General features: G+C 52.8%; 45 protein-coding genes, 1 pseudogene and 1 riboswitch (1 of these 47 running past the window's edge). Of the genes and pseudogenes, 30 read left to right on the forward strand and 16 right to left on the reverse strand.

Annotated elements, in window-relative coordinates:
• Positions 1–422: 422 nt before the first annotated feature.
• A complete protein-coding gene (locus tag PEL01S_RS34920) occupies positions 423–596 on the reverse strand; it encodes a hypothetical protein (protein WP_218032550.1) in 174 nt (57 codons plus the stop codon).
• A gap of 289 nt (positions 597–885) precedes the next feature.
• Here PEL01S_RS34920 and PEL01S_RS14615 point away from each other — a divergent pair, with 289 nt between their 5' ends.
• A complete protein-coding gene (locus tag PEL01S_RS14615; RefSeq protein WP_127460810.1) occupies positions 886–1,209 on the forward strand; it encodes a YhjD family protein in 324 nt (107 codons plus the stop codon).
• Positions 1,210–1,309: 100 nt separating this feature from the next.
• Here the strand turns inward: PEL01S_RS14615 and PEL01S_RS14620 are convergent, their stop codons facing one another.
• Positions 1,310–2,548: an MFS transporter gene (locus PEL01S_RS14620; protein WP_127460811.1), complete on the reverse strand. Its 1,239-nt coding sequence runs from the start codon at positions 2,546–2,548 to the stop codon at positions 1,310–1,312.
• Between the two features lie 302 nt (positions 2,549–2,850).
• Positions 2,851–3,303: a VOC family protein gene (locus PEL01S_RS14625; RefSeq protein WP_127460812.1), complete on the reverse strand. Its 453-nt coding sequence runs from the start codon at positions 3,301–3,303 to the stop codon at positions 2,851–2,853.
• Between the two features lie 431 nt (positions 3,304–3,734).
• Between PEL01S_RS14625 and PEL01S_RS14630 the strand changes: the two genes are divergently transcribed.
• From PEL01S_RS14630 to PEL01S_RS14650, 5 genes are all read left to right on the forward strand, one after another.
• The gene (locus PEL01S_RS14630) at positions 3,735–4,253 is read left to right on the forward strand and encodes a DUF3231 family protein (protein ID WP_063178633.1); all 519 of its coding nucleotides are present in this window, start codon (positions 3,735–3,737) and stop codon (positions 4,251–4,253) included.
• Between the two features lie 225 nt (positions 4,254–4,478).
• A complete protein-coding gene (locus tag PEL01S_RS14635; protein WP_127460813.1) occupies positions 4,479–5,078 on the forward strand; it encodes a hypothetical protein in 600 nt (199 codons plus the stop codon).
• A gap of 78 nt (positions 5,079–5,156) precedes the next feature.
• Positions 5,157–6,026 carry a carbohydrate ABC transporter permease gene (locus PEL01S_RS14640; RefSeq protein ID WP_127460814.1) on the forward strand — a complete coding sequence of 290 codons (870 nt, stop codon included), beginning with the start codon at positions 5,157–5,159 and terminating at the stop codon, positions 6,024–6,026.
• Positions 6,023–6,913 carry a carbohydrate ABC transporter permease gene (locus PEL01S_RS14645; protein ID WP_127460815.1) on the forward strand — a complete coding sequence of 297 codons (891 nt, stop codon included), beginning with the start codon at positions 6,023–6,025 and terminating at the stop codon, positions 6,911–6,913. Before PEL01S_RS14640 ends, PEL01S_RS14645 begins: the two co-directional genes overlap by 4 nt.
• Before the next feature lie 14 nt (positions 6,914–6,927).
• Positions 6,928–8,073, forward strand: a complete 1,146-nt coding sequence (locus PEL01S_RS14650) for an efflux RND transporter periplasmic adaptor subunit (protein WP_163767694.1) — start codon at positions 6,928–6,930, stop codon at positions 8,071–8,073.
• Positions 8,074–8,142: 69 nt separating this feature from the next.
• Here PEL01S_RS14650 and PEL01S_RS14655 read toward each other — a convergent pair whose 3' ends face one another.
• Positions 8,143–9,855 (reverse strand): methyl-accepting chemotaxis protein, encoded by a 1,713-nt coding sequence (locus PEL01S_RS14655; RefSeq protein WP_163767691.1) that lies wholly within the window; start codon positions 9,853–9,855, stop codon positions 8,143–8,145.
• Positions 9,856–9,934: 79 nt separating this feature from the next.
• A riboswitch (cyclic di-GMP riboswitch) is annotated at positions 9,935–10,021 on the reverse strand.
• A 284-nt stretch (positions 10,022–10,305) separates the two neighbouring features.
• Here PEL01S_RS14655 and PEL01S_RS14660 point away from each other — a divergent pair.
• The 5 genes from PEL01S_RS14660 to PEL01S_RS14680 all read left to right on the forward strand — a co-directional run bounded on the left by PEL01S_RS14660 (position 10,306) and on the right by PEL01S_RS14680 (position 16,400).
• Entirely contained in the window at positions 10,306–11,337 is a 1,032-nt protein-coding gene (locus PEL01S_RS14660; protein ID WP_204343446.1) for a BMP family protein, read from the forward strand.
• Between the two features lie 174 nt (positions 11,338–11,511).
• Positions 11,512–12,318 (forward strand): hypothetical protein, encoded by an 807-nt coding sequence (locus PEL01S_RS14665; RefSeq protein ID WP_127460819.1) that lies wholly within the window; start codon positions 11,512–11,514, stop codon positions 12,316–12,318.
• Between the two features lie 11 nt (positions 12,319–12,329).
• The gene (locus tag PEL01S_RS14670; protein WP_127460820.1) at positions 12,330–14,120 is read left to right on the forward strand and encodes a tetratricopeptide repeat protein; all 1,791 of its coding nucleotides are present in this window, start codon (positions 12,330–12,332) and stop codon (positions 14,118–14,120) included.
• Between the two features lie 122 nt (positions 14,121–14,242).
• Positions 14,243–14,761, forward strand: coding sequence for an RNA polymerase sigma factor (locus PEL01S_RS14675; protein ID WP_063178648.1), 519 nt, complete (start codon positions 14,243–14,245; stop codon positions 14,759–14,761).
• The gene (locus PEL01S_RS14680; RefSeq protein ID WP_127460821.1) at positions 14,754–16,400 is read left to right on the forward strand and encodes a DUF4179 domain-containing protein; all 1,647 of its coding nucleotides are present in this window, start codon (positions 14,754–14,756) and stop codon (positions 16,398–16,400) included. The genes PEL01S_RS14675 and PEL01S_RS14680 overlap by 8 nt, the downstream gene beginning before the upstream one ends.
• Positions 16,401–16,429: 29 nt before the next feature.
• On the opposite strand, the gene PEL01S_RS14685 is transcribed toward PEL01S_RS14680, so the two are convergent.
• Both PEL01S_RS14685 and PEL01S_RS14690 read right to left on the reverse strand, forming a co-directional pair.
• Positions 16,430–17,002 carry a GNAT family N-acetyltransferase gene (locus PEL01S_RS14685; RefSeq protein WP_127460822.1) on the reverse strand — a complete coding sequence of 191 codons (573 nt, stop codon included), beginning with the start codon at positions 17,000–17,002 and terminating at the stop codon, positions 16,430–16,432.
• 37 nt (positions 17,003–17,039) lie between these two features.
• Entirely contained in the window at positions 17,040–17,663 is a 624-nt protein-coding gene (locus PEL01S_RS14690) for a TetR/AcrR family transcriptional regulator (protein WP_127460823.1), read from the reverse strand.
• Positions 17,664–17,856: 193 nt separating this feature from the next.
• On the opposite strand from PEL01S_RS14690, the gene PEL01S_RS14695 reads away from it, so the two are divergent.
• Positions 17,857–18,309 (forward strand): VOC family protein, encoded by a 453-nt coding sequence (locus tag PEL01S_RS14695; RefSeq protein WP_127460824.1) that lies wholly within the window; start codon positions 17,857–17,859, stop codon positions 18,307–18,309.
• Between the two features lie 58 nt (positions 18,310–18,367).
• On the forward strand, positions 18,368–18,952 hold the full coding sequence (locus PEL01S_RS14700; protein ID WP_063178657.1) for a TetR/AcrR family transcriptional regulator: 585 nt from the start codon (positions 18,368–18,370) through the stop codon (positions 18,950–18,952).
• Between the two features lie 58 nt (positions 18,953–19,010).
• Here the strand turns inward: PEL01S_RS14700 and PEL01S_RS14705 are convergent, their stop codons facing one another.
• Together PEL01S_RS14705 and PEL01S_RS14710 are read right to left on the reverse strand one after the other, a co-directional pair.
• Complete coding sequence (locus tag PEL01S_RS14705) at positions 19,011–20,024, reverse strand: iron-hydroxamate ABC transporter substrate-binding protein (RefSeq protein ID WP_063178659.1); 1,014 nt, start codon at positions 20,022–20,024, stop codon at positions 19,011–19,013.
• A gap of 137 nt (positions 20,025–20,161) precedes the next feature.
• Entirely contained in the window at positions 20,162–20,617 is a 456-nt protein-coding gene (locus PEL01S_RS14710; RefSeq protein WP_127460825.1) for an S-ribosylhomocysteine lyase, read from the reverse strand.
• 234 nt (positions 20,618–20,851) lie between these two features.
• Between PEL01S_RS14710 and PEL01S_RS14715 the strand changes: the two genes are divergently transcribed.
• Entirely contained in the window at positions 20,852–21,340 is a 489-nt protein-coding gene (locus PEL01S_RS14715) for an SRPBCC family protein (protein ID WP_063178663.1), read from the forward strand.
• A 96-nt stretch (positions 21,341–21,436) separates the two neighbouring features.
• Here PEL01S_RS14715 and PEL01S_RS14720 read toward each other — a convergent pair whose 3' ends face one another.
• From PEL01S_RS14720 to PEL01S_RS14735, 4 genes are all read right to left on the reverse strand, one after another.
• The gene (locus PEL01S_RS14720) at positions 21,437–21,985 is read right to left on the reverse strand and encodes an SMI1/KNR4 family protein (protein WP_127460826.1); all 549 of its coding nucleotides are present in this window, start codon (positions 21,983–21,985) and stop codon (positions 21,437–21,439) included.
• 118 nt (positions 21,986–22,103) lie between these two features.
• Positions 22,104–23,459: a DHHW family protein gene (locus tag PEL01S_RS14725; protein WP_063178667.1), complete on the reverse strand. Its 1,356-nt coding sequence runs from the start codon at positions 23,457–23,459 to the stop codon at positions 22,104–22,106.
• A 13-nt stretch (positions 23,460–23,472) separates the two neighbouring features.
• Positions 23,473–24,885, reverse strand: a complete 1,413-nt coding sequence (locus tag PEL01S_RS14730) for an MBOAT family O-acyltransferase (protein WP_063178669.1) — start codon at positions 24,883–24,885, stop codon at positions 23,473–23,475.
• Between the two features lie 123 nt (positions 24,886–25,008).
• Positions 25,009–25,716 carry a DUF421 domain-containing protein gene (locus tag PEL01S_RS14735; protein WP_063178671.1) on the reverse strand — a complete coding sequence of 236 codons (708 nt, stop codon included), beginning with the start codon at positions 25,714–25,716 and terminating at the stop codon, positions 25,009–25,011.
• A 213-nt stretch (positions 25,717–25,929) separates the two neighbouring features.
• Here PEL01S_RS14735 and PEL01S_RS14740 point away from each other — a divergent pair, with 213 nt between their 5' ends.
• From PEL01S_RS14740 to PEL01S_RS14770, 7 genes are all read left to right on the forward strand, one after another.
• A complete protein-coding gene (locus tag PEL01S_RS14740) occupies positions 25,930–28,260 on the forward strand; it encodes a glycoside hydrolase (protein WP_127460827.1) in 2,331 nt (776 codons plus the stop codon).
• A 46-nt stretch (positions 28,261–28,306) separates the two neighbouring features.
• Positions 28,307–28,954, forward strand: a complete 648-nt coding sequence (locus PEL01S_RS14745; protein ID WP_108531477.1) for a response regulator transcription factor — start codon at positions 28,307–28,309, stop codon at positions 28,952–28,954.
• Positions 28,947–30,368 (forward strand): sensor histidine kinase, encoded by a 1,422-nt coding sequence (locus PEL01S_RS14750; protein ID WP_127460828.1) that lies wholly within the window; start codon positions 28,947–28,949, stop codon positions 30,366–30,368. The genes PEL01S_RS14745 and PEL01S_RS14750 overlap by 8 nt, the downstream gene beginning before the upstream one ends.
• 84 nt (positions 30,369–30,452) lie before the next feature.
• Positions 30,453–31,403, forward strand: a complete 951-nt coding sequence (locus PEL01S_RS14755) for an ABC transporter ATP-binding protein (RefSeq protein WP_082866834.1) — start codon at positions 30,453–30,455, stop codon at positions 31,401–31,403.
• A 14-nt stretch (positions 31,404–31,417) separates the two neighbouring features.
• A complete protein-coding gene (locus PEL01S_RS14760; protein ID WP_127460829.1) occupies positions 31,418–32,164 on the forward strand; it encodes an ABC transporter permease in 747 nt (248 codons plus the stop codon).
• Entirely contained in the window at positions 32,161–33,144 is a 984-nt protein-coding gene (locus PEL01S_RS14765; protein ID WP_108531474.1) for an ABC transporter permease, read from the forward strand. Before PEL01S_RS14760 ends, PEL01S_RS14765 begins: the two co-directional genes overlap by 4 nt.
• Before the next feature lie 84 nt (positions 33,145–33,228).
• On the forward strand, positions 33,229–35,820 hold the full coding sequence (locus PEL01S_RS14770; RefSeq protein WP_163767688.1) for a winged helix-turn-helix domain-containing protein: 2,592 nt from the start codon (positions 33,229–33,231) through the stop codon (positions 35,818–35,820).
• 88 nt (positions 35,821–35,908) lie between these two features.
• Here the strand turns inward: PEL01S_RS14770 and PEL01S_RS14775 are convergent, their stop codons facing one another.
• Complete coding sequence (locus PEL01S_RS14775; RefSeq protein WP_127460830.1) at positions 35,909–36,322, reverse strand: VOC family protein; 414 nt, start codon at positions 36,320–36,322, stop codon at positions 35,909–35,911.
• A 216-nt stretch (positions 36,323–36,538) separates the two neighbouring features.
• Here PEL01S_RS14775 and PEL01S_RS14780 point away from each other — a divergent pair, with 216 nt between their 5' ends.
• Positions 36,539–37,522 (forward strand): zinc-dependent alcohol dehydrogenase family protein, encoded by a 984-nt coding sequence (locus PEL01S_RS14780; protein ID WP_127460831.1) that lies wholly within the window; start codon positions 36,539–36,541, stop codon positions 37,520–37,522.
• An 87-nt stretch (positions 37,523–37,609) separates the two neighbouring features.
• Positions 37,610–39,667, forward strand: a complete 2,058-nt coding sequence (locus PEL01S_RS14785) for a molybdopterin oxidoreductase family protein (protein WP_127460832.1) — start codon at positions 37,610–37,612, stop codon at positions 39,665–39,667.
• 135 nt (positions 39,668–39,802) lie between these two features.
• Here PEL01S_RS14785 and PEL01S_RS14790 read toward each other — a convergent pair whose 3' ends face one another.
• Positions 39,803–40,105, reverse strand: coding sequence for an RNA polymerase alpha subunit C-terminal domain-containing protein (locus tag PEL01S_RS14790; protein ID WP_127460833.1), 303 nt, complete (start codon positions 40,103–40,105; stop codon positions 39,803–39,805).
• 430 nt (positions 40,106–40,535) lie between these two features.
• Here PEL01S_RS14790 and PEL01S_RS14795 point away from each other — a divergent pair, with 430 nt between their 5' ends.
• Entirely contained in the window at positions 40,536–46,796 is a 6,261-nt protein-coding gene (locus tag PEL01S_RS14795) for a glycosyl hydrolase family 8 (RefSeq protein WP_127460834.1), read from the forward strand.
• Positions 46,797–46,842: 46 nt separating this feature from the next.
• Here the strand turns inward: PEL01S_RS14795 and PEL01S_RS14800 are convergent, their stop codons facing one another.
• Both PEL01S_RS14800 and PEL01S_RS14805 read right to left on the reverse strand, forming a co-directional pair.
• Positions 46,843–48,645, reverse strand: coding sequence for a cache domain-containing sensor histidine kinase (locus tag PEL01S_RS14800; protein ID WP_163767685.1), 1,803 nt, complete (start codon positions 48,643–48,645; stop codon positions 46,843–46,845).
• A gap of 12 nt (positions 48,646–48,657) precedes the next feature.
• Entirely contained in the window at positions 48,658–49,410 is a 753-nt protein-coding gene (locus PEL01S_RS14805) for a response regulator transcription factor (RefSeq protein ID WP_127460836.1), read from the reverse strand.
• Positions 49,411–49,678: 268 nt separating this feature from the next.
• Between PEL01S_RS14805 and PEL01S_RS14810 the strand changes: the two genes are divergently transcribed.
• The 6 genes and pseudogenes from PEL01S_RS14810 to PEL01S_RS14835 all read left to right on the forward strand — a co-directional run.
• Positions 49,679–51,043: an ABC transporter substrate-binding protein gene (locus tag PEL01S_RS14810; RefSeq protein WP_127460837.1), complete on the forward strand. Its 1,365-nt coding sequence runs from the start codon at positions 49,679–49,681 to the stop codon at positions 51,041–51,043.
• 21 nt (positions 51,044–51,064) lie between these two features.
• Entirely contained in the window at positions 51,065–51,970 is a 906-nt protein-coding gene (locus PEL01S_RS14815; RefSeq protein WP_127460838.1) for a carbohydrate ABC transporter permease, read from the forward strand.
• Positions 51,970–52,821: a carbohydrate ABC transporter permease gene (locus tag PEL01S_RS14820; protein WP_239551157.1), complete on the forward strand. Its 852-nt coding sequence runs from the start codon at positions 51,970–51,972 to the stop codon at positions 52,819–52,821. Before PEL01S_RS14815 ends, PEL01S_RS14820 begins: the two co-directional genes overlap by 1 nt.
• 18 nt (positions 52,822–52,839) lie before the next feature.
• A complete protein-coding gene (locus PEL01S_RS14825) occupies positions 52,840–55,557 on the forward strand; it encodes a glycosyl hydrolase family 95 catalytic domain-containing protein (protein WP_127460839.1) in 2,718 nt (905 codons plus the stop codon).
• 122 nt (positions 55,558–55,679) lie between these two features.
• Positions 55,680–56,818: pseudogene (locus PEL01S_RS14830) on the forward strand (macrolide family glycosyltransferase).
• Positions 56,819–56,930: 112 nt separating this feature from the next.
• Positions 56,931–57,671: the 5' portion of a helix-turn-helix domain-containing protein gene (locus tag PEL01S_RS14835; RefSeq protein WP_127460840.1), read on the forward strand. The gene runs 1,572 nt beyond the window's last position; only the first 741 of its 2,313 coding nucleotides appear in the window; it begins with the start codon at positions 56,931–56,933; its stop codon lies beyond the right edge, outside the window.

The following is a 57,671-nucleotide window of genomic DNA, read 5'->3' on the forward strand; positions in this document are numbered from 1 at the left end:
AATGGTCAGGGACTCTTTTTAACATTATTCATATAACTAAGCTAGAACAGCGGCTGTAAGTCCAGCAAAGTTTATAGTAATTGTTTGGTTACCCGATAAACTATTCCCTGTGGCTTGCAGAGTATAGGTATGGGTGCCAGTCAGTGGTGTCTCGTCACAAGTGGTAAGAGCAGTCGTTATAGGGCTGTTTGCAGACACTGGGGTATCGTTTGCCGTACCAATTACAGCGCCATCATCACGAACGATTCTTAAGGTAAAGGTATTGCTTGCATTATTGGGTGTCCACGTTGCATAGGCGGTCAACCAAACTACGTTGGTAACGGCAGCCACAGTGGCAGTTACGGTTAGGACAGTGGCTGTTGGTGTAGTGGCAGTCAAGACAATAGGCGGGGTGCCAGCATACTTTGAACAATTAAATCCAGTTAAAAGCCCTGGGGGTCCAGCAGGTCCAGTAGGTCCAGTGGGTCCAGTAGGCCCAGTAGGCCCAGTAGGTCCGGCAGGTCCAGCGGGTCCGGCAGGTCCAGCGGGTCCAGCAGGTCCGGCAGGTCCTTGAGGTCCAATAGGGCCCGCAGGTCCGGCAGGTCCTTGAGGTCCAATAGGGCCAGGAGGCCCCGGAGGCCCTGGTATTCTACCCATAATAAGTTCACACTCCTCATATATGATAAGAACATAATATGTATGATGACTGTACTTGGAAATGGGATAACGACCATATTTGATACAGATTAGGTAAATGGCCTTATCAGAGCCGCGTGCGCTCTTTTTCTATGTGAAAAAACATCCGATTCACTGAGGAAAATTCCGGGGAGTGTACATTGAGAATTTTGAGGAATGGGCGTATAATGGGAACATATATTCGTGTTCTCTCCAAAAGAGGTGTATTGGATGAATCAAACAGCTACAAATGAAGTACTGCTTCGCAATTCGGCCTTGCTGCCGAACGCGCTGTCCATGATCGAAAATGAGGCCCGGACGCTTTCCGCTTCAAAAGATCCGATCCGACGGCTGTATATCTCTGCGGCGAAGGTAATTCACGTTCGGCTTACGAATGAGCTGGCCGACGTACGGAAGGAGCTGCGGCAGCGCGGGATTCGGGCGGAAAAGATCGATATTACCCGTGAGGAAGCGAGAGCGTTTGTTGCTGAAAAGATAGGGTGGCATATGCAAGGAATTGTGGATGAGTTGCAGCACAACGCAAAAAACCGCTGATGTTTGTCAGCGGGAAATGCTTATTTTCAGGCCGCAAATGTAGAACGACAGAATACTGTCGCCGGCGGAGTGACCTATCCGTATGTATTTTGTTTGCAATTCATTGTCGAACAGCTTCACTTTGAAGCATTTTAGTTTTTTGTTCTGCGAAGTTTGATCTGGCGAATACTCCAATCGCCACTGACCCTAACGTTACCAGAGAAGCAACGGCGTATATAGTCTGAATGCCGAAAGTATCGGCTATCCATCCAAGAGAAAGCAATGAAAAACTGAAAAACACATTGTTCGTTACCTCAAGACAAGCCATGACCTTCGGCAGCTTATCTTTTTCAGCATTTTCTTGTAACAAAGTTCTCCTTATTACTGCTGTTACTTGCAATGGCGGTCCCATGAGGAACATGAGCGCTATTGCCACAAAAGGGTTTCCATTAAATGCGAATACTCCCGCTATGGCCGCGTACATCACCAAACCCCATAACATTAAGGGGAATTTCTTATTGTTAAAGTAATTCGCGACTGAAACTACAAGCAACCCACCTATAATAGACCCCGCAAAGAAAGATCCATTTGCCAATCCCCACCAACTCTCGTCTTTGTTAAGAACCTGAACGCAAAACGCAAGCACAAAGGCGCCAAGCCAAGCTGTTCCGCCAATTGTATCAATTGCATCAACGATAAAGATAGTTCTTATTCGCTTGTCTCGAAAAGATGTCTTCCATCCTTCCGCAGCTTGCACCCACTTTGACTTTTTATTATAAGATTTATTTTCTTGATCGCTATTGTCCTTGACTAGAGAAGCAAGTATTGTAGCGATAAACAATGAGGCTAAAACGATAATCATGGAGTTAAATGTTCCAAGCACAATCACCAAAATTCCACTGAATGCCCAACTGGAGCATTTAATTATCTGATCGGTAGTGGATATCAACCCGTTAACTTTTACAAGGGCCTCTTTGGAGGCTAAGCGAGGAATTATGGAATTTCTGCAAGGCTTTACCCAAGCATCAAAAAATGAAATACAAAAAATCAGCAAAAACATTAGAGCGAGGGGGATTGATTTGCTCAATAAATAAAAAACCATGAAACACAAAAATATCGAGAATTGTGCCAATTGAGCGAATACCAATATTTTCACTAATCTGAACCTTGAAACCATGAGCGGAAAAATCAAACCGCTTATGATCTGCGAAAGAAATCGAACCAGTGGTACGATGACAGTCGACATCAATGAATGGGTGTTTCCGAATACAAAAGAAATGACTGACATCAGATAAATGATATCAGCAATGTTGGAGATGGCCTGGCTACCCCAAAGAAAATAAAAAGATTTTTTAATCATAAATTAGTCCATTTCCCTCTATCATAAATTTCCCTGCGTTTGTATTTATATGTAAATTATAACATAAATAACACACCAAAAGGAAACCCTTCTATTTCATTAGGCTATGTTAAATCCTGATGTTGATTTTTACCATAAGAAAACCGCCTCGTTGAAGAGGCGGCTTATTGTGCTATCGTACCCATTAGTTGAGTCCCTTTAATTTGGTTTTGCATTGATTTCCGTGTTTCCGGGACCGAGGGTCGCCCAGACTTGGAGCGTGAATAATGTCTATTTCAGTTAAGTCTTCTTTTAAACGTCACTTATTTATTACCGAGTTGTTCCGCCAAACCGATTAGAAGTCCTTCACTTCCACGAATGTAGCAGAGCCGATACGAGTCCCCGTACTGAACCACTTCGCCAACGAGCTGAGCACCATGCTTAGTGAGTCTGGATACCATTTCGTCAATGTCTTCAACGGTGAACATGACGCGTAGATAACCGAGTGCATTTACGGGAGCAGTTCGGTGATCTGATATAGTAGGTGGGGTGAGAAATCGCGAAAGTTCAAGTCGGCTGTGGCCATCTGGGGTAACCATCATAGCAATCTCTACACACTGTGAACCCAGCCCGGTTACGCGACCAGCCCATTCACCTTCGACAGTAGCTCGCCCTTCGAGCTTCAAGCCAATCTCCTCGAAGAAAGAGATTGCGTCATCAAGGGATTCTACAACGATGCCAACATTGTCCATTCTTAGTAATTTGTTTTTTGTCATAGTTTTATCTCCTTATGTGTACAAATTTATTAACTGAATTCTATCAAGAATTACTAACTCCTTCCAAACGATTAACATCTTGTCACAGTTCATGATAACAAAAATAAGGTAGCGTTGACGTTTAGCCTCTCCAGTACGGGATTTTACAGCGTACTTCCATCAATCGCTCGTTCCAATGCATCAATCAAGTCTCTTCAGTTCCTTTAAATCCATGGGTAAATCATCTCCGAACAGTTACCCTAATTATAGAACGTTAGTTCGTATATATCAAGCGTGGCACGGCAGCAGGCAGATTCCTTCCACGCCAGTAAGTGCAACCTCTAAATAGGGCTTGTGTCTATTTAGCATTGGAGAAATTTAAAAATAAGTAAAAAAATAAAAATTGGACATATTACCATTGAATGCAATTGACTAAAAAGGAGCGTGCAAAAATGGGAATCTTGAGTGGCAATCCCAAGGATGAACCTTTACATTACGGCGAAATTTTTAATTTGTGGCAATTCTCAATGAAAGCTAAGGGCTGCGTATCCGCATATCGAGTTTATCAATATCATGCTGGCGATGGCGACTTAAAAAAAGTACTTGGTGATCTAATTAATCAAGCTGAACTGGAAGTAAGTGAATGCGATTCCATACTCACTCATAATGGTATTGCGCCTTCTCCGGTTATGCCTTTGAAACCGGAAGCAAAACTCGAAGATATCCCTGTTGGTGCAAGATTTACTGATCAGGAAATTGCACCAATGATTGCAGCAGATACTTCAATGGGCTTGGTTGCTTGCAGTCAAATCATGGGGATGTCCATTAGAGAAGACATAGGAACATTATTCGCCAAGTACCATGCCACAAAGGCTGTTCTCGGGTTAAAAATATTGAGAATGAGCAAAGAAAAAGGTTGGTTAATTCCTCCCCCCTTACAGGTGAAAAGACCGGAATTAGCGGAAGTATGATGATTTCTTTATGGGGTTGGCCGCCGCCGGTTCGACTTGAAAGAAGATTAAATCTTGAGAATGTCCCTGCCAGTGCAATACCGGTCAGGGACTTTTTTGCGTTATTCAGCTTAATTCCAGACCAATTCCGTTACATTTTGTTTACAACTCGGAGAAGTTTTCTTTACATCCACCATTTATAACTGAGAATAGGCATGGACAACAACAAAGGAGTGAGAGGGAAAAATGAAAAAAACAGGAGTCCTACTGCTCAGCTTCACCTTAATCGCAATGTTGGCCGCTTGCAGCAGCGGTGCCGTCAAGCAAGTCAACAAGGGAGGCAGCGCTGCAAATCAGACGAACACCGGGCAGCAGGACGGTTCGTCGACGGAGGGCAAGACATCGACTGAGAGCACGACGCTGTCGGAGGACAAAACCTCCACCGCCGATAAAACGGCGGCCGGAGATAAAGGGACGAACGATGATAAATCGCCGGCAGGGGGCACGGCATCGGCGGATGGCGCATCATCCGGAGGTGGCGCGTCATCCGGGGTTAGGGCGTCTTCGGATGCGAAAGCACCGACGGAAAGCAAAGGAACGGCGGAGAGCAGGGCTTCCGTAAACAGTAAGTCTTCCCCGGGAGCAGCAGAGTCACAAGGTACTGTAGTTTCTCCGGGAGCGGCGCCGTCGACAGGCAGAAACGCGGCGTCGGAACGCAAGCCATCGTCCGAATCCGGGCCGGCGAGGGGGAGCAAAGCTCCGGCGGAAGCGACGCCATCCGGAACGGATAGAGTGCCGGCAGGCTCCGCGCCTACGAGTGTAGTCCAACCTGCGACGTCGTCGTAAACAGGGGAAACTTGAACGAATAAAGGGCATGGACGCGGGGGCGCCGTTGGTTTTCCCGCGTTTTGCATGGAGGCCGGCATGAAATTTCCCGCATTCCTCAAGAAAGACACGGTACTGGCTCTACTATTCCTTGCGCCAAGCGTGGGCGGTTTCGCGCTTTTTTATGCGATCCCATTTGTAATGGGGCTTGTTTATTCCTTTATGGACGGCACGATGGATGGAAATTTCGTAGGCCTCGCCAATTATAAGGAGCTGATGGCCAGCGGTTCGTTTCGGAAGGCCGCGTGGAACACCGCTCTCTTTACATCCGTCAGTGTACCGTTAATGGTTGCTATTTCTTTAGGGCTGGCACTGTTATTGAACGGAAATGTGTTTTTCCGCCAATGGCTGCGAACCGCCTATATTTTACCGCTTGTCGTACCGGTTGCCTCGATCGTATTGATCTGGCAAATCGGCTTCGACTGGAACGGCACGGTCAACGAATGGCTGCACCGCTTCGGGATTCAGCGGATCGATTGGATGAAATCGGAATGGGCTATTGTCGTCATCACGGCGATTTATATATGGAAGAACATCGGGTACAACATGATTTTGTTTTTGGCGGGGGTTCAAGCGATTCCCGAGAGCTATTACGAAATCGCCCGTCTCGAAGGGGCGGGGCCATTCACAAAGCTGCGGATTACCCTTGTCTATTTAATCCCGACGATGTTTTTCGTCGTTCTGATGTCGATTATGAATTCGTTCAAAGTGTTCAGGGAAGCGTATTTGCTGGCAGGCGGCTATCCGCACGACAGCATTTATATGCTCCAGCATTACATGAACAATATGTTTCTTTCACTCGATATTCAGAAGCTGACGGCCGCCGCGAGCCTCATGGTCGGCTGTATTATGATCATCGCGCTTGGGTTATTCAGGATGGAACGCGGTTTCCGGAGGTTTATGGAATGAAGCTGGGGGAGAAGAAAGCGGTGCTGCTGCAAAAATGGCTGATGACCTTCGTACTGCTCGTCCTTGCCTTGGTTATGCTGTTCCCTATCGGGATTACCTTCACGAATTCGCTCATGACGGAGCGCGAGATCGGGATTAACTACGATCTGCTAGGAAAGATGGTGAGCGCGGATTCCGGGAGACAGCACGAATTTGTCAATTTAAAGCTCATACCCGACTGGGTATCGCTAGAGCAATTTAACAAAGTGCTGATCCAGTCTCCGAAGTTTTTGTTCCTGTTCTGGAACTCCCTGCTCATGGTCGTGCCGATCGTATTCGGACAAACGGCCGTTGCCGCCTTGGCGGCCTATGCTTTCGCCATGCTTCGGTTTCCCGGCAGGGACTCGTTGTTTCTTATTTATATTATGGCGATGCTGATGCCGTTTCAGGTGACGCTGGTTCCTAACTATATTATGGCCGATAAGCTCGGCATCCTGAACAGTGTCGCCGCGATTATTTTGCCGGGCGTGTTCGCGACCTACGGCGTATTTCTGCTGCGGCAGTTCATGCTGCATATTCCCGCCCCGCTGCTCGAAGCGGCCCGGTTGGACGGGGCGGGAGCCGGAACGATTTTCGTCACGATCGTTCTGCCGCTGGTGAAGCCGGGACTGGCGGCGCTGACGGTTTTGCTATTCGTAGATTACTGGAACATGGTCGAGCAGCCGCTTATTTTTTTGGAGGACCCGCTCCGGCATCCGCTATCCGTCTATTTGGCGAGCATTCAGGAGGGAGCGCGGGGCGTAGGCTTTGCCGCTTCTTTGCTCTATATGAGCCCGGTTGTTCTGCTGTTTCTGTATGCGGAGTCTTATTTTGTCAGAGGAATCCAGTCATCCGGCATAAAAGGATAGGAGAGATGCATACGGTGGAGCTGCAAGGGATGGAGCTGGCGGAGGCTCGCAAAAAACGAAAAATGGTGGTGTTGTCGGGGGTATTTTTCGGTCTGCTGCTTGTGCTCACATTATTCAGCAATACGCTGCAGGCGATCACACTGCCCAAGGTACGGACGGAAACGCCGGTTAAGGGAAAGCTGGTTCACAGCATTGAAGCGAACGGCACACTTAAGCCGGTGGAGGAAGCTGAACTAAAGAACGAGACCGGCTGGAAGGTAAAGGCCGTTCACGTGAAAGCGGGGGATGCCGTCGTCAAGGACCAGCCACTGATTACGTATGACAGCAAACCGGCGGATCGGCAAATTGCGGATGAGCAAAGCGCCTTGAAGCAGCAAAAGCTGCAGCTGGACGGGTTGTTTGAAAGCTTCGTCGAAGCGAATCGGAACGGAGACTCCACGGCGATTAGCAAGGCTAAGCGGGATATCGAATCACGGCAGCTCGACATCGACGTCCGCGAACGCAAAATTCAAGCACTGCAAGAAGACTTGGCAGGCCAGCGTCAGATTGTGGCTCCGTTTGACGGAATCGTTACGAGCGTCCGCGCGACCGAAGGGCTTCCTTCCCTGTCAGGACAGCCGGTGGTCCGCGTGTCCAATGCGAGCCGGGGCTACGGAATGTCCGTGCTGGTAGCGGCGGATCTCGCAGCGTTTCTATCCGTCGGGGAAAAGATCGAGGTGGAGGTGAAAGACCAGGCGGTTCAAGTGATGGAAGGCCGGATTGACGAAATCGCCGATTCGCAAATGGAACTGGCAGGCGGCGCGGGGCAGAAGCAGGACGCCCCTCCGGCGTCGAAAACGGTACGTATTACCGTTCAAGGCGAAGGCTTGAACGGCGGGGAGCGGGCGGTCGTCCGGCTGCAAAAATCGGTGTCGGCGGACGAGCAGCTTTTGATCTCGAATGAGGCCGTCCACAAGGATCAAGAGGGGAAATTCGTTTATGTGATCGAAGAGCGGAAAGGCCCGCTTGGCAACGGCTTTTATGTGCGCAAGAGCTATATTCGGGCCGCCGATGGGAACGCGAACCAGACCGCCGTCCGGGAAGGCATTTTCCCGATGGATCAAGTTATCGTCGAAAGCGGTGAGCCTTTGCAGGCGGGGAACCGGGTACGGCTGCAATAATGGGAAAGGCCCTTCCGCTAGGCGAAGCGGTAGGGCCCTTCTTGATAACGCAGCGACTGAGGCAGAGGGCTAGCTCTTAAACCGCAGCGTAATGTCATGCATTTCTTGAGCCATCTTCGTCAGCGCGTTGACGGCATCCGAAATTTCCTCCATCGTGGCGAGCTGCTCTTCCGAAGCGGCGGCTACGCTCTCCGTCCTTGAGAAGGCGGCTTCCGAGATGCTCTTCATTTGATGAAGGGAAGCCGTGATCTGCTCGGTACCGGCAGACATTTCCTCCGAAGCGGCGGATACCTCTTGCATTTGATTGGCCACCTCTTGAACCGCAACCAAGATGTTGCGGAAGGCTTCTCCGGCTTCCTTCATAACGACCGTGCCGTTCTCGACTTCCCGGTTTCCTTTGTCCATCGCCACGACAGCCGTCTTGGTCTCGCTCTGAATCTGCTTAATGATCCCGGAAATTTGCTCGGCCGATTGGCGCGATTGCTCGGCCAGCTTCCGCACCTCGTCCGCCACGACGGCGAAGCCCCGCCCGTGCTCCCCGGCTCTTGCCGCTTCAATAGCGGCATTAAGGGCAAGTAGATTCGTTTGTGCGGAAATATCCGTAATGACGTCGACGATTTGTCCGATCTCTTGGGAACGGATTCCCAATTGATTGACCATCTGGGCGGATTCGCTGACCGACGTGCGGATCAAGTCCATCTGGGATACCGCATTTTGGATCGATTTATTACCTTCTGCGGCTTCTTTGGAAGCTTCTACGGACATCGTGGAGACATTGCTGGAAAATTCGGCGATCCGGTTAATGCCTGTAGCCATTTCCTCCATAGCCCGAACGCTTTCCGTCGTGCTTTGATATTGCTGGTCGGCGCCGCCGGCAATTTCTTGAATCGCGTGCACCACTTGGTTGGTCGATTGAGTGGATTGTTCGGAGCTGGCGAGCAATTGCTCCGAGCTGGCGGATAAATTTTGCGCTTCCATGCTGATCTTCACGATAAGCGCTCTTAAACCGGCAATCATCCCGTTAAAATCGTTGGTGAGCAGGCCGATTTCGTCTCGGGACCGATAGGTACCGCTAACCGTTAAATCCCCGTCTTGCGCTTGAGCCATCAATTGTTGAATATGGCGGATCGGGCGCGTGATCATGCTTGCTATGCCATAGCCGATCAATGAGCACAACAGCACGGCCAATAAAGTAACGACCACGATAACCGTCGTAGCGAATTTGGAGCTTTGAATGCTTTTCTCGTAGAATACTTTGGCGTCTTCTTCGTTGTATTTGACGACATTTTCCAGATTCTTGATCATCTCGGCGCGGATCGGTTTGAAGGAGGTGACGTATTCTTTATACGCCTCTTCTTTATTGTTCGCGACCGCGAGCGCATCGACTTTTTTCTTTGCTTCGTTATTTTTCGGAATCAAATTGATAAAGGCTTGGTACTGCTCCTGCGCCCGCTCCGACAACGGAAGCTGCTCCAACTGCTTGCGCACCGCTTGGTTTTTGTCCCGCGTTTGGGTAATTTGCTGCTGGATTTGCTTGATGAACGCTTCGTCCTTGGTGAGCAGCATTTCTAGCTGCAGGGAATCCATCTGCGAGTTGCCGAACAGCAAAGCTTCGACAAGGGTGTTGGGAACCAGCTTTTCCTCGTACATGGCGCGCGCGTTGTTCCCCATCGTCTTCATGACCACGTAACCGGTAATTCCGATGACCAGCAGAAATACGATCGCGAGGCCGAGCAGCCCCAAAATTTTTGGGCGGATTTTTACATTTTGTAGAAACTGCATCTCCCAGGTATCCTCCATTGCGTTAAAGTGGAATAAAAAAACCATCCCGAAAAAAAGGATGGACGGATCCCAACCAAATTTCGGCGGCCCGGCTGCCGTAGATTGAATTCTCCTTAGGCCCGTGGCTTTGCGTCCTTTTCTTTCGAAAAGTTTGCCGTTGTCGTATTTTGTCGCATTATGGATGTGTAGCTTCCGCCAAAGTATAATACAGCCCTGCGGAAAAGACAAGACTTTTTAACTAATCCTAAATGCTTATATTCGGATAAGGCAGGAATCCGTTGATAGGATTAATGTCACGACAAAATGGAAATCAATACCTTTTTTTGAACCGGCGTCGTAGACTTTCGACATATAAAATTTATTTTTCGTCATCGTTTGACAAAAATCGAAGTCTGGTTTATTCTCGGTTGTGTCCGGACAAAACTAATTTTTGGAATGAGGGAAAGCATCTTGAGAAAACTTCTTTCAAAGCTGGCTTTGTCGAGTTTAGCCATCATGATCCTCATATTCTCATCCGGCTTCTCAAGTGCGGAGGCCGGCAACGAGCACGCGAAGAAACAAAAAAAGCTTAAAGTCGCTTTGCTGCTGCCCGGTCCTGCGAATGACGGCGGCTTCATGGAATCCGCTTACCGTGGACTGATGAAAGCGAAGGAAGACTTCCGCCTGAAAGCGACCTATGTGGACAATGTCCCGCACGATACGGCGAAAATTGCCGATGAGCTGCGCAAGCTGGCCAAGAAGAAGCCTGATATGATCATCGCTCATGCCGGGCAAAGCTCGGAAGCCGTAAAGTTGGTCTCCAAGGAATTCCCAAAAATTAAATTTGTAAATACGCAAACGAACCTGACCGGCGATAATTTGTCCAGCTACCAGGTGAAGCAGGAAGAATCCGCATGGCTTGCCGGCGCTGCCGCAGGGCTGCTGACCAAATCCAATGTCGTGTCGCATATTTCCGGCGCGCGGGTCACTCCCGGATTTCATGGGCGTGCCGCATTTGCCGGAGGCTTGAAATACACGAATCCGAATGCAACGTTCCTGACCACCTTCACCGGCAATCAGGACGATGCCGCTTTGGCTAAAAAAGTCGCGCAGGCACAAATCGCTGCCGGCTCGGATATGATCTTCACCATGCTGAACGTTGCCCGTTCGGGCGTGACGGAAGCCGCGCGCGAGAATGGCGTCTTCCAATTCGGCAACGTGCGCGATTACTATGCGGATGCGCCCGACGTCTTCATCGGCTCCGCGATTTCCGATGCCGGCTTCACGGTATACGGCGCAATCAAGGATCTGGCCGAAGGCAAATGGAAGCCGAACACCGTCGTGAAGATCGGACTTGAAAATCCGGATGCGGTCCGTTTGGCGCTTGCTCCAACCGTTCCGCAGGAAGTAAAGGACAAGATCGCCGAATTTACGGAGAAAATCAAATCCGGCGAAATTATCGTTCCTTCGCAATATACGGGGCCTGAATTTGAAGTAAAATAAACGTGTCACATGGAAACAAGCACTGCGGTAGTTGCTGCCGGGTGCTTGTTTTTTTTGTCGAAAAACTTACAATCGGTTCCTAAAACTAACATTTTACTGGGGAGCGACCGATAAAAGGTAGAGTTCGTTTTTTGGGGCAGCTTAACGATAACGCTGCATAGAGGGGGAGAGGGCATGGAAACTTTCGAGCGTTTCAAATTCAACAGCAGGCTGCCGTTCGATCCTGGACTTTTAAAGCAGGAGCATGGCATCGATATCGACGACCAGACGCTAATAGGCTTAAGTCAATATCAGGAATGCTGGACTACGGACGAATACGTATATCGTATTCTGACCACCGAAGAAATTCGGGAAATGCTGGACTTTTTACAGGACTTGGCGTGCCACCGTGGCATTTGTCCGTTGCTTACGGACGATCAGTCCAATTACATAGGCTTGTATACCGACGGCCCGCTGCTGGATAAAGTATGCTACTTGGATCACGAAGAGACCGATTTGTCGCCGGGATTCCGCCATATGGAACGGTTCGTCGCGAAAAGCTTGCAAAACCCCGGAGCGGAGTGGGATCGGCTTGAGCGCGATTATCCTGTGGTATCCGACCGGGATGAGCAGCATGAACACAGCGTGCATGACTTAAAAGTGATTCAAGAGATCGATCAACGCCTCTTGCAAGAAGAGCTTGACGAGGATGACATGCAGCAGCTTATTTTTGCCAAATTGACGATCATGCCTTACGCGGAATCGGAACAGATTTGCCGTTATCTGACTTCGGATGACATGTTTATCCAGGAAAAAGCCGTTATCCTGCTAAGAAAAAGAAACTATACGGCGGCGGCCCGTTCTTTATTCGAGGTTGCCAAAAACGGGATGCATAACGGAAGGATGGCAGTGGTCTTCGCATTGAAGCAATTCCGTACGGAGGAAAGCAAACGGCTGCTGAAGGAATTGAAAGCGGTGCTGCCGAAACAATATTTTACATAGGAGTGAGAGAAGTGGAACACGCACATACCGAAGGAGAACACCGTTTTCCTTCGCCTGAGCAGGATTTCGACATTTATAAGGCGGCCCGAAGCGAAGGGGACTTCCAGCATGCTCTTTACCATATGGCCTGCGCCTTGTCGACCGATCCGGCTAACGCCGAATGGCTCGATTCCCTTAACGAGTGGATGGATGCGGGCGAGGACCTGCTGCCTTTTGTGCCGGTCGAGGAAAATAATTATTTCGCCGTTATGGCGGTAAGGGCCTACATTTACGCCAGGATGAACAAGTTCAACGATGCCTTCGGCCTCTTGGGGCAGGTGATTAAAGTAAAGCCCGAAATCCCTTATCTGGTGTGGGTGTCCGAATGGGAGCCGCGAATCGCCGGGGTGGATCATATCGAAGAAGGTACGATCATTGGTTTCGTCAGCGGAGTGCTGAGATCTCTCGATATGCTGGAAGGAAACGTACGGCACAAGACGCTTGCCGCTTTAGTGTCCGTGCTCCGAAAGATGTGCCAGGCGCATCCTAAAGCTTATATGTTATTCTGGCTGCTGTCCTCGATGTACCGGAGACAGGAGGATGTTCTGGCCGCATTTGCGGCAGCCAAAACGGCCTACAAGCTGAATAAATGCTGGAATACGGCCATTGGGATGGCGCTCTGCTTCAAAGCCCAAGGCAACATCCGCAAAGCGGCCGGCTTTTACAAGAAAGCAGGCAGGCTCGACCCCGGAAATGAGGCGGGCTATCTGGATCTGGGCGATCTGTATCTGGAAAACGGATTATACAAAAAAGCGCTGAAAGCTTACAACAAGGCTGCGGATATCCAGCCCGGTCACGAATGGGCGGTCCCGTCCATCCTTTACTGCGAATATATGATCAAACAAGACGCCGAGCGTTTGGGGAAAATCGAAGCTTACATTAAAGCGAACACTTCGAACGGCAGAGCGAGAGAACTGCTGAAACCGTTATTGCCGGGCTCCGAGCTTCCTTTTGTCGATTACATCCCGGAGCCGCAGGAAGCCACCATCAACGTGCTGCGTCAAGTGGCGGAGCAAAACCCGGATCTGGAAAGCGGCGGGACGATCAGCCTGACGATTAACCATCTGGAGGCTCCAAGCGCGATCCGTGCGATGGAGCTCTACTTAAGCAAATTCGGCAGAAGCGCTAATCCGCCCAAGCTGAATTTGACCATCGACAACGTCCCGGAGCCGGACCCAAGGCAGCCGATCGCGGAGAACGGCGCCATGTTATGGAATTACGAGGGGCCCATTGCACAGCCGGCTATGCCCGAGCCATCGGGCCGAGCGGTCGATGCCGTACGCCGATTGGCGATGACTCCGTACCAAATCGAGGATTGGTACCGCACCGCCGGAGAACTTGTCCAAAGTCTCACCCCTGCGTACCTGCCGGACTTACTCGCCATCCTGACTCATCCGCCGGAGCCGCCCGAATCGGTATCAAGCTGGCACTGGCTCCAGCGCATTCAATACGCAGCGGTATTCCTTATGGCGCGCCTTAGCCCATCCAAGCCCTCTGAAGCCTTGTTGTCTCTATGCCACGGTCAGTCGGATTGGCCGGTCAATGCGGCGGTGGCCGTATTGGCTTACGAAGCGCAGGGCGATCCCGAGCTGGAAAAAGCGGTATCCGAACTGTTTCTCCGGCTCATGGAGCGGATTCCGCAAGAAGGCTATTGCTTCTTTACTTTTGCGCTGATTTGCAGCTGGCTGCAGCTTTCGTCCATTGATATCAAGCTTAGGGAACAACTGGAGCAATGGAAGAACGATCTGGAGCAGCGGGAATAGGCTGTTTGCCCATACACGACCGATTCTTGAGGATCGGTCTTTTTTTCATCCGGAAAAACGAACCGAAATCCCCGGTTATTTGTCTTATTGTCATAACGACGCGATAGGGGGGTGAGCAAGAGTTGACCGACCGGGAATTATTCGATACGTACCGTAGGGACGTGTACTATTTGTGCCATTACATGCTGCACAACGCGGCCGATGCGGAGGATATCTGCCAGGAGGTATTTCTGAAGGCGTTCCAGACGGATCGGCAAGGCGTCGAACGGATCAAGCCATGGCTGCTGCGAATCGCCGTGAATATGTGCAAAAGTCATCTGGACCGCAGGAAGCGGGGCGTGCTGAAGGAGCTGAAGCATTTTCTGCTGGAGCGCAGACGCGATTCGGAAGCGGCGGACGAAGCGCTGGAGCGGAAGGAAAACGAGCTGGAGACGGAGCTGTGGCTCCGGGCGTTGCCGGTCAAGAATCGGACGGTAATGACATTGCGGTATATTCACGAGCTGAGCTTGCAGGAAATTGCAGAGACGCTGAATATCCCGCCGGGCACGGTAAAATCAAGATTGAACCGAGGGCTGCGGCAGATGAGAAAAGAGTCTGGAAAAAATAATCCAAATTTGAAAGGAGCGGAATGTCTTGAATAAGCTGACGGAAGAACAGTTGCTGGAGCTGGCGCGCAAGGAACGTCCCAAGCTTCCGGATTTTGAAGCGATGTGGGAAAGAATTCAGACGAATGCGAATTTGCAAAATGCTTCGGCAGCGCCGAGAAGCAGAAGCTTGGCCCGCAGTCGGAAACGTCTCATTCCGTTAGCCATTGCGGTATCTTCGGTCATCGTGGCCGCGCCAGTGGTTGCAGGTGTATCGATGGGCTGGCCGGTGCTGTTTGACCGGCTGGGCTTTACGACGGCAATGGAGTCCGGCTTGGGCAATCCGCTGGACATCACGGTAACGTCGGCAGGTGCGACTTTGGCTCTCCATGGCGTTGTTACGGACGACCAGCGGCTGGATGTTATGTTTACCTTCGACGTTCCGTCATTACCGGATTATGACGCCGTCGAGTTCGAGCACCAGAAGTTAACGAATCCCCAAGGCAAAGCTATGCCTCTGAATGGTTTGATCCGCAAGGATACCTTGCCGAACCGTATGATCGGGCTACTGGAAACGGACAATGGACTGGGAAATAAGCGGGAACAGCTTAAGCTGTCGCTGAAAAATCTTGTTTTTTACAAATACAAAGATACGGAGCTTGACGCCGGCCCGATGTTGTTAAAGGATGGCGACCGTGTGGACAGCCGCACCCGTTTCGGAACGCTGCAGGTCGTTTCGGCTGTAAGGGAAAACGGTGTGCTGACGCTGCGCTATGAAATTCCGATCAGCGGACCGGAGGATGGGACGTTGAATCCGGGGCTGTTCCTTAAAGCAGGAGAAAAAAGGGTGAATTCGAGTTATTCCGCTACATTGCCGACGGAGAAATCGGGGATTCAGCTCCGCCAGGATATCTTCCGTCTGTCGGATTCCGAGCTGAAGAGCGCCAAGCTATACTTCACTTACCTGGACGCTATCCAAACGATCGCGGGGACGTGGGATACGTCGTTTGAAGCCGATGGCAGGAAAGCGAGTCAGGCGATGTTCCGCAAACCGCTTGACCCGGCGGCGGTTGCTAACGATTCGATTATGGATTTGAAGGAGCTTGTCGTGACGCCGCTGGAAGTCCGTCTGATGTATGACGATAAGCTGAAAACCAAATCCCCTGATCTGGAATCGGTATATTACGATACCAATCAGCTTGTGCTAAATGGTAAAACAATTAACGGCGGGAACTTTTCCGCGGAAAAAAGCGGCTGGTATCTCCGCTTCCAGCTGCCGGAATGGTCCAAGGATTGGTCCCAGGCGCCGATGAAGCTGCTGCTGTCCAATGCCCGCGTCACGAAGCGTTCCAAGGCGTGGCATCCGCTGGAGACTCCGTCCGATACGAAGCGGACGATCGAAACGAAGCTGGATCAGTTTCCGGTCACGTTTACGTATTACAAGGAGGGCGAGGATCTGATCGTCGAATCGTATTCGACCGATCCGGACTTTATCGTCGTCTCGCAAACGTCTGTCAAGAAAGACGGAGAGGTCGTTTATCCTCCGATCACTCCAACCCCCCCGGGAGGCAACGGCACGAGCCGGAAAGTGGACCGGTACCCCGGACTGCTGTCCAAGCCGGGTAAACTGGAGCTGAATCCGGGCTTCTATCACTACAAGGACAGCAGTCGCAAGGTGGAATTGACGATCAATTAAAAAGAAATGCGGGGAATGGCCCCGCCAGATCAGGCTTTTGTAACGGCTGCTCCGAAATCATCGGGGCAGTCGTTGCCGTACTCAAGCTGAAGCAGCCCCATATGAATGATGTCGTGCCATGCGCCTTCCCTGAACAAGCTTTGCCGGGAAATCCCCTCCCGCCGGAAGCCGAGTTTCTCATAGAGCTTGATCGCTCTCTCGTTGAAGGAAAATACTCTCAACGAGACCCGGTGCAGGTTCAGCTCCAGGAATGCATAGTCAAGCAGCAGCTTTAAAGCCTCGGTTCCGTAGCCTTTCCCCCAATAAGCCTTGTTGCCGATATCGATGATGCATTCGGCATTCCGGTTTTTGGTATCGATTTGAATTAATGATGTAATCCCGAATGGCGTTTCCGATGTTTTGTCGACCAGAATATAGCTTTTGGAGGAGGGGGAGCCCAGGATGACTTGATGCACGAATTGCCGGGTCTCTTCGAGATCGTAAATATCGAGCCAGGGACTGGTCGAACGCATCACCTCCAGATCGTTTCTCCACGCATGATACAGCTCCGCATCGTCCGCCGTAGCTTTTCTAAAGACGATTCTGTCGGATTCGAACAACATGGCAAGCACTCCTTTAAGATAGGATGTATAGTTAATTTTAAACTTGGTCAATCGGGCAGAGCATTTCTTTCAACGAAAAAAGGAAGACGGTCAACTGTTCCTCCACAAGGGTTGTTTCCGCTCCGAGTTGGAACGTATCCAGCATCAAACCGTCCATAAACGAAACAAAATACAAGGCGACCGCCTCCGGCGACAGTCGGGGCCGGAATTCTCCCCGCTCTGTTCCTTTGAGAATGACCGACTCGATAGCTTCCTTGATCCGCATGTAACGCTGCGCGATGTACGGGAAGCTTTCTTTATTCCGCCTGTATCCGGGGGACAGAAAAAACTCCGCCTTGGCCAACAGCAGCGTCTGCCCGACTGTCTTCAGGCTGTGCCGTTGACGGTTGACCCAGTCGGTTAGCTGGGGCCAGAGCGGCGAGGAATCGGTCAACTCGAAGAAGAGGATGTCCTGCCGGTCGTCAAATTGCAGCACTTCAATAAACGCGTGCTCGATATTGTCGAAGTAGGAATACAGCGCGCCTCGGGATATTCCGGCTTCGTTCATAATCGATTGCATCGTCGCCTGTGTATAGCCCTCCCGGATAAACACGTGCCTTGCCGCTTGCAGCAGCTCGTGCTTTTTGTCCTTCTTGTATTGATCGCTTACTTTGGGAGACAAGGGGATCAGCTCCTCCTGATAATAAAAAAGACATGAATGTCGTTTTTGTCCGCAAAGTTATTATAAACGACATGAATGTCGTTTTTCAAGTTGTTAATGGGCAAAGGTGGTAGTTTTTCATTTACATACATACTGTATGTATGTAAAGGTATTAGTATCTTAATTATCTTAATCCCGAAGGAGATCGATCACGGTGAAAACAAACAGCTTCTACCCGGTTATTTTGACGGAGCAGGTTGCGGTGAGCGCGTCCTTTTACAAAACTCATTTCGGCTTTGAAGCGGTATACGAAGCCGACTGGTACGTGAGCTTGAAAATGTCCCAGGGCAGCGTTTCCTACGAATTGGCGATTTTGGACGCTTCGCATCATACGATACCTGCAGCCTACCGCAGTCCGGTGCAGGGCTTAATTCTTAATTTTGAAGTGGACGATGTCGATGCGGAATACCGGAGGCTCATTATCGAGGAGAAGCTGCCCTTGGAGCTTGAGCTTCGGGACGAAGAGTTCGGACAGCGGCATTTCATAACGTGCGATCCTAACGGCGTCTTAATTGACGTGATCAAAATAATCCCTCCCTCGGAAGTGGAAAGCGCGCAATATGCCGAGAACGTGTGGGCGGATGGCGAAGAAGGCGGGGAAGCCTGAGAATTAAGGGTGTTGGCGAACCGGGGGGCAGCCGGACAGAAAGGGAGTAAAGTATCTTGTGAAAAAAAATAAAGAAGAAACCGATGAAACGATTCGCAAGCTGATCGCAATTGCCAGAAGGTATTTTACGGAAAAAGGGTACGCGGACTCGGCCTTGGAAGAGATCGTAAGCGAGGCCAAGCTGACGCGGGGGGCGCTTTATCATCACTTTGGAAATAAAAAGGGACTGTTTCACGTCGTGCTGGAATCCGTGCAGAAGGAAGTTGCGGAGCAGATCGAAGCGGAGGCGTCCCAAAGCGACGATGTGTGGGAGCAACTGCTGTTCGGGTGCCGAGCCTTCGTTAAGGCTGCGGTTGAACCCCGAAGCCGGCGGATTCTGCTGATCGATGGTCCTGCCGTGTTAGGCTGGGACGTCTGGCGCAAAATGGATCAGCAGCATTCGATGCGGCTGCTGCGCGAGCAGCTTCAAATCATGAAGCAGCAGGGGTGCTTGCGGCCCGCATCGATCGAAGCTATGACGCATTTTTTGTCCGGCGCACTGAACGAATCGGCACTGTGGATTGCGCAGATGCCGGATCAGCGGCAAGCGCTGGAGGAGTCCATGACGGTCATTGCCTTATTGGTGGAAGGGCTCAAAAAATAAGCAAATCGACCGTTCCGGCAAAGGAACGGTCGATTTTTGTGACGAAAAACAGGCTGTCTCAGTTCTTTTTCGCTTTGTTCTCTGCGGTTCTTGTAAGCAGCATGTCCACAAAGAGGTCGATCTGTTCCGTGATGGCAATCGGATCGTACCGGTAAAACGTGTCAAAGTCATTCATGAACAACGTATTGTTCTTAACCGCATTCAGACCTTGCCACACCGAGGAAGCTTGCAACTGCTTCAAAGCTTCGCCTTTTTTCTCGGGGTCGTACGTCGTTAGAAACATGTAGTCAGCCGCATATTTAGGCAGCACCTCCATCGACAGCTGCACGGAACCGGTGTTGCCTTTAATCTCCGAACGGACCAAGTCCGGCATTTTCAGCCCCAGCGCGTTATACACCGTTTGACCGCCCCGTCCGGCATTGTCTCCGAATACCCACAGGGTGCCTTTATCGGTCAACTCGTAGAGCCCGACGGTGGCGTTCGGATCGATGACCCCTTTCAATTTCTCGCGGCCTTGCGCCGCCTTTTGATCGAATTCTTTAATAAATTGCTCCGCTTTTTGCGGTTCGCCGACAATATCACCGAACAGTTTCACCGTTTCGTAAATGTTGGATGTTGTGCCGTAAGGGATATGTAGAGTAGGAGCGATTTTGGACAGCTCTTCATAGTTTTTGTCATACATAACGACGATCAGGTCAGGGGCAAGCTCCAGCGTTTTCTCCGCATTCACCGGCGTGCCTACGTCGACGGCTCCTGTGAGCCGCTTCTTTAGAAACGGATTGTCGAAGGTGGTGGGTTCGACACCGACTACGTTAGCGCCTACGGACAACAGCTCGCCGCCATAAAAATCTGTGACGATCCGTTTAGGCTTTGCCGGGATGTTGATATTGCCTTTGACCGTGGAGAAGCTGCGGGTTGCGGCAGTGGCAGCTTCCGTCGACGGCTCCTTGGCAGCCTGCTTGGCCGGGGCGGGATCGCCGGCAGTTGTTGCCGAACCGCCGCAAGCGGAGAGCAGCGTAACGAGAAGCAAATAAATGAGGCCTGCGGCCCAAAACGGTTTGTTCTTAGACATGATTTCCCTCCGTGAGACCATATATTGAAAATGAGAATCATTATCGGTAAAGATCATATCAAAAATGATTCTCAATCGTCAATAGAAATCGGAGAGACTGTCTGTCTCGTGGAACGGGCCGCCCCCGCATCCCCTTGCTAAGCGCGGAACGGATCGTCGCTGATGCCGGCCTGAAGTACGATTTTGGCATATTCCTGGGCACTGAATAACGAATGATCCTTATAATTTCCACATTCCAAGGCGGAGACGGCAGGCACTGTTTCCGTTGCGACGACCTTCTTCAGCACGTTCGTCAACGCGGCGGCAACGTCCGCCGGTTTGTGCTCATCCCAGATGATCATATAAAATCCGGTTCGGCAGCCCATTGGAGAGACGTCGATGATGCCTGTCAATTCGTCGCGCAAATAGGTAGCAAGCAAATGCTCTAGCGTATGTACGGCGGCCGTAGGCAGAGCCTCTTGATTCGGCTGCAGGAAACGCAGGTCATATTTCTGAATGGTGCTGCCTTTTTCGTTCTTCTCCGTGCCGGCCAGACGGACGTACGGCGCTTTGACGATCGTATGATCCAATTCGAAGCTTTCGACTTTAGCCATGGGTATCTTCCTTTCGCGCATTTGTTATTCAAAGTATCACAATCGGAATTATAAGTAAATAGGCGGGGCACAAAAATAAATACGGTATGAAACCCAAGCAAGCTTGTGCGTCCGCTTCTTTGAGGTCGTATGAAACGACTGCTAAATGGTAATATAAAATGGGAAAAGCAGTCATTCCGGTCTAACAAGGTTTGACTGCTGTAAGCGATATTTTATGTACGGAGGGGATAGAACATGTTAGCTTCTATTCAACAAGTGGACGGCGGGTATACGGCCCGTTTCGAGCGTCATCTGAAGCATCCCGTCGATCAAGTATGGTCGGTGCTAACGGATAACGATCGGCTTGCCAGGTGGTTTCCCCAGCTTCGGATTGATGAACTACGGGAGGGCGGACTGATCAAGTTCGACATGCAGGACGGAACCTTTAAAGAGCTTAAGATTACCGATCTTGCCATGCATTCGGTGCTGGGCTACACCTGGGGCGAGGACCGCGTTCGCTTTGAGCTGTACCCGGAGCCGGAAGGCTGCCTGCTGGTTCTCGTTGAGCAGCTTCATAAGATTACCGGCCATACCTCCAAGGATCTGGCGGGCTGGCACGTATGTCTGGGTGTTATCGACGCGCTGTTATCAGGCCGGGCAACCGGGTTCCGAAAAGAAGAATGGGAAACATGGCATGAGCAATATGTCCGGATCTTGACGCCTCTCGGAAGTGCCGACGAGTAAGGAGCAGGAGAGGGCGCTGCCCGCTCGAGGCTTTCCGAAGCTAGGGCCCGGCGCCTTGGATTCAAGGGCGGGCCGCAGCTTTTTCAATGTCGAGCCTTAGTCCAGCTCTTCATCCATCGACGTGGTTCCCCTGCACAGCTCCGGGAACGAACGGGCGACTTGCTTGCAATCCTCATAGCCCAGATTACCGGAATGCGCCGTCAAGATCGGATACTCGTCCCCGTCCATGTCTTCTCTCATATCCATAATATAATGATTCCCGCAGCCGTCCATCCCGATAGAGACGGAGCCGGCCATATATTCGGGGAATTCGTACGCCAAGTTGTATTCTCTCAATTGCTTCGTGCCGAAAAATTGAAAATAGCGCTCTCCGGTTTGAAACTCCCCACCGTTGGAGTAGCGCAAAAAGTCCAGATAGCTGTCCGGCAGCTTCTTTTGCGGCAGATTCCACAACGACGGATCAAAGGGCTTGTATTGCGCATGAAGCGGATGATTCGCAGGAAAAAGATTCCTCTGCCGCTCTGTAATCTCGGCGATTTCTTGCGGCGACAGCTTCTCGTTCCACGTCTTGACTAAGCGTTCAAGCTCCTCTTCGGTCGCTCCCTCCCGCATAAGATATGGCATTTCAAACACGCTGCTCCACATAGACAATTTCCCCCAATTGTACGCTTCTCTTGATCATGTCAGCCTATTATATAGGACAACGAAGCCGGGCATCAACTCGTTGAACGGCCACGGGGGATCGAGGGCACGCTCAGGGACATTATTTTGCCGCCGCCTTGGAAGTCGTCAGCAGCTTGCCGATTTGCTGCGAAAAGCCGTCATACATCGCAACTTCCGTATTGTTGAGGAACAGCAGCTCGCGGATTTGGCGCTTTTTCAAAAAAGGAACGAGCGGCTGGTCGAACTGGCGCGGATCGATGACGTAAATTTCCTTATAGTGCGGCAGCAGAAAGGGAATCAGCGCGTTGCCGTACGAATCTTTGACGACGGCGACCCGGCGGCCGCTCTCGGCTTCGGTCTTAATGAGGCCCCAAGGCCGGTCGCCGCTCAGAAAGATCCGGTATTTGTTCTTTTTGGCCGCATGGCTCTTGTCCAACAGCTCCATCCGCAGCGGAGCGGCGTAATGCACCGCATATTCGTGCTTGACGAACGGCTTGTACAGCACAAGAGTATCCGGTGCCTTCTGAAGCTGGGAGCTCAGGGTGGCGGAATATAAAGAGCCCAGAAAGCCCGTTACGTTCTCCGTTTCATAGCGGGCCAGCGGGACGGGCGGGACGCCTTGCGCATTCATGAAAGCCTCGTAAGCGTAGTAGGCGCCGGTCGCGGTCCAGTGATGATCCGTACGGAAGTACAGTGTCTCCTGCTTGTGGGCGTTCAGGGAGGACCAGGCGTCAATCGTCTTCACTTGCGGATGAAGCCGCTTGTAGACATCCTCGATCGTTTGGCGCTGGGAGTCCGACAATGATTTCAGCGAAGCTGCGGATACCCATTCCGCTGCCGTCGGCGCGAGAAGCACGAAGGTCGTTGCTTCGCCACCCAGCGCGAGCGAGAATTCGTCGCGGAACCGGTTTACGGCATCGGCATAGGCTTGTCCGGCGGCGGGATCAGAGGTAAACAGATTCACCGCTTTGTTACCTACGACCAATACTTTTCCGATGACGCGTCCTTTCTCCTTGGAGGCGGAAGCCTCTTGAGACGGGCCTTCGACGGCACGCGGGGCCTCGGGAACCGTTGTCCGGGGGGCGGCTTCAATCGAAGCAGCGGAGGCGGTCTGCTCCTGGGCAGGGACAGCGTTCGCCCCGCCTGTATTGTTCGCTTGGGACGCGATCAGGACGGCATGCTCCCCGCCTGACAAGCCGCGCCAAGAGGCAACCTTTTGGCCCGCGCTGACCAAGGAGTCGCGAAAAGCGACGTGGTCCGCCCAATAATTTTCCAGCTGGCGGAAATAGGTGCCGGACTTCAGTTCGCCAACCGACCAGCGGGGGAGCGAAGCCAGGGCCCGGTTTTCCGTCTCCGAGACGGCATGGCCCAAGCCGAACGCATAGAGCGAGGAAACCGTCCCTGCGCACAAGAAAGCGAGAAATAATCCGATTTGCAGCCAATGTCCGAAACGCATGGCAAGCCTCCGATCAGAACCGAAAGTAGAAGAAGGGGGAATACGTTTTCCCGACCAACAGCAAAGCGGACACCGTCAATATCGCCAAGCAGGCGAGAGGAACCAACGTATTCGCATACAGGCCGCGCGCGAAGCCGGGACGCATATGTGCCGCAAGCCTCCGGTGAAGGACGGCCGGAAGCGGCGTAGCGGCGATGACGGCGATCGGGAGCAGGAACGAATGGTTTTGCAAATGAATCGCCAGCTCTGCATTCGCCAACGGAGCCGATGCGAATCCGAGCATGACCCGCAAGTACATCAACCCGCGCCCGATGGATTCGAAGTAAAAAAACACCCATCCAATCAGGACGATCGCCAGAAAATAAATATGGGACGCAAAGGAGGGAAGCACCGACAGGATGCGAAAAAGAAAGCTTCGCTCCATCGCGATGAAAACGCCGAAATAGACGCCCCACAGCACATAGTTCCAGCTGGCACCGTGCCAGAGCCCGGTCAGAAACCACACGGCAAACAGGTTGAACGCCGGATTTCGGCGGTTGCCCCCGAGCGGGATGTAGACGTAATCCCGGAAAAAGCGGCCGACGGAGATGTTCCAGCGCCTCCAGAATTCGCTCGCGCTGCGGGAGACGTAGGGGTAATTGAAATTTTCCTTGAAATGGAAGCCGAACATCCGGCCGAGGCCGATCGCCATATCCGAATACCCGGAGAAATCGAAATAGATTTGCAGCGCGAACAGAACGATGCCGAACCACGCGCCCAGCAGCGACAGCTTGCCGAGATCCCCGTCCAGGAATACGGTGGAAATGTCGGCAAGCGTATTGGCCAGCACGACTTTTTTGCCCAAGCCGACGACGAAGCGTGCGATTCCGGTGCTGAACCCTTCCAGCGTAATCCGGCGGCGGCTAAGCTGCTCTTGCACGTCCGCGTAACGAATAATCGGACCGGCGACCAGTTGGGGGAACAGTGAAATGTACAACAGCAGCTTCGAATAGGAGCGCAGCGCCGGGGCATCCCCCCGATACACATCGACCAGGTAGGAGATAAGGTGAAAGGTGAAGAAGGAGATGCCGATAGGCAGACCGGGATCGCGGAACGGTACGGGAAAAGGCAGGATAGGCTGAAGCGTGTGCACAAGAAAGCCGGTATATTTGAAATAAACGAGCACGCCGACTTGAAAAATAAGTGCTGCGACCATCGCGATCTTCGCCAGACGGCGGCCGCGGCCCCGTTCGATGAGAAGTCCTCCCGCCCAACCGACAGCAACATTCAGCAGCAGAACCCCAATCCAGAGCGGCTCTCCCCAAGCGTAAAACAGCAAAGAAAATGCGAGCAGCACGGCATTTTTGGCCTTGTCCGGGGAGCAGAAATAGAGCAAAAGCACCAGCGGAAGAAAGGCAAAAAGAAAGACGAAGCTGGAAAAGACCACGGCAGGACATCCTCCTCGAATACGGTTACGGTAGCAGTCTTTTCCTATATTGCTCCGAAATCCCATTCGTCATGCACCGAAAGAACCGGTTCCGCAAGGGATAGACGCCCGGTCCGCAGACGTTTATTCTTTGTCCACGGGCTGGCGTATCCGGTCATCGTACCGGTCGAAATGCAACTGCCCGTTCGTGCTTCTTACGGCATAACAGATGTCCCCGATGGCGAGGCCTCTCGATTTGGCTTGCGAAACAAGCCATTCTTCACTGAGATGGTTTTGATGCAGATTGTCGGAAATGATCTGCCCGTCCATAATGAGCTCAACCGGAAACGACTGCTTGCTCGTCTGCAGATTCATATCTTTGCGCGTCACGGGAAGGTATTCCGGCTTGCGCAGCACAGTGATCTTCCCGTTCAGCTCAAGCACGGCATACTGGACTTCTTCGATATTAAAAATATTTTTTTCCCGGAGCTCCTGATTTAAGGTGTCCATCGTCATTTTCAGCTTGCGCATATTGCTTTCCAGAATCTTGCCGTCTTCCATTATGACGGTCGGTTGACCGGAGACCCATTTGCGAATCGTCCGGCTCTTAAGCGCCAGAGCCATCACCAAATAGGCAATGCCGCTGAACGTGACAATGCCGATCAGCACCTGCCATCCGTTCATAGATGTATTAAGAGACAAATTTGCGGTCATAGCGCCCAAGGTAATCGTTGCGACAAAATCATGATACGTCATCCGGGAAATCGTCGATTTTCCAAGAATGCGGGTAATGATCATCATGACGATGAAAGCCGCGATAGACCTCATTAACGTATCGGCAATATGTGTCATGTCCTATCTCCTTATCCACAAGCTGCTTATTCTCGACTGCTCCATAGTATCGCCATCGTCAGGCGGGTTAATTCCAGAATAGGGAAGAAGTGTAAGATGGGCCTAGATCGTCGGAAGCTTAGAGCCGTTTCATTTTGTCATACTGGCGTAACATAGCGAATTTAAGGTGGAGGAGGCTAATGCGATTAGCCGATTGTCGGAGGAGGCGTGTTCATGAAGAAGAAAGTGATCATTTGGAGCGTGGCGGCTGCTATGACTGTCAGCATCTTGGCAGGGTGCGAGAGAGAAGACGATCAAGAGCGCATAAGTTTAACCCCTGTAAGCAAGGTGGAGCGTAAGGACTTTTCGTTCGACATCAACCCCGCAACGTTCGATCTTACGATCGAACATGACGGCGTTCGGGAACAGGCGGCGGCTCCCATGCCCGAGTCCAAGGTAACGGAGCTGAAGCGGGAGGCGGACAAGGTGGAATGGAACTACCCCGAGCGGCAGGTGAAGGTCGCGATCGAAAAGAAGCCGGGGTATCTGGACATTACGCTTCAGTCGACAGGGGCGGATCGGTTTCAGTGGCCCAAGGTGAGCGCGGACAGCTATATCCTTCCATTATGGGAAGGCAAATTCGTTCCCGGCCGCGATGCGAACTGGAAGACGTTTCTGCAGGAGGAAACGATGACTTGGAGCGAGTCGTTCTCGATGAATTTTTTTGCGCTGAACAAGAAGCATTACTCCTTGGTGTATATCTTGAAGCATCCGTTTAATCATGAAATCCACTTTGATACGAAGGACGACATTCAATTTCAGCTCGACCACGAATTTCCGTCCGTTAATCCGGACAAAACATACGGCTTCCGCCTGTATGTTGCGGACAGCGACCCTGTACAAATCGCCGGACTGTACAAAAGCGTGCTGGAAGAGAAGTCCGGCATCGTCACGCTTGCGCAGAAAGCGAAGGCGAATCCGGACATCGAAAAGCTGTATGGCGCGCCTCACATTTATTTGTGGAATAACGATCTGCTTACGCCGGAAGAGATCAACTGGCCCCAATGGAGAGCCAGCTTGAAAAGTCCGCTGTATCCTTGGGTTTCGAAGTTGTTGGCGCAATATACGGAGGATGGATCGAAGGAGTTCGATACGGTATTCAAGCAGGTGTCCGCTCAAGATCACGTCGAGAAAGACCAGAAGGCGGTGATCGTTCGCGCGCTCAATCAAGTGCTGAAATTAAAGGAGCTCTACAACGCCAGCGTGTTTCAGCCGTCGGATGCGGCGGCCCGGCAGCTCATTCAGCAGGGTGTTGCCGCTTTAAGCGAGCAAAAGCTGTACCAGCTTAACAAGCTGCTGTTAAAAAGCGTACTGCAGGACGCGGTTGGGCCCGTCGAGGATTGGGGAAAAGCGAATTCGACCGATATCGTGCGTGAGATGTCGCAGCTCGGCATTAAGAAGGCGTGGATTGGTCTGCCGAACTGGATTAACGGTCTGATGAACCCGAAGTTTGTGGAGCAGGCGGACCGGGCCGGTTATCTCGTCGCTCCGTATGACTCGTACCATTCGATCCATGAGAAGGAAAATCGGGATTGGAATACCGCTTATTTTGGCGACGGACCGCTGTACGAGCAAGCGACGATTACGAACAAGAAGGGAGAGAAGGTCAAAGGGTTTCTGGAAAGAGGGCGCAAGCTCAACCCGACCTTGGCGCTTCCGCTTGTCAAGCAGCGCGTCCAAAGCATTATGCAGGACGGAATTCCGTACCGCTCCTGGTTTGTCGACGCCGATGCGACAGGCGAGATCTACGACGATTACTCGCCTGGGCATCCGACGACGCAAGAGCAGGACATGAAAGCCAGACTGGAGCGAATGGCCTATATCGCGAACGAGAAAAAAATGGTCGTCGGCTCGGAAACGGGGAACGATTTTGCCAGCGGGGTAATTGCCTTTGCCCATGGTCTGGAGACGCCGGTGATCAAGTGGGGTGATAAGGACATGAGGGTCAACAAGTCCAGCGAATACTATGTGGGCGGCTATTATTCCACGCAGGGCGGCATTCCGGAAAGGTACCGCAAACAGGTTCCGGTGAAGGAGCTGTATAAGCACATTTATATCGATCCGGCTTACTCGCTGCCGCTCTACAAGCTGGTCTATAACGATTCGGTCATAACAACCCATCACTGGGAATGGGGCAGCTTCAAAATCAAGGATGCGGTCGTGGAGCGGATGATGACGGAGTTTCTGTATAACGTTCCGCCACTGTACCACCTCGATCAGCAGCAATGGGCGAAGGATAAGCAAACGATTGCCGCTTATTTGAAGGAATGGGCGCCGTTTCATCAGTTGGCCGTCATCCGTCCGATGACCGGCTTCCGCATTCTTACGCCGGACCGGCTTGTGCAAAGCACGGAGTTCGGCAGCGACTTGAAGGTAATTGCCAACTATTCCGCCGCCGATTACCGGGATGAGCAGGGAACCGTAATCAAGCCGGGAACCGTCTTCATCTATGAAGGAGGGCAAAGCAGGACTGTCGATCTGTCTGCTATAATGAAAGCGAGCTAGAGAATGGCGGCAAGCCGTTCCTTAGCGTACAAGGAGGCTGCAAGACATGAACGTACTGCTGGCGGACGACGAGCCGCTGATGCTGCAGATTTTAAGAACTTATTTCTCGAAGGAAGGGTTCGGCACGCTTCTGGCGCAGGACGGGGAAGAAGCGCTGGAGCTGTTTTATAACCATAAAGTGGATTTGGCGGTGCTTGATTGGATGATGCCAAAGCGGAGCGGGGTCGAGGTGTGCAAGGAAATCAAGCAATACAGCCAAACGAAGGTGCTGCTGCTCACGGCCAAGGGCGAGCAGGAAGACGAGTTCGTCGCTTTGAAATCGGGAGCGGACGATTACGTGCGCAAGCCGTTCGATCCGCGAATCCTGCTCATACGGGCGCGAAAGCTGCTGCAGCTGACATCGAAGGTCAGGATCGGCGATTTGACCGTCGATCTGGACGGCCATAAGATTTATCGGGGCGGGCAGGATGTGCAGGCGACGAATAAGGAATTTCAGATGATGAAATTTTTGCTTGCCAACCAAGGGCAGATCGTCACCCGCAAAATGCTGCTGGATCATGTGTGGGGATTCGACTATTTTGGCGAGGAGCGTACGGTCGATACGCACATCCGCAGACTCCGGGAAAAGATCGGCGAGCATCGGATCAAGACCTACCGGGGGCTGGGCTACTGCCTCGAGCATGCCGATGAGTAAATTGAGCAGGAAGCTGATCCTGCGTATCGCACTTGTTGTTTGCGCCGTATGTGCGCTTTCCATGGTTGCGAATACGTTTCTTTTGCCGGACTATTTTCTGTATCAGAAAAAGCTCAAGCTCGGCGAGCTAACCTCGCAGCTTGCCGTGATGGATTATCGCGAGCTTGTGCCGCAGATCGAGCATCTGGAAGCGGAGCATCAAGTCACCATCGTATATGCTTCCTTGTCGGATACGACCGAAGGCGTGAACAGTTGGCTGAAAGAACGGTTGAATCGCAAGGGCATTGCGCTAAGCAAGTTTTGGCTGACCGAGGAGAGCATCGCGAAGCTGCGCGAAGGCGGAAGGGTGAACAAGATTTATAACCAAAGCAAGCTGAAATCCAGCTATTTGGTCAATTTCTTTCCGGTTGGCAGCAATGTGTTCGCCATAGGTGAATCCATCTCGCATTCGTCGGATACGATCGGGATCGTCAACCGCTTCAATGCGTATCTGTGGTTCGGAGCGTTAATTCTGTTGATTCTGCTGTGCGCAGTATATGCGGCCCGGATCGTGAAGCCGCTGGCCCGGTTGAATGAAACGGCCGAAGCGATTTCGAATCTGTCGTTTACGAAGGCGGACATCAAGACGGGCGACGAAATCGAATCGCTCGCGCACAGCATCAACCGGATGAGCGATAAACTAGAGGACGCGCACCGGGCGTTGGAGGTGAAAAATGCGAATCTGCGAACGTTCATTGCGGACATTTCCCACGAGCTGAAAACGCCGTTGTCGTTAATTCAGGTCTATGCTTCGGGGATTAAGGATGGCTTGGACGACGGAACCTATGCCGATGTGATCCGGAAGCAGAGCGAGGAAATGGCCGCCATGATCGATCGGCTGCTGGAGCTATCCCGCTTGCAGACCGAACCGTACCGGTACGAGCCGATCGATTTCCGGCAGCTGCTCGCGGAGACGCTCGACGCCTACCGACCGGCATTCCGGCAGCAAGGGCTGACGCTTGAAGTCGACGACCGTCTGCAGACGGAAGCATGGGTATGGGCCGACAGGCGGAAGCTCGAAACCGTGCTGCATAATTTCATGACCAATGCGATGAAATATACGACCGGCGAGCGGGTCGGCATCACGGTGGAAGCGCAGGCGGACTCCGTTTCATTTCGGATTGCGAATGGCGCGGACATGGCGGAGGAAGCCGGGTGGGAATCGGTCTGGGAGCCGTTCTACGTGATGGAAAGCTCCCGGAACAAGAAGTTTAGCGGCACGGGCTTGGGGCTGTCCATTGCCAGAACCATTTTGCAGAACCATCAGGCTTCCTTTGGCGTCCATGTGTGGGAAGGGATCGTCGAATTTGATTTCTCCTTGCCGCTGTCCCGCCGCTGCGGACAGCTGGCGGAGAACGCAGCTCGCGAGGCGTAACGATGAATCAACCGGACGAATCAACCGTTCGGTTGATTTGCTTTTTAACCGCTCCTTTTAAGATAGAAGTAAGGAGTGAGGAACATGCAGGAAACCATAAAACCGATTCTCGAAGTCAACGGTCTATCCAAGAGCTTCAAAGCGCATCAAGCGTTAAAAGGAATATCATTTGCCGTGTACCCGGGGGAAATTCTTTGCTTTCTCGGTCCAAACGGCGCAGGCAAAAGCACGACGATCCATATTCTTTCGACGGCGCTGCAGGCGGACGCCGGCGAAATCCGTTTTCGCGGAACACCGGTAGCGCAGGAGACGAACGGCTTGAAGCGCAGTATCGGAATCGTGCCGCAGGATTTGGCGATTTACGAAGAAATCTCGGCTGAGCAGAACGTACGCTTTTTCGCTTCGCTGTATGGGCTGAGGGGAAAGGAGCTGCAGGAGCGGACGGAAGAAGCGCTTGCTTTCGTCGGCTTGTCCGACCGCAAAGACGACAAGCCGAAGACGTTCTCCGGCGGGATGAAGCGCCGGCTAAACATCGCCTGTGCGATCGCTCATCAACCGGAAGTGATTGTCATGGACGAGCCGACGGTCGGCATCGATCCGCAATCGCGCAACCACATTCTGGATTCGATCCGTCAGCTGCGCGAGCAGGGTGCGACGATTTTATACACGACGCATTATATGGAAGAGGTTGAGGAAATCTCCACCCGCATTATTATTATCGATCATGGTGAAATCATCGCCTCCGGAACCAAGGAAGAGCTGAAGGACCGGTTGGCCGGCGAGAAGATGTATGAAATTGTCGTCGACAGGACCGAAGGTTTGGATCCGGATGAACTGTACGGGATCAGCGGGGTGAAGCAGGTGCGGGCAGTCGATAACCTGCTGCGCATCATGACGGTAAGTGGGATTGATAATCTGGATCAGATCATCGTCCATCTGATGCAAGGCGGCATCAAGATCCAACACTTGACGAGTTCGGCGGCGAGCCTGGAGTCCGTGTTCCTTCAGATGACCGGACGTAAGCTGCGGGATTAGAGGGGGGCGGGGAGATGTATTCGTTTTTCGTTATTTTGAAGCGGGACTTCATCAATCTGGCGCTCAACCCGGTTCTTCTGTTGACCAATACGGTATTTCCGCTGGTGCTTGTGCTCGTCCTCGGTTATTTGAGCAACGGCGCATACAGCGGCGAAGACATGAACGGTTACGATTATTACGGCGTGACGATCATGGTGTACACGGCTGTGAACGTATCGATGACGGCAGCGAACAGCTTTATGGAACGGACCCTCAAATCGAGCAATCTGCGTATTTTGTACTCGCCGATTCCGCGTGCCTTCGTCTACCTCTCGAAAATTACGGCGACGGTTCTGTTTTGCGGCTTATCGATGCTCATTACATTGGCCGTGCTGAACTGGGGAATGGACGTTCATCTGGGCGGTGCGGACATCGGGTATGTGGCCGTACTGCTGCTTTTGCTGATGCTCATGTCGGCTGCACTCGGCGTGTGGCTGTGCTGTTTGTTTAAAAGCGAAGAGGCATCGAACAAATTATTAAGCATGATCAACAATGTGCTTGCTCTTCTCGGCGGCTTGTTTTTCCAGTTGGACGGACTCGGCGAAACGGTAGCGAAGGCGTCCTACTTCTCCCCGGTGAAATGGGTATCGGAAGCGATATTCCGTATCATCTACGATCATGATCCCGCATTGTTTGCGACGGCCGCCGCGGTGATGCTGGGCGCAACCGCGCTGCTGCTGCTTGGCTGCAAACTGACCTTCAAGACGGAGGATTACGTATGAGAACGATCATCGATCTTTATATGAACAACTTTCGTCGGATGTGGAGCCGCAAAGGCGTGCTGCTGCTCGTTCTGTTGTTCTCCATGCTGGCCTTGTCGCTGGCCGTCTACTTTACCGCGAAATTCGAGGTGCGGGGGCATCTGGCTTGGATCGGGAACGGGGCGTCGGAAGCCGCTCGGCCGCAAGGCTTCCAGGTGACCGTGCTGCAGGAGGCTCCCCGCAAGTCGGCTTTGGTACGCGGGCAGTATGATGCGATTGTCCATGATGAAGGAAACGGACAGTACCGGATCGAAACGTTCAAAAGCGAGGAATTTCGGCAGCTTGTGCTGCAAGCGATCCAGCATCCGGAGCAAGTGCATCCGGACCCGTCGAAACGGGGCGTCGGTACGAATGTCACCGGTTTCCTCCTGATGTTTCTGATGCTGGAAGGGCTGCTGTTTATGAATTTGTTCACGGAGGACAAGGAAAACGGCACGTTCAAGCGGGTGATCGTATCGTCCGTCGGGATCGGGCGGTATATGGCCGCACAGGCCCTCTTTACTTTTTCGTTTGTGTACGTGCCGACCTATGTGACGATTGCCGTGATCAAGCTGGCGTTCGGGTTGGACATCGGGTTCTCGCTAGCCGCATACGCCGGACTTTTGGCCGTCCCTGTAGCTCTCGGCACTGCCTTTGCCTGGTTCCTTCTGGCCTGCATCGAAAAGCTGGATAACGCCATGCCGATGGCGTCGACGATCATTTTGCTCACCTCGCTGTTATCCGGGAGCTTCGGCAGCAAAACGGCGGAATATGGGGTCATGTATTGGATCACCGGCCTGCTTCCGCAAAAACGCTTCCTTGAGCTGGTCAGCGGTCTTGAGCGGAACGAGGAGATATCCGTTTATGTGGGGCAGCTCGGGTACGTGCTCGGCTTAACGCTTATTTTACTTCTGGCCGGATTCGCGGTTGTCCGGCGCCGTGTTCGTGAAGGCTGCTACTAAAAATACCCAGTCATTTATGTTATGATAATTTGGCGGAGCGTGCGATGCTCCGACATGATTGCCAGTCAGAACAGGTGGTGCGCCATGATCCCTAACCAAAGGCTGCTTACCGCCCGATTGCGGCCTCCCTCGCCCCGGAGAAACTTCGTGCCACGCGCAGCGCTGGACGCCAAACTGGAGCGTTTGACGGAGGCGAAAGTAACTTTAATTCAAGGAGCGGCCGGAAGCGGTAAAACGTCGCTCCTTTCCGCGTTTCTAAATAAACGGCCGGAGCTTCCGGCCCGCTGGATCTCGCTGAACGCCGATAACAACGAGATAGAGCAGTTCTGGTATTACGTTCTGGAGGCGCTCAAGCCGGATCTGGGAGAAGCCGGTGAATCGCTGTTAACGCTGTTCGTGTCGAAGCCTCACGGTCAAGATATCGAAAGCTTCCTCGTGCTGCTGGTGAATCAGCTGGAGAGCTGCGTAGGAACGCTGGTGCTTGTTCTGGACGATTTTGAAGTGATCGACTGCACCGGGGTACTCGCTTCGTTACAATTTTTTCTCCGTTACGCGCCGCAGAGCTTTCATCTCGTTCTCCTGAGCCGGAGTGCGCCTTGGATGTACTTGGGCGATCTGCGGATGGCCGGAGAATGCCTCGATATCGGAGAAGAGGAGCTGCGGTTCTCGCCGGAGGAAACGAAGCGGTTTTTGCAGATGACCCTGCAAATGTCCGTTTCCGAGGGGGATGCGGAGCGTCTGCATCGCGTGACGGAAGGATGGATCGGCGGCTTGCAGCTGACGGCGCTGGCGTTGGACGCGAATCGGCAGGCAGCCGTCGGTCAAGTGCGCGCGGTGAACAAGTATGTCGTCGATTATTTGTCCAACGAAATCGTCAGCGGCCTGACGGAGCAGGAAAAGCGGTTCCTTCTTCAGACCTCGAACCTCCGCTATTTCAATGCTGACATCTGTGACCGGCTGCTGGGAACGGGGGATTCCAAGGCTATGCTGCGGCAGCTTGCCGACCGGCACTTATTTCTCGTCCCCATTGACGAGGAGGAGGGAATTTACCGGTACCATCATATGTTCGGGGAGTTTCTGCAGCGGCTTTGGCTGGAAGAGGAAGCCTCGAATATCGCAGCGTGGCACGCCCGGGCATCCGTCGTATACGAAGCCATCGGCGATGTCGAAGAAGGGATTCGTCACGCTTTGCTTGCCGGCCTAACGGATGAAGCGATTCGAATGATCGGTTTGTTGGAAACGTCCGTTCAGGTGTGGGGGCATTTGCGCGAGCTTCCGATCGATGCGCTGTTGGAGCATCGGGACCTGCTGTTCCAAAGGCTCTTTTACCATTTGTGCAATCTGGAGATGGAATGCTGCCGCGATATGATGAATCACATCAGGCGTATTTCCCGGGAGGATCGCCTCTGGTCCATCTTATCGATGGCCCGATTGTTCATAGAGGATGACAGCACGATGTCGAGATCGGACCCGCTGGATTGGATCGCAGAAATTGACGGGATGCATGTCAGCGACATCACCAAGGCTATTGCGTACATGACGGCCAGCATGATGTGCTCCTTCCGCGACAGGCACAAGGAAGCGTTAACCTGTCTCGACCAGGCGAATAAGCTCGAACGGAAGGCGCACAATCCGTACATTCACTTTTTTACGGTTACGCTAAAATGCCAATTGTTGGAAAAATGCGGAGAGCTGATTTTTGCGGAGCAGCTTTATCAAGAGGTATTCCATATGTTGGAAAAGCATACGGTCGTAGCGCCGCTAAAAGTGAATGCGCTCATCGGCATCGCCGGGATTTACTTGAAAACGATGCGGCTGAACGAGGCGGAGCAATCGCTGAGACAAGCGGAGGCCGAGCTGAAAATCGATTATTTGTCATTGGATATGGCCATCGTCTATAATCGGATGGAGCTTGAGCTGTTGCGCGGCAACCGGGAGGCGGCCCTGCAGCTTCTGCTCAGGCTGGAAGCGATGGGCATTTACGAAAGTGCCCACTACGTGCCGGCTATCCTGAATTACACGATCAAGCTTGACAAGATTCGGACGCATGCGCTGGAAGCGTTCGAACAGGAAGCGGAACGCGGGGATCAGGCCGGGACGCTGCGCACGGAGGAGCAGCTTGTCTATGCGAAAGCTTTGGCTCATCGCGGCTTGCGGGAGAAGGCGCTGGCGCAGATCGATGCCGTTCTGGCCGAAGCAAGAAAGCAGGCGGACTACTGGACGATTGTCGAAGCGGCGCTGCTGAAGCTTGAAATCATGGGCGCGGCTGGACGTACCGATAAGCGCGAGCGGCTCCAACTGGCCCGGGAGGCAGTTCACTACGCCTCGTCGTATGGGATCAAGTCGCTTTTTGTATTGGAGGAGCCTGTCGTGCGGCCTTACGCCGAGCTGCTGCGTCAAGATCAGGCGTCCGAGCTATCTCTAACCGAGAAGCGTTTCTTACAGGAATTGTTCGCACTATGGGGACCCGAGGCTTCCGACAGCCAATGCTTGACCGACAGGGAGCGGGAAGTGCTCGAAGTGCTGGCAACGGGAGCGTCGAACAAAGAGATTGGCGAACGGCTGTGTATTTCGCTCGCAACCGTCAAAACGCATATCATCAACATTTACTCGAAGCTGGGGGTATCCGGACGGATCGAGGCGGTGGAAAAAGCGCGGCAGCTGGGGCTTCATTAGCGGATAAGGATAAAGACTCATACCGGCGTATGCCGGATATGAGTCTTTTGTTTGTAGGCCGTTGTACGGCTGAGCGGGTGAACCGCTTTTATTCTTCGTGGTTGAACTGCCACTGGATACCGAATTTATCGGTTAATTGGCCGTAGCATTTGCTCCAGAACGTTTCTTGCAGTTCCATGACTACCTTGCCGCCTTCTTTGAGCTTATTGAAATACGTTTTTATTTCATCGATGTTTTTGCTCATGACGGAAAGGCTGATGTTGTTTCCGACGGTGAAAGGCATACCCGGGAAAACGTCGGAAAACATCACGTCGCTCCCGTTGACGGTAATGCGGGCATGCATGACCAGATGCTTGGCTTCCTCCGGCAGCGTAAACTCCGGGTTAGGCGGCGCATCGCCGAAGGTCATGATTTGCGGTTTTTCCGTTCCGAAAGCCTCCGCGTAAAATTCGACCGCTTCACGACAATTTCCGTTGAAGTTCAGATACACATGGATAGCCATTAATTTCGCTCCTTCGTTCGAATAGGATGGTCTGCAAGCACGGGCTATGTTCACGCTTTCGTCATGTAGCCTTGCCTTTACCAGTATACCTCGAATTAGAGCCATTTTAAACAGCGTCAGGAGTACGGCTTTTCCTTGTGGACGATGGTTTTCAGGAATTATAATAAAACAAGCAAAAATTTTCAGGTTGTATTCAAAAGAACAGAGGTAGCTTTCATGGAATCCAATGTTGTTCGTTATTACCGTTTCGGTGAACCTAGCGAGGTGCTGCAGATCGAAAAAAAGCCGCCGCTTGAGCCGGGACCGGGCGAAATCTCCGTCAAAATGCGGGCGCGGCCCGTTAATCCGTCGGACGTGATCCCGATTCGGGGAGCGTATTCTCACCGGATTACGTTGCCCGCAGTCCCGGGTTACGAGGGGGTAGGGGTGGTGGAAGCCGTAGGGCCGGGAGTTTCGAAGCAAATGTTAGGGAAGCGCGTCCTGCCTCTGCAAGGCGACGGCACGTGGCAGGACTATGTGACAGCCCCTGCCAAATTCGCCGTTCCCGTACCGGAAGACATCGACGACCATACGGCTTGCCAGCTTTATATTAACCCGGTTACCGCTTGGCTGATCTGCCGCATGGCGCTCCGGTTAACGCACGGGGATGTGTTGGTTGTCAATGCGGCGGGTTCCGCTATCGGGAGAATTTTTGCCCAATTGTCGCCTATTTTCGCTTACCGGATGATTGCGCTGACGCGTAGCGACCGCCATACCTCCGAGCTGCTGCGTCTTGGGGCGGCCTGTGTGTTTAACACGGCGGAAGACTCCGTCCAGGAGCGAATTTTAGAAGCTACGGCAGGCCAAGGCGCCACAGCGGCCATCGACAGTATCGGTGGACCCGAAGGCGAAAAGCTGGTGCGCTGCGTGAAGACGGACGGAACGGTCCTAAGCATCGGGCTGCTATCAGGTATTCCGGCCGTGTGGCATGAAGCGGTTCGGGGAACGCAGGTCCGTGTCCTGCCGTTTTATCTCCGGCAATGGGTGCGGAATTCGTCGCAGGAGGAATGGGAGGCGGCTTTTGAGCAAGTGCTGCGTCTCGTGCAGGAGAACAAGCTGGCGATGACGCAGATCGGAGCCAGATTTGAATTGACGGACGTCAAAAGGGCGATCCATGCCGCAGAATCGGGCATCCGCGGAAAAGTTCTATTGTTGAGCTAATAAAGCAGTCTCACCGGATGCGGCAGGAGATGAACGCGCTATGGAGAAAAAGATAAGAAAGATGTTGATTCGCTGGGAGGCAAGGCAATGAACGAGAAAGAGAATAAAGCGACAGAAATCGTGCGGGGCGTCTGCTCATTGGACTGTCCTGATCAGTGCGGCTTGCTTCTGCACAAAGAAGCGGGGCGAATCGTGAAGGTGGAGGGAGATCCCGCGCATCCGATGACGCAGGGCGATATATGCAACAAAGTGCGCCATATGACCGAGCGCTTGTATGACCCGGCCCGTCTTCGCTATCCAATGAAACGAACGGGGAAGAAGGGAGACGGCGCGTTCGAGCGTATCTCGTGGGAGGAAGCGATTGAGACGATCGTGTCCAAATGGAAGACGCTTATCGCGACGGAAGGGGCGGAAAGCATTCTGCCGTACAGCTTTTACGGGAATATGGGGAGAATCGGAGCGGAAGGCATGGACCGGCGTTTTTTCCACCGCATGGGGGCCAGCCGGCTTGAGCAAACGATATGCGAAGCCGCGGGAACGGAAGGGTACCGTTATACGATGGGCGGCAGCTACGGGACGTCCCCGGAGGATACGGTCCACGCCAAGCTGATTGTGATGTGGGGCATTAATGCGGTAAGCACCAATCTGCACCAGATCGTGCTTGCGGAGAAGGCGCGCAAGAACGGCGCCCGTATCGTGGCGATCGACGTTCACCGCAACCGGACGGCCAAATGGGCGGATTGGTTCATTCCGATTCGCCCGGGAACGGATGCCGCTCTTGCGCTTGGCCTGATGCATATTTTGTTCGAAGAGGGCATGACGGACGAAACGTTCTTACAAACCTATACGGTCGGACATGAAAAGCTCCGTCAGCATGTGAAGTCGTATGATCCGGAATTCGTATCCTCCGTTACGGGCGTCCCAGTGGAAGACATTTATGAGCTTGCCCGGCTGTACGGCCGCACGACTCCGTCCTTCATTCGGATCGGCAATGGAATTCAGCACCATGACAACGGAGGGATGTGCGTTCGAACGATCGCCTGTCTTCCGGCGCTGACAGGCCAATGGATGCATCGCGGCGGCGGGGCGATCAAGGGCAACGGCAGTTATTTGGACTTCAACAAAGCGGCACTGCAGCGTCCGCAATTGCGCAAGCAACCGGCCCGCTCCGTCAATATGAATCAGCTGGGAAATGCGCTGCTGGAGCTAGATCCGCCGATCCGTTCGCTGTACGTGTACAATTCGAATCCGGCGGTCGTTGCCCCGCATGCCGGCAAAGTACGGCAAGGGCTGATGCGCGAAGATTTGTTCACGGTGGTACATGACTTGTTTCTTACGGAGACTGCACGGTACGCCGATCTGGTGCTCCCGGCGACGTCTTCCTTCGAGAACCATGATATTTACCGTTCCTACTGGCATCATTACGTACAAATCCAACAACCAGCCATTGAGCCTTACGGCGAAAGCAAGTCCAATCCGGACGTCTTCCGGCTGCTGGCCCAGGGCATGGGCTTCGAGGAAGAGGCTTTGCGCGATTCGGACGAGGATATGATCCGGCAGGCGCTGAACAATCCGGTCAATCCGAATCTAGAGAGCATTACGTATGAGCGGCTTCTGGAGGAGCAGTACGTGAGAGCGAACGTCCGGCCGCTGTTTCCGGGCAAGCTGCCTACGCCGAGCGGAAAGATCGAGCTCTACTCCAGGGCGATGGAGCTAAAGGGCCTTCCGCCGCTGCCTACGTACACGCCGCTGCAGACAGACGAGGAAGAGGCTTTGCGGTTTCAATTTATCCCGGCGCCCAATCACAATTTCTTAAACTCGACGTTCTCGCATAATGCAAAGCATGTCCGGCTGGAAGGCGACGAGCCGAAGCTCTACATGCATACGGAAGACGCCGAGAGCTTGGGAATCCGGAGCGGCGAACGTGTCCGGGTCTGGAACTCGCGCGGCTCGTGCGAGCTAACCGCGATAGTGGGCGACGACGTTGTTCGCGGTACCGTTGTCAGCCAGGGCTTATGGGCGGACGCGGAAGGAAACAGTCGCTTGGTGAATGCTCTCACCCCGGACAGGCTGGCAGATATGGGCGGTGGGGCTGTCTTTTTCTCGGGACGGGTACAAGTGGAGAAGCTTGAGAACGCCAGCTAGTCGAGAGGGTTTCATACGTCAACACAGTCGTTTAATGCGGATATCCCTGGAAGAAGCCATTGTGCTTCGTCCGGGGATATTTTTTATCCGCCAACGTTTTAAGCGTATAGAACCGTCGGGGGAGTAGAACGTCATTCATGTCGTTTCGTTTTTAAATGATAACCCGGCTTCCTTTAATGCAGTCCTGAGTTTAGGTAAGGATACCGGCCCCATACCGTGAAATTGCAAGATCTCTCGTTCACTATATTTTGAGAGTTGATGCAAAGAAGTTATCCCATTGTGTTCTAGCGCGCGTCTTGCCGGTGCCGAGAGAAGGGATAGAAAACCGTTTTCGGGTTTGCGTTCTTGTTCACAGGTCGGGCAGGTGGGACAATCGGTGCTTTTATAGTATTGGTGTCCATTGCTGCAAGTTCTTAACGTTTTTTTTGAAGCTGCCATTTTACATCGCTCCTTTTCTGAAGGAAGAAGTTCCGAACCATCGTTAAGACTATTATAGAACGAATGTTCGCGGATGATCAACAATGGAATGAAGACTGTTGATCGGTCCCCCTCAAAAGTATTGTTATGGGCAACGTCTTTACAAAATCCTAAGAAATATATTGGCGAAAAACGGTTGACATGGATTGGGAAATGAAATATATTCTGGGGGCTAGGATCTTCGGTCTTTGAAGTTTATAGCGCTTTTATTTTTTCGTGAAAGTATAAACGTTTTAATTTTCAAAGACGGGATGACTTCGAATGAAAGCGCATAATATCAAGGGAGGAGGACAGAGTACGGCAGCTTATAGCCGGATGAGGACCGAGAAGGAGATGCAAGGCCACGCAGTAAGCAGTATTCCAACTTCATGTTAGAAAGGAATTTCTCATCATGAACAACCATGCAAGAAGAACCGGAAACCGCATGCTTTCGCTCTTATTGACGCTTGTCCTGTTAACGCTCCAATTTGCGGGTGTGGCATCCGCTGACGTATCGCCGGTTTCCTCCACCTTGGCGGAATGGAAATATAGCGCGAATCCGGCCGATCAAAGCGTATTCACCGCAACTTACGGCCTCTACAAGGGCAGCTCCGCCCTTCAGGCGGTTCCTGCCAGGGCTACGGAAACGTTCGGCTGGGACGATAGCCTCCAAGCGATCCGCTATCAAGGCTGGCACGAAGAGACAGGGAAGGAAAAATATTGGCTTGCCACCGTCTCTACGAAGGAGTTCCAGCAGATCACGCTATCTTCCGAGCAGCAGGGCAGGGGATCGACCGGTCCGCGCGATTTTCGGGTGCAATTCAGCACGGACGGGCAGCAGTGGACCAATCTGACGGGTGACGGCACAGGCTTACCCGATCTCGTCATGAATAAGGACACAGCCACGCGGTTAACCGACGTGCCTTTGCCAGGTGTCGCGAGCGACCGGGAGCGCCTGTACATACGCTGGCTTGTCGTTTCAAATGTGAGCACGAGCGGGACGGCCATCGGGGAATCCGGCTCCAGCCAGCTCATCAGCGTCACCGTCAAGGGGGTGCGCAAGGGCTCGTCCTCCGACGTGACGGCACCGACTGTGCCTGCGGGACTTAGCGGGCAAGCGATATCCGATACATCGATCCGGCTGACCTGGACGGCCTCTACGGACAATGTCGGAGTCGCAGGCTACAACATTTACCGCGAGGGCGTAAAAGTCGGGACGGCGCCAGCCGCATCCTACGAAGACACCGGACTTGCGGCCAAGAACTACACGTACCATGTGACGGCTTACGATGGGGCGGGTAACGAATCGGATGCGAGCAGCCGGATCGCAGTTTCGACACTTGCGGCGGCATCCCGTCAAAAGGTTGCGGAATGGACCTTCGCGGGCGCCGGGTCTGACGGCGTGTGGCCGGCCACGGACGGCGCCTACAAGTCGGCGTCGACGTTTAGCAATATCGGCGGCGTATTGGAGGCCTACGACAGCGACAAACAAGCGATCAGCTATCAAGGCTGGGACAACGGCAGCGGCAGCAAATATTGGCTGGCGACCGTCTCGACGAAAGGGTTCGAGCAGATTGCGCTGTCCTCGCAGCAAAACTCCTCGGGCTCGGGCCCGCGCGATTTTAAGGTGCAAATCAGCACCGATAAGCGGACATGGACAGACGTGCCGAATACGGACCTGACGATGGTCACTTCCAGCTTCAATTGCGCGAACCAGTCGTGCAAGCTGATCGATGCGTCTCTTCCGGCGGAAGCCGACAATCGGGATATCCTGTATATCCGCTGGATTGTCCGCTCGGATACGAATACGAAAGGTTCCTCGGGCATCGGCGGGTCCGGCTCCAGCCGGATCAAGGATGTCCGGGTATCGGGCAAACGGATCGACGGCGCGCCGATTGTCATCCCGACGATCGATACGGCGGGGCTGCCCAAGGACGGCGCTGTTCAAGTGTCGGCGGCCGCCCCGGTGTCGGTGACCTTCAATAAGCCGATCGCGCTGAATCCCGGATATGAAGCGGCGATTGTCGACGATCACAACCGGACGCTTGCTCCGGTCACGCTTGAGATTGTCAATCAGGTCACGCTGAACATCCAGCATCCGAGTTTTGTGTACGGCAAGACGTACACGGTGAAGCTTCCGAAGGAGCTCATTCGTGGCAAGGACGACCAAGTTCCGCTCGCCCGGGATATCGTCTGGAGCTTTACGGTGCAGGATTCGCCTTACATGCCGAAGCTGATCAACATGACGTTGAACGGCGATGCCCGAACAAGTCTCGCGTTTGCCTGGTACACCGATGTGAAGACGGGAACGGTCGTTCAGGTGGCCGAGGCCGACAAAGTGAAGGACGGTGTATTTCCGGAAGCCGGAGCCGTTGCATATACAGGTAGCGTGGAGGAAATCGAGACTTTCATGAAGAAAAGCGACCGGGAAACCGGCCGGAAGACGAAATTTATGAGTCATAAAGCGGTCGCAGACGGGTTGAAGCCGGGAACCGCCTACAAGTTCCGCGTAGGCAACGGCGAGCCGGACGGCTGGAGCGCCGTCGGGTCGTTCAAGACGGATGCGGGCAAACAGGCGGGCTACCGTTTTATAGCCGGATCGGACTCCCAATCCTCCAGCAAATCGGGATTCGAGCCGTGGGGCGATACGTTCAGAAAAGCGATCGATCATATCGGCGATCCCAAATTTTTGATCAACGCCGGGGACTTGGTGGATAACGGAGATTTGGAGGAGCAATGGCAGTGGATGCTGGGAGCGGCGCAGAACGAGCTGCTGAACGTACCTTTCGTCCCCGTGCTTGGCGGACATGAGGTTCAGGACTACGACGGAGACGAAACGACGCCGAACAACAACTTCTACAATCACTTCAACCTGCCGAAGCAGGAGGTGGAAGGCACTCACGAAGGGTCGGTCTACTCGTTCGAATATGGCGATGCGCTGTATCTGGTGTTCAACTCCCAGTTTGTCGGCGGACTGGCGCAGAACGGAGTCGACGTGGAGTGGGCCGATAAACAGTTCTGGGATCAAGTCGCGTGGATGAAAAATACGGTCGCGAGGAGCGACAAGAAATGGAAGTTCGTCACCTTCCACAAAGGCCCTTATTCGGCGGGTGACAATGCAGGCGAATGGGAGGACGAACGGGTTCAATTTTACCGCAAGTATCTGATTCCCGTTTTCGACGAGATGGGCATCGACATGGTGTTCGAAGCGCACGATCACATGTATATGAGATCGTTCCAGATGTACAACGATAAGATCATTCCCGCAAGTCAGCTGACGTTTGACCAGGAAGGTAATGCCGTGAATCCGAAAGGCACGGTTTACCTGATGTCCAATGCGTTCGGCAATAAATTTTACGAAAAGTATGTCGATAAGAACGGCGTTCCTTATGACGATTTTTTTGCAGCCATCGATACCCAGCCGTTCAAAAAAATGTTTACCGATGTCTCCGTCTCGGATGAGGTGCTCAAATTTACAGCCTACACGGCGGCGGTCGAAGACGAGAAGCCGGGGGATAGCGGGGTGCAAGCCTACGACCGGTACGGCATTCGGAGAACGGACGGCAAGCCTGCGAAGGTGGAGGACGCCAAAGTTCAAGTCACCGGCAATCAAGCCGTCCTTTCGTGGAAGGCTCCTGCCGCCAGCGCCGAGCCGGTCAGAGGCTTCCGGATCTATGAGAAGAACGATAAGGTGAAAACGCATTGGAGCGTCTATGTTCCGGCCGGGGCGCAAGCGGAGTACACCTATGCAATTGCCGACATTAACCCCGCGAAAAAATACGATTTCGTCGTGAAAGCGGTCGGTGCGAGAATCAATTCCGATGCGGTCGAAGTCAGTACGCAGGATGGACCGATCGATTCTGATCCGCCTTCGGCGCCAACGAGCTTGACCGGGAACGCGGTTTCCGCTTTTCAAATTCAGTTGAACTGGAAGGCGTCCGCCGGAAAAACGGAAGCGGCAGGCTACAACATCTACCGTAACGGCGTCAAAGTCGGCACGACAACGGCGACCTCCTACAGCGATACGGGATTAAAGCCCGCTACGAGCTACAGCTACGAAGTGAAGGCGTATAATGCGGAAACGATCGAGTCGCTGCCAAGCAACCGGATCGAAGTCGCGACCAAGCCTGCGTCCTCCGGAGACGGACCGTTCAAGGCGTACCCGCAGCATACCGTGTATGCGGGCGATTCGATCAAGCCGAATCATGTGACGCAAGCCGAAATGGACGCCACGGTGACCCGGTTGTACAAGGAATGGAAGGCAAAATATTTGAAGCGAAACCCTTATGACCCTACGCAATACTACGTATGGTATGCGGATGGGGATTGGTTCAAAGACGGGGAAATTACCGTCTCGGAGGCCCACGGGTACGGCATGCTGATCACCGCGCTGATGGCGGGGCATGATCCGGAGGCAAAGACTTATTTTGACGGCATGTACCAGTATTTCCGGGCGCATCCAAGCGCCGTTAACCCGCAGCTGATGGCATGGCAGCAGGCGGATAACGGCAGCGCCATCGTCGACATCAACGGCGCGGATTCCGCAACGGACGGGGATATGGACATTGCGTACGCGTTGCTGCTGGCCGACCGGCAGTGGGGAAGCGCGGGCGAAATCAACTATTTGGAGCAGGCCCGCAAGGTGATCGACGCGATCATGGAAAGCGAAGTCAACCATACGGAATGGACCTTGAAGCTCGCCGATTGGGCGAAGGACGAGGACCCGATGTACGGCAAAGCTTCCCGTCCATCCGATTTCATGCTCCAGCACTTGAAGGATTTCCGGATCGTATCCGGCGATAGCCGCTGGGACAAAGTGATCGACCAAACGTACCGCATGATCCGGAGCGTGCATGAGAAGTACAGTCCGAATTCCGGACTGCTGCCCGATTTTGTCTTCAAGGATACGGACGGCCAATTCAAGCCGGTAAGCGAGAAGAAATGGGATACCGGGAACGGATATTTCCTGGAAGGCGAGCATGACGGGGACTATAATTACAACGCCTCCCGGGTGCCATGGCGGCTTGGCACCGATTTCCTTCTGACCGGAGATCGGCGGGCGAAAGAGCAGCTCGGCCGGTTGAACGGCTGGATTCGCGCGAAAACCGGCGGCAAACCGGAAGGCATCAAGGCCGGCTATAAGCTGGACGGTTCAGCGGCGTTAGGCGAGGATGCGGATCTTTCGTTCTCCGCGCCGTTTATGGTCAGCGCCATGACCGACTCGTCCAATCAGCAGTGGCTGAACGATTTATGGGATTACAATGCGGCCATTTCGACGGAAGACGCGCTTTATTTCGGCAACAACCTCCGGCTGCTGAGCATGCTGGTCGTTTCCGGCAACTGGTGGACGCCGGCCATCGTCGACACCGAGTCGCCGACGGAACCGACCATCGAGCGGGCCGAAGCCGTATCCGATTCCGCCATCGATCTGAAGTGGACGGGAGCGACGGATAACTTCGGGATTGCGGGCTACAAAATTTACCGAAACAATACGGAAATCTACACGACGACGAAGACCGAATTCCGGGACACCGGACTTTCGCCGAATACGACTTACCGTTACTTTGTGATGGCTTTCGATGCAGCGGGCAATTATTCGAAAATAAGCAATGTGCGAGTGGTGTCCACCTTAAGCGACTCCGGCTCCGATTCGGATTCGAGCGGGTCCGGCGGTTCAGGTGGGGGAAGCGGCGGCGGTTCATCGGCTGCAACTGACGGGAAGCTGTCGATCCCGGCAGGCGGCTCGGGCACCACAAGCTTAGGGAACGCAATCACCGTCACCGTACCGGCGGGAGCGGCCGATCAGGCGTTGACGCTGACCGTGGAGAAAGTGGCGGACCCGTCAAAGTTCCTTACTCAGCAAGAGACAAAGCTCAGTCCGGTGTTTGAACTGACGAAAAACTTTACCGGCTTGTTCAAAAAGCCAGTTACGCTGACGATCGCTTTCGATCCGTCGCTGCTGCGGAGCAACCAGACACCTGCCGTGTTCGTTTACGACGGCGAGAAGAAGCAGTGGACGAATATCGGAGGCACGGTCGACGGTTCCACGATCAAGGTGAACGTGGACGATACGGGTATCTTTGCGGTGTTCGCCGTCGATAAGAAAGCTGGCGATGTTTCGGCGGAGCCGAAGCCGGTATCGTTTACCGATACCGTAGGGCATTGGGCGGAAGGCATCATCCGGCAAGCGGTGACAAGCGGTATCGTTACGGGATACCCGGACGGTTCCTTTAAACCGGATCATGTCATCACCCGGGCCGAATTTGCCGTCATGCTGGCCGGGACGATGAAGCTTGGGCAGGAGGGCGACGCTCTTACGTTCGCCGACCGTTCCGAAATCGGCGCCTGGGCGGAGAAAGCTGTGGCGCAGGCCGTCCAAGCGGGCATCGTTCAAGGCTACGAGGACGGTACGTTCCGTCCGAATGCGCAGATCACCCGGGCCGAGATGGCCATCATGATCGCCAATGCGCAGGGAGCTGCCCGCCAAGCGGCCGGCTCGACCGATTTTTCGGACGACGCCGATATCCCGGGATGGGCGAAAACTGCCGTAGAGGCGATTCAAAAGCTTGGCCTGGTCGAAGGCCGGGAAGGCAACCGCTTCGCCCCGGGAGCCAGCGCAACGAGAGCCGAAGCGGTCAAGGTGCTGCTGAAGCTGAAGCAATCCGGGAAGTAATTTTTAACAATCTCTAGGCTGTCGGGATTTTTCTCGGCAGCCTTTTTTAATCCTCCTCTTGCTGCCAGCAGAGGAGGGAGCTGTCATGGGGAGGCGCAGCAGCGGGGATATCGAAGGATACTGCCGTTCCGAATCCGCGCTTGCTTTTGATCGCAATGCCATAGGGTTCCCCGTAGCTTAATTTCAGCCGAATGTTGGTATTAAATAGACCGATGTGCTCGGGCGATTCGCTTCCTTCGCTTAGCTGCCTCCGGATCTCCGTGAGACGGTCTTTTTCGATCCCCATGCCGTTGTCGGTAACGGAAACTCTTAAACGGTTCCCTTGCAGCATGATTTTGATTCGGATGACAACCCTCGTTTTCGTTTCCTCGATTCCATGATGAATGCTGTTTTCAACGAGAGGCTGCAGGAGCAGTTTAACGATTTTAAAGTGTTGAATCTCCCCGTGATTCCCTTTCCACGTGACCTCAAATTTGTCCTTGTGACGGAACTTCTGAATTCGGATATAGCTTTGCGTATGGTCGATTTCCTCTTGCAGCGTGACGGTCTGCGCGGGGCTGCTTAGCGAATAATCCAATATATGGGACAGACTCTCGATCATTTCGGTCCCTTGGTTCGGTTTGGCCGTAAGCTTGAATACTTCCCAATAAATCGCGTTTAACGTGTTGTACAGAAAGTGCGGATTGATTTGCGACTGAAGGGCCAGCAATTTCGCAGCCTGAAGACGGTATTTTTGCTCCGACAGTTGCACCTTCAAATAATTTTGTTCGATAAACGTCTTCAAAATATTATGCAGGATATAGCCGTACTCGTCCTTAACGGCGACCGGGAGCGGGGGCAGCGGCTTGCCTCGGACGGCCGAGTCGATAATCGACATCATGCTTGACAGGCGGTTATAATTCAGCGAGGTAAAGTAATAAGCGAGCAGCATGCTGACGACGAGGGAGATCAGAAGAAGAAGAAGGGTTACGGCGCTTAATCGGGTAGGCACGCGGAACAGCGATTTTTTCGGCACGATGGAAAAGTACTCCCAGCCGTAACGGTTGGAATTGACTTGGTTGACGATATAAGAATCGCTATGCGACTGGAGAGCAAGCAGGCTTTCTTTCTCATGGCCCGCCTGCACCTGCACGATTGGCATCTGCTTTAAGTCGCCTGGCATGCTGCTGCTAAAAAGGAGCTGTCCTTTTTCGTTGAATACAAGCACGCATTGTTCGGAGGAAGCCGCAAGCGAACGAAGGATGTCTTCGATGTAGTCCCTCGATAAATTCAGCGCGATCATACCGTCTCTTGTGTGCAGCTTCCGGTGAACCGTGACAATCCGCTTCGCGTCCTTTTCAAAGCCGTACTGCTTTACACTTCGCGGCTCCGTCCAAATTTCCGCATCCCCGTCATGATTCCTATAGCTGTCGTACCAGCCGGTATCCCAATAGTTGTTCAGATTCGCCACTCCGACATTGGACGATACGAACAAGCCATGGTCATTCCGATAGTAGACGTAAATGGAGTGGATATACGGCCTGGCATTGGCGGGAGCGTTCAAGAACGCTTGAAGCATTTCGCCGGGAACAATATCCTCGTATTTTGGCAATTGATTTTCCAATAGGTGGCCTAAGACATTATTGATTTTCGAATGGTTGTCCAGCGTCAAGATGAGGGAGTCCATCTCATTTAACATCAGCTCCAAATTTTCTTTGGTCTGATTCAATTGGCGGATATGGCTGCTGCTGATTTCATTTTTAATGTAGCTTTGCAGCACGGCGATGGATAGCGAGCCGAGCAAGATCATCGGCACCATGATCGGAAGGAGAAAAACGGCAAGGTTTTTGAGAAAAAAACGTTTTTTCATCGCCGGTCCCATTTACGGTTTCCGATTCCTGTAAAGTCTCGGTGTCGTCCCGAAATATTTTTTAAACGTCCGGGCAAAGTTGCGGGAGTTGCTGTAGCCTACCAGCGAGCCGACCTCGTAGCTGCGGTAGCGGACATCCTGCAGAAGCTCCTTGGCTTTCTGCATTTTTACCGTAAGAAGATAATCGGAAAAGCTGCTCCCCGTATTTTTTTTGAAAAACTGGCTCAAGTAATTCGCATTCATATGGACAAGCTTGGCTGCTTCTTCAAGAGAAGCATGCGGGAAGTTGTCTTCGACAAAGTGTTTGACGATGGAAATAATTTTGCCGTTATAGCTTTGTTCCGGCTCTTCATCGAGCGGATCGGACGGAGCCGCCATACGCCAGGCTTGTTCGTCCAATTCCGCTTTGAGCGACGAGAAAGCGCTTACCAAATCCTTGTACTTGGGAGGCTTCACGATGTACTCCTTCACTCCCAGCGAGAGAGCTTGCTTCGCATATTCAAACTCCCGGTATCCACTGAAAAAGACGATCATAACGGGATGCTTCCTGTCCTTAATCTCCCGGGCAAAGTCAATGCCGGACAGCACGGGCATATGGATGTCGCACAGTACGACGTCCGCTTGGCGCTCGCTGAGAAAGTCCAGCGCTTGTCTGCCGTTCTCCAACTGCCCGACGATCTCAAATCCGATGTCCTCCCAAGGAAAATAGTTGCTTATGGAGCTTCTTGTTTCGCTTTCATCGTCCACAATGAGCAATTTGTACATCGGCTTCCCCTGCCTTTGAAATTGGATTACATTTAAATATAATCTAATCATTGTAAAATAGAAATAGCGAATGGAAGCTGCGATATGGATCTGCAAAACGGACTGTAAATCTGAATAAATGACTGTTTTATTCGTTCCCATCCGAAAAGTGCCGAAAGGAAGAGACTTTTTCCTATGAGCGGTGTCTTTTGGACCTTTCGCGAGGGATGCTACAATTGAGATTGTAAGTGCTTACAAAAATGAAACGGTGGAGAGAGGGGGGAATCTGTTGAACAACAGGATGGTTGGCAAAGCAAGCGTCGTCTGCTCGATGGTCGTCGTTCTTGCTGCGCTCGCCGCCGGATGCGGCGCTGACGGTATGCCCGATACCGGCGGTTCATCGGCATCTGCTTCCGCAAGTGGCGCCGACGCTTCGGCATCAAAACCGGTAACGTTAAGATTCATGTGGTGGGGCTCCGAGATCAGACACAAAGCGACGCTGGCGGCGATCGATCGGTACCGGCAAAAATATCCGCATGTCACGATCGAGGCGGAATATCAAGGCTACGAGGGATATCTCGATAAGATCAAAACGCAAATCGCCGCCAAACAAGCCCCGGATATTATGCAGCTGGATCAGACATGGCTGGAAGAGCTTACGAGCAAGTCCGAGCCTTTGGCCGATATCAGCCGATTGACCGAGATCGATACGTCTTCTTTTGACGAAAAGCTTCTTCAAGACTTCTCCTTGTCCTCAAGCAAAAAAACGGTTGGGCTGCCTATGGGAACGAACGGATATGTGCTTATTTACAACAAAACGATCACCGATAAGCTGGGAATCGACACCAGCGGAGCATGGGATTGGGACCGGGTGCTCGCTGCGGCCCAAAAAATCCGCGATAACAATCCGAAAGGCACCTTTACCTACTGCGTCGACAAAAGCTACCCGCCCATGCTGTTCGATATCGTACATACGGAGCGCACCGGCGCAAGGCTGAAAAGCGGCGACTTGGCCATGCCCTGGACGAAGGAGGAGCTGGTTGAAAGTTATGCCTTGATGAAAAAGCTGACGGATAACCATGTGCTGCCTTCCGCCGAAGAATGCTATGCTCCGAGCCAGGACCCGAACCCGAAATGGGTGAACGGGGACGCGCCTTTCATCATTGAATTTACGAGCCAGATCGCGAAATTGAAAGGACAAATCCCGAATTCGGCCATCGGCATTGCGGCTTTGCCCCAGTTGAAGAACGGCAAAGATCCCGGCACCTTAGTAAAGCCTTCCATGGTGCTGTCGATCAACGCAAACTCCAAGAGCACCGGCGAAGCGGCTCAATTCGTGAACTGGTTCTTGAACGACAAGGAAGCCGCCGCCATTCTCGGCGATGTCAGATCGGTTCCCGCTTCTGCAGCAGCCAAAGATTATGCGATGCAGGCCGGAAAAATCGATAAGGACGTAGGCGCAGCGGTGGATATCGTGCTCAAACATCAATCGAAGGCAATTACGGGGCTTTTGAACAATTCGCAAATCGGAGCCGTACAGGACGAAGTGCTCCAGAAATTGTTGTTCAACAAGTCGACGCCCGAGCAAGCGGCCAACGATTATTTGAAGCGGGTCGGCGACAAGCTGAACGAATTGAAGGCGCAGAAGAAATGATAAACAAGTGCGGGTGAAAGCATGGCATCGATAACAAAGAACGGATGGACAAGGAAGGGGAGCTATACCGGATTCTTCTATATTTTGCCTTGGCTGGTCGGCTTTATTGTTTTTCAGCTGTATCCTTTTCTGTATTCGTTCATCCTGTCCTTTACGGACGCAGGGCCCATCGGAGCTTATCATTGGATAGGGTTGAACAATTACAGCCAGCTGTTTCGGGATGCGGATTTTTATAAATCGTTCTCGGTCACCTTCGCTTATGTGTTGATTGCCGTCCCCGTCAAACTCATTTTTGCGCTGCTGGTGGCGATGATGCTGAGTGCTAAGCTCAGATTCATCCATGTTTATCGTACCGTTTACTATCTTCCGTCGATCTTGGGCGGCAGCGTGGCGGTTTCCGTTTTGTGGCGGGTGTTGTTTTTGCGGGACGGCATGATCAACGCGTTCTTGGAGAAGCTGCATGTGCCACCGGTCGATTGGCTCGGAAGTCCAGACGTCGCGCTATATACCGTAAGTATGCTGGCCGTGTGGCAGTTCGGATCGTCCATGGTCATTTTTCTCGCCGGAATCAAGCAAATCCCGCAGGATTTGTATGAGGCGGCTACGGTCGACGGCGCTTCGAAGGTCAGGAAATTTATGACGATTACGATACCGATGCTAACGCCGCTCATCTTTTTTAATCTGGTCATGCAGACGGTCGGGGCGTTTCAGGATTTTACCGGGGCGTTCGTCATTACCGGCGGCGGGCCGTTGAAGTCCACCTATTTGTACGCGTTGAAGCTTTACGAGGAGGCGTTTCGTTTCTATAACATCGGGTATGCAAGCGCGCTGTCCTGGGTATTGTTTGTGGTGCTTATGATCTTGACCGCGCTGCTTTTCCAATCGTCGAGAACCTGGATTCATTACGAGGATGGAGGCGATAAGTAATGGCGGCATCCGCGCACAAGATGACATGGCTGCAACTTCTTTATTACGTCTTCCTGACGGGCTTGGGCCTCGTGATGGTATATCCGCTTATTTGGCTGCTGTTCGCCTCGTTTAAACCGAATGCGGAAATTTTCGGCAGTATTCATTTGCTGCCTAAAGAATATGTCTGGGATTCGTTCCGCAAGGGCTGGGAAGGCAGCGGGCAGTATACGTTCGGCACTTTTTTTCTCAACACGTTCATTCTGGTCATACCGACCGTCGTATTTACAGTCGCCTCCAGTTTGCTTGTGGCCTACGGATTTGCCAGATTCACGTTTCCGCTGAAAAAATTGTTATTCGCCTTGATGATCTCGACGCTCTTCCTCCCGGCGGCAGTTACCATGATTCCGAGATTCATGCTCTTCGGCCAGTTGGGCTGGTTAAACAGCTATTACCCGTTTATCGTGCCGGCTCTGTGCGGCGGCGGTCCGTTTTTTATTTTTTTGCTTATCCAGTTCCTTAGAGGGCTGCCGAAGGAACTCGACGAGTCGGCAAAAATGGACGGCGGCCATTCGTTCACTATTCTGATTCGAATTTTGCTCCCGCTCTCCAAGGCGGCGCTTTTCTCGGCGGGCATTTTCCAGTTTATTTGGACGTGGAACGATTTTTTCGGCCAGCTCATTTATATCAACAGCGTAAAAAAATTCACCATCTCGCTGGCCTTGAGGATGTCTCTCGATGTTGCGGCTTCCGTGGAATGGAACCGGATTCTGGCCATGGCTTTGGCAGCGATGATTCCCAGCGTGCTGCTGTATTTCTTCGCGCAAAAATATTTTGTCGAAGGCATTGCGACGACCGGATTGAAGGGATAGTTTACGGGGAGGTAACGTATGAAAATCAAACGGATGGTTAGCTTTATTCTGATATTGACGTTCATAGCAACGATGCTGCCGGCCGCCATGGTGTTTGGGGAAAGCGCGACGGATATCGCAGGAGCACGCGCGGATACGGAAGCGCCCACAGCGCCGACGGGTCTTAGAGCCGGGGAAATTACGGATACGGCCGCTGTCCTGAACTGGAATGTCGCCAAAGATAACGAAGGCGTGATGCAGTATGAGATCAGCTATGGGACGAAGACATTACTGACCGAGAACACGAACGTGACGATTCCGGGCTTGCTGCCGGATACTTCTTATGCGTTTCAGGTCCGAGCCAGAGATGCGGCTGGCAACCAGTCAGCGGCAGCTTCGCTAAATCTGGCGACCAAGCGCAGCCCGAACGATCATTCCATGTCGGATTGGCAGGAATTGCAGACTCTCGCGCCTTCCCGCATGACCGGTGTTTATACCAAATTGCCCGGCGGTTTTAAAGGGTATGCGGACGGCCCGCTGCTCGGAAATGGCGATGTCGGCACTGTGTTGGGTGGCACGGCCGATTCGCAGACGATTTATATCGATAAAAACGATTTTTGGATGAAAAGCAGCAAATTGACGGTCGGCGGAGTAACGATAACCAATAAAGCGCACGGCACGAATTCCGCCCCGTCCTATCGGTATGAGCAGGACCTGCTGAATGCGGAGGTAAGAGCGGATGTGACCTTGAAAAATGTCCAGCTCAAAATGAAAACGTGGGTCGATGCGAACAGCAATTTGGTCATAACCGAACTTCGGACGCAAGCTGCGGCATCCGTTCCGTTAACGGTTGACGTATGGGTTCCGGAAGCGGACGACAAGCCGTTTAAGTCGGGAACGGATGCTGCCCGCGGCGTGTTATGGGCGGCCCGTGAAAGCTCTGCGAACCAAGCGCCGAAGGAGTGGATGTCCAGAGCGGTATTGGCCGCGCGCCTGCTCGGAGCGCCGCTTACGGACTTCCGTTCGTCCGGCGGCAGGGCGCAAGCCGATTTTATTTTGCAGCCGAATACGACCGTAACGCTTGTGACGCAAGTTAGCGGCGGGGGCGGGGAAAATCCGGACGTTCCCGCAGCGGCGAGCTACTTGAAATTAGCTCAAGCCAGGGTCATGGGAACGACGCCGGCAACGATCGCCGCGCAGCATGAAGCGCACCTGGCGTGGTGGAAAAACTTCTGGCTCAAGTCGTATGCGATTACGAACGACGAGTGGTTCGATAAGTATTATTTCGGAGCTTTGTATGCGCTGGCCGCGAGCAACCGGACGGGCAAAGCGGCCCCGGGCATTTTTGGCAGCTGGGTTACGAACGATTCGCCGGGGTGGGGGGCGCGGTACTTTTTGAACTATAACTTCGAGAACCCGTACTGGGGCGTGTTTTCCAGCAACCGGCCCGAGCTGGCGGACGCCTATTTCGATCAGGTGCTGGGCTATATGCCTTACGGCATCAACCGCACGCATGAAGCGGGATACCGGGGCTTCTCGACAACCCGGTCGTTAGCGAGGCCGTATGGCCCGGCGACGGTCGGATGGGATCCGGCCCGCATTCCGGCAAGTCCGGTCGCTCCTGAGAAAACCAGATCCAAACTGAACGACCAATTGATGCTGGGAGCGTATTTGGCCACAAACTTCATCAACCATTATACGTACACGAAAGATAAGGAGTTTTTGCGAAACAAGGCTTATCCGTACCTCATCTCGCTTGCCGATTTCTGGGAAGATTACTTGATGATGGAGAACGGCAAATATGTCATCAAGGACAGCGCGCCGCGTGAGGCGAACGAGCACGACGACAACTCCATTCTGGACATCGCCATGGTCAAATTTTTGATGAAGGGGCTCATTACGGCAAGCCGGGATTTGGATGTCGATGCGGCCCGACGCGCCAAATGGCAGGATATCATCGACAAATTAACCGAGTATCCGACGTTTGTATACCCCGTAACCGGAAAAGAAGTGTTCAAAGAGTCCGATTCCTATATCGACAGCAAGACCGGCAAACGGATTGTTAATCCGGGACGACCGTTTATCGGGGGGACGAATGTGAAGGGGCCTTGGCATGCCGTCATGACGGGCTTGTTCTGGCCGAGCGATGAGATTAATTTGAGCACGACTTCGCGTTTGAAGCAGATCGCGCTGAATACGATTGAGGCGTACGGTTCCTGGGAACAGACGAACTCTTTCGCGATGCAATTTCCGGCGGCGGTGCGGATCGGCTACGATGTGGACGAAGTGCTAACCAATTTCAAAAAAATTATCAGCTCCAGCAACAGCAGCTCCTTACTGATGCGCAACAATCTGACGGTTTACCAAAAAGGCGGCGGCATCGAAACATCCGGCAGCGTAGAAACGATTAACGCCCTCATGCTGCAAAGCTATTTCGATGACAGCAAAGGAAAAGACGTCATCCATCTGTTCCCCATGCTGCCGAAAAATAAGTATCCGGAGGCGCATTTCAGACAGCTGCGGGCCAGAGGTGCGTTCGTGGTATCGAGCGGACTTCATGGAGGATCGATCGTCGATGTGAGACTGACCAGCGAAAAGGGCGGTCCCGTTCATATCGTGAACCCATTCGGCGCCGGTCAAGTTCAGGTGGTGAAAATAGAAGGTACAATCGAGGCGCCCGTTAAGGTGGATCAGGCTCAGGGACTGATCACGTTCCAAACCGAAGAAGGTGTGTCCTACAAGCTGCGTGCGATTTAAAGGAATTCAGCTAGCCCCCCTCCGTGGGGGGTTATTTGTTAGGTAAAGTTAATTCTACACAAAGGAATGTATCTATTGTATATTTAGGATAATAATGGAATTTTAATTTGGAGGTATAGAAGATGGCTCGTGTGTTGGTTGTGATTACTCCGGCTGAAGGTCACGTGAATCCGTCGCTGGGATTGGTCAAGCAGTTGACGGACAACGGGGAGGAAGTTGTCTATGTATGCACGGAGGAGTATCGTTCCCGAATTGAACAAACCGGAGCTGAGTTGCGGACCTATCCGTTGGCGGAATTATTCGGAAGATCGTCCCGGAAGTTCTGCGGGTTACCGCGGATGAAACGTTCGATTATTTGATTTTTGACTCCTTGATGGGGTGGGGAGGCACAATCATTGCGGAAAAGCTGGGCATCCCTGCGGTATGCTCCATCGCTTCCTTTGCTTTCGTAGAGCCTTTAGGGACTGAGCAAGATGAGAACCGTAAGGACGTCAAGGAGCTGTATGAGGCCACGATGAAGTTGACGCGGCAATTAGCCGATGAATTTCAAGTACGCGTCCCGGCTATAGATGAAATTGCCAGACATGAGGGGCGATTAAAGCTCGTTTATACAAGCCGCCATTTTCAACCGCAAGCCGAAAAGCTGGACGATAGCTTTATTTTTGCCGGCCCTTCGATCGTACCGCGTCAAGATGCTCCGCCTTTCCCGTTCGAGCAGCTGCGCGCCCGACATCAACAGACGGTTTACATCGCAATGGGCACCATCTTGAATAAAGATTTGGATTTCTACAAGCTTTGTTTTGACGCATTTCAGGATTTACCGGTGACGTTCGTCTTATCTTCAGGAAAACATACGGATATGGAACCGTTGATGGATCGGATTCCCGCTAATTTTATTGTACAACCGTACGTTCCGCAGCTGGAAATGCTGCAGCATGCAGATGCCTTTATTACCCATGCAGGAATGAACAGCACAAGTGAAGCCCTGTATTACAATGTGCCTCTGATGATGATTCCATTAACCTCGGATCAGCCTCTTGTGGCGAAGCGGGTGCAAGAGCTGGGAGCAGGCATTACTTTGGATAAAAATAACCTTACCCCTGCTGCTTTGAGAGCTGCTTTGGTAGAAGTGTTAGGCAATCCGGCTTATAGGCAGCAGGCTCAAGTGATCGGCGAATCGTTACGTCAGGCCGGCGGCTATAAGCGGGCTGCCGATGTTATAACGAATTATTTTGCCTGGCTTCCGTCGGTCCGTCCGTAGGCTCCCCCTTTCAGCTCCAGAATCAAGAAGGGACTTTTCACCCGAATCGTTTCCTGTATAATGGAATGAAAGCAGTTACAATTGCTATGGGGGACATTCAGGAGGCGGGCCAATGCGTCGAAAAGGGATTCGGTTCAACAAACATAGCGTGATCGTCACGTGGCTCATTTCCTACATTTCGGTGCTGCTTGTTCCGATTATGATCAGCGCGATTTTATATGCCGCAACTTGGCATGTGGTGGAATCGGAAATTAACCGCGCTAACGAATCGATGCTTCGGCAGATGGAGCAGGCGATTGATGGCAATCTGGCAGGGATCGAACGGTTAAGCCTCGAAATCGCGTTAAATCGGCGGGTAGCCGGATTTATCAATGCGCAGCAGCCGCTTACGGACAGCGACTACTACGATTTGGTCAGTATCGCGGGCGACCTGCGGGTGTATCAGGTAGCCAACGATTTTATCGAGCAGATTTACATTTATTACAAAAACAGCGATACTGTGTTGTCGGCACGGGATCACATCGACAGCCGGACGCTGTACGGGAGATTGCGCGAGAAAGACGGGACGAGCTACGAGGAGTGGAAGGCGTTCTTCGACAAGCGGTACATTCAGGAATACGTCCCCGTTACGATGCGCGGGGATGGCGAGCCGGTCAAGGCCGTGATGTACGCCAAGTCGATCACGCTCGACCATACGGATCAGCCGGGAGCGGTGATTGTGTTCGTCATCAAGGATTCGAAGCTGTTGGACAATATCGCGCCCGCCAATCAAGCTTCGGTCGCCGTCGTGGACAAGCAGAACCGCTTGGTCGCCTCGACGGGGTTCGACCATAATCCGGCTGCACCGGTTTAC

Source organism: Paenibacillus elgii NBRC 100335 (genome assembly GCF_004000865.1).
Lineage (GTDB): Bacteria > Bacillota > Bacilli > Paenibacillales > NBRC-103111 > Paenibacillus_G > Paenibacillus_G elgii.

Coding starts and splice junctions, on each gene's coding strand:
- PEL01S_RS14720 (WP_127460826.1), bottom strand. CDS start 21,985: ATGTGGAGCAGCGTGTTTGAAATGCCATATCTTATGCGGGAGGGAGCG.
- PEL01S_RS14805 (WP_127460836.1), bottom strand. CDS start 49,410: ATGTACAAATTGCTCATTGTGGACGATGAAAGCGAAACAAGAAGCTCC.
- PEL01S_RS14770 (WP_163767688.1), top strand. CDS start 33,229: ATGATCCCTAACCAAAGGCTGCTTACCGCCCGATTGCGGCCTCCCTCG.
- PEL01S_RS14775 (WP_127460830.1), bottom strand. CDS start 36,322: ATGGCTATCCATGTGTATCTGAACTTCAACGGAAATTGTCGTGAAGCG.
- PEL01S_RS14625 (WP_127460812.1), bottom strand. CDS start 3,303: ATGACAAAAAACAAATTACTAAGAATGGACAATGTTGGCATCGTTGTA.
- PEL01S_RS14620 (WP_127460811.1), bottom strand. CDS start 2,548: ATGATTAAAAAATCTTTTTATTTTCTTTGGGGTAGCCAGGCCATCTCC.
- PEL01S_RS14745 (WP_108531477.1), top strand. CDS start 28,307: ATGAACGTACTGCTGGCGGACGACGAGCCGCTGATGCTGCAGATTTTA.
- PEL01S_RS14640 (WP_127460814.1), top strand. CDS start 5,157: ATGAAATTTCCCGCATTCCTCAAGAAAGACACGGTACTGGCTCTACTA.
- PEL01S_RS14750 (WP_127460828.1), top strand. CDS start 28,947: ATGAGTAAATTGAGCAGGAAGCTGATCCTGCGTATCGCACTTGTTGTT.
- PEL01S_RS14705 (WP_063178659.1), bottom strand. CDS start 20,024: ATGTCTAAGAACAAACCGTTTTGGGCCGCAGGCCTCATTTATTTGCTT.
- PEL01S_RS14685 (WP_127460822.1), bottom strand. CDS start 17,002: ATGTTGTTCGAATCCGACAGAATCGTCTTTAGAAAAGCTACGGCGGAC.
- PEL01S_RS14795 (WP_127460834.1), top strand. CDS start 40,536: ATGAACAACCATGCAAGAAGAACCGGAAACCGCATGCTTTCGCTCTTA.
- PEL01S_RS14760 (WP_127460829.1), top strand. CDS start 31,418: ATGTATTCGTTTTTCGTTATTTTGAAGCGGGACTTCATCAATCTGGCG.
- PEL01S_RS14715 (WP_063178663.1), top strand. CDS start 20,852: ATGTTAGCTTCTATTCAACAAGTGGACGGCGGGTATACGGCCCGTTTC.
- PEL01S_RS14815 (WP_127460838.1), top strand. CDS start 51,065: ATGGCATCGATAACAAAGAACGGATGGACAAGGAAGGGGAGCTATACC.
- PEL01S_RS14780 (WP_127460831.1), top strand. CDS start 36,539: ATGGAATCCAATGTTGTTCGTTATTACCGTTTCGGTGAACCTAGCGAG.
- PEL01S_RS14630 (WP_063178633.1), top strand. CDS start 3,735: ATGGGAATCTTGAGTGGCAATCCCAAGGATGAACCTTTACATTACGGC.
- PEL01S_RS14615 (WP_127460810.1), top strand. CDS start 886: ATGAATCAAACAGCTACAAATGAAGTACTGCTTCGCAATTCGGCCTTG.
- PEL01S_RS14800 (WP_163767685.1), bottom strand. CDS start 48,645: ATGAAAAAACGTTTTTTTCTCAAAAACCTTGCCGTTTTTCTCCTTCCG.
- PEL01S_RS14645 (WP_127460815.1), top strand. CDS start 6,023: ATGAAGCTGGGGGAGAAGAAAGCGGTGCTGCTGCAAAAATGGCTGATG.
- PEL01S_RS14765 (WP_108531474.1), top strand. CDS start 32,161: ATGAGAACGATCATCGATCTTTATATGAACAACTTTCGTCGGATGTGG.
- PEL01S_RS14820 (WP_239551157.1), top strand. CDS start 51,970: ATGGCGGCATCCGCGCACAAGATGACATGGCTGCAACTTCTTTATTAC.
- PEL01S_RS14710 (WP_127460825.1), bottom strand. CDS start 20,617: ATGGCTAAAGTCGAAAGCTTCGAATTGGATCATACGATCGTCAAAGCG.
- PEL01S_RS14755 (WP_082866834.1), top strand. CDS start 30,453: ATGCAGGAAACCATAAAACCGATTCTCGAAGTCAACGGTCTATCCAAG.
- PEL01S_RS14635 (WP_127460813.1), top strand. CDS start 4,479: ATGAAAAAAACAGGAGTCCTACTGCTCAGCTTCACCTTAATCGCAATG.
- PEL01S_RS14665 (WP_127460819.1), top strand. CDS start 11,512: ATGGAAACTTTCGAGCGTTTCAAATTCAACAGCAGGCTGCCGTTCGAT.
- PEL01S_RS14790 (WP_127460833.1), bottom strand. CDS start 40,105: ATGGCAGCTTCAAAAAAAACGTTAAGAACTTGCAGCAATGGACACCAA.
- PEL01S_RS14655 (WP_163767691.1), bottom strand. CDS start 9,855: ATGCAGTTTCTACAAAATGTAAAAATCCGCCCAAAAATTTTGGGGCTG.
- PEL01S_RS14825 (WP_127460839.1), top strand. CDS start 52,840: ATGAAAATCAAACGGATGGTTAGCTTTATTCTGATATTGACGTTCATA.
- PEL01S_RS14740 (WP_127460827.1), top strand. CDS start 25,930: ATGAAGAAGAAAGTGATCATTTGGAGCGTGGCGGCTGCTATGACTGTC.
- PEL01S_RS14735 (WP_063178671.1), bottom strand. CDS start 25,716: ATGACACATATTGCCGATACGTTAATGAGGTCTATCGCGGCTTTCATC.
- PEL01S_RS14785 (WP_127460832.1), top strand. CDS start 37,610: ATGAACGAGAAAGAGAATAAAGCGACAGAAATCGTGCGGGGCGTCTGC.
- PEL01S_RS14725 (WP_063178667.1), bottom strand. CDS start 23,459: ATGCGTTTCGGACATTGGCTGCAAATCGGATTATTTCTCGCTTTCTTG.